Annotated in this window: 41 protein-coding genes and 2 pseudogenes (1 of these 43 running past the window's edge); 19 read left to right on the top strand and 24 right to left on the bottom strand. The window is 40.9% G+C overall.

Annotation, left to right across the window (positions count from 1 at the left end):
* On the top strand, nt 1–2,011 hold the 3' portion of the coding sequence (locus tag ND6B_RS12675; RefSeq protein ID WP_235420454.1) for a glycoside hydrolase family 88 protein. Its footprint begins 1,244 nt before the window's first position; only the last 2,011 of its 3,255 coding nucleotides appear in the window; the start codon falls outside the window, past its left edge; its stop codon occupies nt 2,009–2,011.
* A gap of 58 nt (nt 2,012–2,069) precedes the next feature.
* Here ND6B_RS12675 and ND6B_RS12680 read toward each other — a convergent pair whose 3' ends face one another.
* Nucleotides 2,070–3,098 (bottom strand): glycoside hydrolase family 43 protein, encoded by a 1,029-nt coding sequence (locus tag ND6B_RS12680; RefSeq protein ID WP_033103083.1) that lies wholly within the window; start codon nt 3,096–3,098, stop codon nt 2,070–2,072.
* Between the two features lie 102 nt (nt 3,099–3,200).
* On the opposite strand from ND6B_RS12680, the gene ND6B_RS12685 reads away from it, so the two are divergent.
* A complete protein-coding gene (locus tag ND6B_RS12685; RefSeq protein WP_033103082.1) occupies nt 3,201–4,211 on the top strand; it encodes an arabinan endo-1,5-alpha-L-arabinosidase in 1,011 nt (336 codons plus the stop codon).
* Nucleotides 4,212–4,307: 96 nt separating this feature from the next.
* Here ND6B_RS12685 and ND6B_RS12690 read toward each other — a convergent pair whose 3' ends face one another.
* From ND6B_RS12690 to ND6B_RS12710, 5 genes are all read right to left on the bottom strand, one after another.
* Nucleotides 4,308–4,742: an FKBP-type peptidyl-prolyl cis-trans isomerase gene (locus ND6B_RS12690; protein ID WP_033103081.1), complete on the bottom strand. Its 435-nt coding sequence runs from the start codon at nt 4,740–4,742 to the stop codon at nt 4,308–4,310.
* Nucleotides 4,743–4,752: 10 nt separating this feature from the next.
* On the bottom strand, nt 4,753–7,203 hold the full coding sequence (locus ND6B_RS12695) for a glycoside hydrolase family 127 protein (RefSeq protein WP_033103080.1): 2,451 nt from the start codon (nt 7,201–7,203) through the stop codon (nt 4,753–4,755).
* Between the two features lie 23 nt (nt 7,204–7,226).
* Nucleotides 7,227–8,171: a glycoside hydrolase family 43 protein gene (locus tag ND6B_RS12700; RefSeq protein WP_033103079.1), complete on the bottom strand. Its 945-nt coding sequence runs from the start codon at nt 8,169–8,171 to the stop codon at nt 7,227–7,229.
* A 14-nt stretch (nt 8,172–8,185) separates the two neighbouring features.
* Nucleotides 8,186–9,523, bottom strand: a complete 1,338-nt coding sequence (locus ND6B_RS12705; RefSeq protein ID WP_010389191.1) for an MFS transporter — start codon at nt 9,521–9,523, stop codon at nt 8,186–8,188.
* A gap of 332 nt (nt 9,524–9,855) precedes the next feature.
* Nucleotides 9,856–12,687, bottom strand: a complete 2,832-nt coding sequence (locus ND6B_RS12710; protein WP_033103078.1) for a TonB-dependent receptor — start codon at nt 12,685–12,687, stop codon at nt 9,856–9,858.
* A gap of 511 nt (nt 12,688–13,198) precedes the next feature.
* Between ND6B_RS12710 and ND6B_RS12715 the strand changes: the two genes are divergently transcribed.
* From ND6B_RS12715 to ND6B_RS19570, 4 genes and pseudogenes are all read left to right on the top strand, one after another.
* Nucleotides 13,199–14,152 (top strand): glycoside hydrolase family 43 protein, encoded by a 954-nt coding sequence (locus ND6B_RS12715; RefSeq protein ID WP_051686698.1) that lies wholly within the window; start codon nt 13,199–13,201, stop codon nt 14,150–14,152.
* Nucleotides 14,153–14,524: 372 nt separating this feature from the next.
* Nucleotides 14,525–17,950: a LamG-like jellyroll fold domain-containing protein gene (locus tag ND6B_RS12720; RefSeq protein ID WP_033103077.1), complete on the top strand. Its 3,426-nt coding sequence runs from the start codon at nt 14,525–14,527 to the stop codon at nt 17,948–17,950.
* Between the two features lie 147 nt (nt 17,951–18,097).
* A complete protein-coding gene (locus ND6B_RS12725; protein WP_033103076.1) occupies nt 18,098–18,946 on the top strand; it encodes an alpha/beta fold hydrolase in 849 nt (282 codons plus the stop codon).
* 5 nt (nt 18,947–18,951) lie between these two features.
* Nucleotides 18,952–20,541 (top strand): annotated as a pseudogene (locus ND6B_RS19570) (carboxylesterase/lipase family protein).
* A gap of 68 nt (nt 20,542–20,609) precedes the next feature.
* Here the strand turns inward: ND6B_RS19570 and ND6B_RS12730 are convergent.
* From ND6B_RS12730 to ND6B_RS12760, 7 genes are all read right to left on the bottom strand, one after another.
* Nucleotides 20,610–22,580 (bottom strand): RICIN domain-containing protein, encoded by a 1,971-nt coding sequence (locus tag ND6B_RS12730; protein WP_033103075.1) that lies wholly within the window; start codon nt 22,578–22,580, stop codon nt 20,610–20,612.
* On the bottom strand, nt 22,552–24,519 hold the full coding sequence (locus ND6B_RS12735) for a glycoside hydrolase family 97 protein (RefSeq protein WP_033103074.1): 1,968 nt from the start codon (nt 24,517–24,519) through the stop codon (nt 22,552–22,554). The genes ND6B_RS12730 and ND6B_RS12735 overlap by 29 nt, the downstream gene beginning before the upstream one ends.
* A complete protein-coding gene (locus ND6B_RS12740) occupies nt 24,519–25,586 on the bottom strand; it encodes an aldose epimerase family protein (RefSeq protein ID WP_235420453.1) in 1,068 nt (355 codons plus the stop codon). Before ND6B_RS12740 ends, ND6B_RS12735 begins: the two co-directional genes overlap by 1 nt.
* Nucleotides 25,587–25,802: 216 nt before the next feature.
* Nucleotides 25,803–26,393 carry an HAD family hydrolase gene (locus ND6B_RS12745; protein WP_033103072.1) on the bottom strand — a complete coding sequence of 197 codons (591 nt, stop codon included), beginning with the start codon at nt 26,391–26,393 and terminating at the stop codon, nt 25,803–25,805.
* 88 nt (nt 26,394–26,481) lie between these two features.
* Nucleotides 26,482–27,981 (bottom strand): L-arabinose isomerase, encoded by a 1,500-nt coding sequence (gene araA / locus ND6B_RS12750; protein ID WP_033103071.1) that lies wholly within the window; start codon nt 27,979–27,981, stop codon nt 26,482–26,484.
* Between the two features lie 22 nt (nt 27,982–28,003).
* Entirely contained in the window at nt 28,004–28,705 is a 702-nt protein-coding gene (locus ND6B_RS12755) for an L-ribulose-5-phosphate 4-epimerase (RefSeq protein WP_033103070.1), read from the bottom strand.
* Nucleotides 28,702–30,354, bottom strand: coding sequence for a ribulokinase (locus ND6B_RS12760; RefSeq protein WP_033103069.1), 1,653 nt, complete (start codon nt 30,352–30,354; stop codon nt 28,702–28,704). Before ND6B_RS12760 ends, ND6B_RS12755 begins: the two co-directional genes overlap by 4 nt.
* Before the next feature lie 237 nt (nt 30,355–30,591).
* Between ND6B_RS12760 and tal the strand changes: the two genes are divergently transcribed.
* Complete coding sequence (tal, locus tag ND6B_RS12765; protein WP_033103068.1) at nt 30,592–31,545, top strand: transaldolase; 954 nt, start codon at nt 30,592–30,594, stop codon at nt 31,543–31,545.
* Nucleotides 31,546–31,662: 117 nt separating this feature from the next.
* Here the strand turns inward: tal and tkt are convergent, their stop codons facing one another.
* Together tkt and ND6B_RS12775 are read right to left on the bottom strand one after the other, a co-directional pair.
* Nucleotides 31,663–33,666 carry a transketolase gene (gene tkt, locus ND6B_RS12770; protein ID WP_033103067.1) on the bottom strand — a complete coding sequence of 668 codons (2,004 nt, stop codon included), beginning with the start codon at nt 33,664–33,666 and terminating at the stop codon, nt 31,663–31,665.
* Between the two features lie 299 nt (nt 33,667–33,965).
* Nucleotides 33,966–34,553, bottom strand: coding sequence for a cysteine hydrolase family protein (locus tag ND6B_RS12775; protein WP_033103066.1), 588 nt, complete (start codon nt 34,551–34,553; stop codon nt 33,966–33,968).
* A 151-nt stretch (nt 34,554–34,704) separates the two neighbouring features.
* On the opposite strand from ND6B_RS12775, the gene ND6B_RS12780 reads away from it, so the two are divergent.
* The 4 genes from ND6B_RS12780 to ND6B_RS12795 all read left to right on the top strand — a co-directional run bounded on the left by ND6B_RS12780 (nt 34,705) and on the right by ND6B_RS12795 (nt 39,210).
* Entirely contained in the window at nt 34,705–35,679 is a 975-nt protein-coding gene (locus ND6B_RS12780; RefSeq protein WP_028834163.1) for a GlxA family transcriptional regulator, read from the top strand.
* Nucleotides 35,680–35,744: 65 nt separating this feature from the next.
* Nucleotides 35,745–36,608 carry a patatin family protein gene (locus ND6B_RS12785; RefSeq protein WP_033103094.1) on the top strand — a complete coding sequence of 288 codons (864 nt, stop codon included), beginning with the start codon at nt 35,745–35,747 and terminating at the stop codon, nt 36,606–36,608.
* Nucleotides 36,609–36,945: 337 nt separating this feature from the next.
* Nucleotides 36,946–38,970: a hybrid sensor histidine kinase/response regulator gene (locus ND6B_RS12790; protein WP_033103065.1), complete on the top strand. Its 2,025-nt coding sequence runs from the start codon at nt 36,946–36,948 to the stop codon at nt 38,968–38,970.
* A 48-nt stretch (nt 38,971–39,018) separates the two neighbouring features.
* Nucleotides 39,019–39,210 (top strand): DUF3185 family protein, encoded by a 192-nt coding sequence (locus tag ND6B_RS12795; protein WP_033103064.1) that lies wholly within the window; start codon nt 39,019–39,021, stop codon nt 39,208–39,210.
* Between the two features lie 95 nt (nt 39,211–39,305).
* Here ND6B_RS12795 and ahpF read toward each other — a convergent pair whose 3' ends face one another.
* Nucleotides 39,306–40,883: an alkyl hydroperoxide reductase subunit F gene (gene ahpF, locus ND6B_RS12800; protein ID WP_028834166.1), complete on the bottom strand. Its 1,578-nt coding sequence runs from the start codon at nt 40,881–40,883 to the stop codon at nt 39,306–39,308.
* A gap of 164 nt (nt 40,884–41,047) precedes the next feature.
* Nucleotides 41,048–41,617: an alkyl hydroperoxide reductase subunit C gene (gene ahpC, locus ND6B_RS12805; RefSeq protein ID WP_008115650.1), complete on the bottom strand. Its 570-nt coding sequence runs from the start codon at nt 41,615–41,617 to the stop codon at nt 41,048–41,050.
* A 299-nt stretch (nt 41,618–41,916) separates the two neighbouring features.
* Here ahpC and ND6B_RS12810 point away from each other — a divergent pair, with 299 nt between their 5' ends.
* The 3 genes from ND6B_RS12810 (at nt 41,917) to ND6B_RS12820 (ending at nt 43,618) form a co-directional block, all read left to right on the top strand.
* A complete protein-coding gene (locus tag ND6B_RS12810; RefSeq protein WP_016899606.1) occupies nt 41,917–42,336 on the top strand; it encodes a DUF3429 domain-containing protein in 420 nt (139 codons plus the stop codon).
* Between the two features lie 67 nt (nt 42,337–42,403).
* Nucleotides 42,404–42,802, top strand: coding sequence for a hypothetical protein (locus tag ND6B_RS12815; protein WP_016899605.1), 399 nt, complete (start codon nt 42,404–42,406; stop codon nt 42,800–42,802).
* 6 nt (nt 42,803–42,808) lie between these two features.
* Nucleotides 42,809–43,618 (top strand): class I SAM-dependent methyltransferase, encoded by an 810-nt coding sequence (locus tag ND6B_RS12820; RefSeq protein ID WP_033103063.1) that lies wholly within the window; start codon nt 42,809–42,811, stop codon nt 43,616–43,618.
* Here the strand turns inward: ND6B_RS12820 and ND6B_RS12825 are convergent.
* Complete coding sequence (locus ND6B_RS12825) at nt 43,615–45,225, bottom strand: GMC family oxidoreductase (RefSeq protein WP_033103093.1); 1,611 nt, start codon at nt 45,223–45,225, stop codon at nt 43,615–43,617. The genes ND6B_RS12820 and ND6B_RS12825 overlap by 4 nt on opposite strands.
* A gap of 89 nt (nt 45,226–45,314) precedes the next feature.
* Between ND6B_RS12825 and ND6B_RS12830 the strand changes: the two genes are divergently transcribed.
* From ND6B_RS12830 to ND6B_RS12840, 3 genes are all read left to right on the top strand, one after another.
* A complete protein-coding gene (locus ND6B_RS12830) occupies nt 45,315–46,316 on the top strand; it encodes an AraC family transcriptional regulator ligand-binding domain-containing protein (RefSeq protein ID WP_033103062.1) in 1,002 nt (333 codons plus the stop codon).
* Between the two features lie 37 nt (nt 46,317–46,353).
* A complete protein-coding gene (locus ND6B_RS12835; protein WP_033103061.1) occupies nt 46,354–47,355 on the top strand; it encodes a Gfo/Idh/MocA family protein in 1,002 nt (333 codons plus the stop codon).
* 193 nt (nt 47,356–47,548) lie between these two features.
* On the top strand, nt 47,549–48,415 hold the full coding sequence (locus ND6B_RS12840; protein ID WP_033103060.1) for an EamA family transporter: 867 nt from the start codon (nt 47,549–47,551) through the stop codon (nt 48,413–48,415).
* A gap of 76 nt (nt 48,416–48,491) precedes the next feature.
* Here ND6B_RS12840 and ND6B_RS12845 read toward each other — a convergent pair whose 3' ends face one another.
* Nucleotides 48,492–49,586, bottom strand: coding sequence for an NADH:flavin oxidoreductase/NADH oxidase (locus tag ND6B_RS12845; protein WP_033103059.1), 1,095 nt, complete (start codon nt 49,584–49,586; stop codon nt 48,492–48,494).
* Nucleotides 49,587–49,956: 370 nt separating this feature from the next.
* Between ND6B_RS12845 and ND6B_RS12850 the strand changes: the two genes are divergently transcribed.
* Nucleotides 49,957–52,371 carry a TonB-dependent receptor gene (locus ND6B_RS12850; RefSeq protein ID WP_033103058.1) on the top strand — a complete coding sequence of 805 codons (2,415 nt, stop codon included), beginning with the start codon at nt 49,957–49,959 and terminating at the stop codon, nt 52,369–52,371.
* A gap of 351 nt (nt 52,372–52,722) precedes the next feature.
* On the top strand, nt 52,723–54,312 hold the full coding sequence (locus tag ND6B_RS12855; RefSeq protein ID WP_033103057.1) for a tetratricopeptide repeat-containing sulfotransferase family protein: 1,590 nt from the start codon (nt 52,723–52,725) through the stop codon (nt 54,310–54,312).
* Nucleotides 54,313–54,697: 385 nt separating this feature from the next.
* On the opposite strand, the gene ND6B_RS12865 is transcribed toward ND6B_RS12855, so the two are convergent.
* The 5 genes and pseudogenes from ND6B_RS12865 to ND6B_RS12880 form a co-directional block, all read right to left on the bottom strand.
* Nucleotides 54,698–54,919, bottom strand: coding sequence for a hypothetical protein (locus ND6B_RS12865; RefSeq protein WP_033103055.1), 222 nt, complete (start codon nt 54,917–54,919; stop codon nt 54,698–54,700).
* Nucleotides 54,920–55,075: 156 nt separating this feature from the next.
* Nucleotides 55,076–55,552: a hypothetical protein gene (locus ND6B_RS12870; RefSeq protein WP_033103054.1), complete on the bottom strand. Its 477-nt coding sequence runs from the start codon at nt 55,550–55,552 to the stop codon at nt 55,076–55,078.
* A gap of 152 nt (nt 55,553–55,704) precedes the next feature.
* A pseudogene (gene tnpA, locus ND6B_RS19565) lies at nt 55,705–56,139 on the bottom strand (IS200/IS605 family transposase).
* Between the two features lie 88 nt (nt 56,140–56,227).
* Nucleotides 56,228–56,626 carry a hypothetical protein gene (locus tag ND6B_RS12875; RefSeq protein ID WP_152333074.1) on the bottom strand — a complete coding sequence of 133 codons (399 nt, stop codon included), beginning with the start codon at nt 56,624–56,626 and terminating at the stop codon, nt 56,228–56,230.
* A 331-nt stretch (nt 56,627–56,957) separates the two neighbouring features.
* On the bottom strand, nt 56,958–57,671 hold a 714-nt coding region (locus ND6B_RS12880), incomplete at its 5' end, for an IS256 family transposase (protein WP_033102931.1).

The raw sequence follows: 57,671 nt of genomic DNA, 5'->3' as shown, positions 1-57,671 counted from the left end.
AATGCTCGAACCCACCCGTAAGCAATTTGACTGGATTTTGGCTCACCCAAAAACCGGCACTCTTGATTGGCTTGCTGAAAATACCCATGCCCATGATCGTTGGGGCTGGTGTGATGCATTATTTATGGCGCCGCCTGTATGGGCACGTTTAGCTAAAATTACCGGTGAAGAAAAGTATTTAGACTTTATGCACCAAGAGTATAAAGCAACATACGACCTATTGTGGAGTAAGAAAGGTCAGCTATTTTGGCGTGATTCTAGTTTCTTTGATAAACACGAAAAAAATGGCGAAGACGTTTTTTGGGCTCGTGGCAATGGCTGGGTATTTGGTGGATTAGCACTGATGATTCCGGACTTACCAGTGACTTGGGAAAAACGTGACTTTTACATTAATTTATATAAAAAGATGGCCGCACGTTTAATTGAAATACAACGTGACGATGGCACATGGTCTATGGGTTTACTTGGTGGTACACAAGGTTATCCCATCAAAGAAACCAGTGGTACATCATTCTACGCATTTGGTTTAGCATGGGGTATCAATAATGGCTACCTTGATAAAGAAACGTATCGCCCTGCATTAATGAAAGCATGGCGTGCGATTTCAGGTTCAGTTACCGATGATGGCATGCTAGCCTTCGTACAACCTGTAGGCGCAGCTCCTGGAGATTCATTTCCAGATTACACTGAAGTGTATGGTGTTGGGGCATTTTTAGCAGCCGGTAGTGAAGTGTATAAACTACTTGAAGATGAAAAACCAAAAAAACACGTCGCTCACAATACAATTCAAACGTTAATGCATAATGCCGGGTGGTGTTGGTTTCAAGATCCCCGCGCCATTATCCAAAACGGTAAATTAATTATCGGTAGCGTTGCTGGCAATGGTGTGGGTGACGCTGCAGTAGGTGTTTACGACCTAGTTAAGAAGCAACTACTCGGTCGTACCACATTAAAAACTGAATTTGACCATGATGATCATAACTCACCGGTTTTTTATGCGCGTCCTGATGGCACTGTATTAACCGTTTACGCACGTCATAATAGTGAAAAAGTACATTACTACCGTATTTCAAATTCTGACAATTTTTTAAGTTGGGGCGAAGAGAAAACGATACAAAGTCCTGCCAACGTAACCTACATGAACTTATACGACTTATCCGATGAAGGAACACTTTATAACCTTTATCGCGGTATTGATTGGAATCCAACGTATGTTACATCAAAAGACGATGGTGCTACCTGGAGCGATGAACATGTTCATCTAATTCAAAATGAAGTCCCTGGCGTACAAAGACCGTATGCACGCTATGCAGGGAATAGCAAAGACACCATAGGTTTGTCATTCACTGATGCCCACCCTCGCGACTTTGGTAACAGCATTTATTATTCTGAGTTTAGAAAAGGTAATTTCTATAACGTGGATGGCACATTAATTAAAAACCTTAAAAAGGATGGGCCATTAAAACCATCTGAAGCAGAGAAATTATTTCAAGGTGGCGGCGGCAACTTCCGTGGCGTTGATTTAAGTGTTGAAAAAAGTGCATGGACAAGCTCGGTGGCTTTTGATAATAAAGGCTACCCACACGTTGCTTATACTTATTACTTAAATAATCTAGATCAGCGTTATCGTATTGCATCTTGGGATGGCAAAAAATGGCATGACCGTGAAGTTGCGTTTGCAGGAAGCCGTTTATATGACCGTGAGGCCAGTTATACAGGCTTAATCACTGTGGATCCTAGCGACCCTACTCATGTGGTTATTTCAAGTAATGTGAATCCGACTACGGGTGAGTCTTTAGCAATGCCGCATCAAATATTTAGCGCACACATTGGGCTTGATGATGATACTAACAGTATTCAATGGGAACAGTTAACGCATGATAAAAACAATGAAAATTTACGCCCTATGATAGTCAACTCTGATCAACATAAAGTGATTATGTGGTTACAAGGGCAATATAATAGCTGGACAGACTATTATTTAGATGCTGTAGGGATTATTGTTGAGTAATCAGCCCTAATTCATTAAAAAGGAGCCACAGGCTCCTTTTTTATTATCAGCTCTATAATTAGTCCGGAAACTCTGGCGAAAGAATAGGAAATCCTTGGTCATCCCACTTTATTATACGCGCTCGCGCATGGCGATTTGGATCTGTTAACGGTGTTCCTTTAAGCTCTTTATAATCACGGCTGTGGTAAATTAATAAGTCTGTAACACCGTCCTCTGCTTTTACAAAACTATTGTGACCTGGACCAAAACGCCCTACTTTTTCGTTACTTGCAAAAATTGGCTGTGGCTTTTTATGCCAGCTTGCTGGGTCGAGTAAGTCAGCATCAGCATCGGCCCATAACAAGCCCATTGCATATCGATGATCAGTCGCACTGGCAGAATACGTAAGTAGCACTTTCCTCTCACGGATCATCACTGCAGCTCCTTCATTCACCTTATAGCCTTGTATTTCCCAATCAAGTGTTGGCTCTGAAATATTAACTATTGGCTCTTTTATCGATGTTGGAGAGTCCATTTGTGCAATCCACAATGCGGAGTTATACGTTGCAGGTTGGTTTTGCTGTGCCCACACTAAATAACGCTTACCTTTATGGCTAAATGTTGTGGCGTCCAATGAAAAGCTATCAAGGTGGGTTTTTAACTGCCCCATTTCTTGCCATTGGCCCTTCATCGGATTTTTGTTGTCATTTTTAAGCACAAACATGCGAATACTAAACGGCTTTTCTACATCACCCGCTGCAAAATGAATATACCAACTGCCATCAACTTTATGTAGCTCTGGTGCCCAAATATTGGTACTCATTGGGCCTTTTTCATTTTTATGCCAAATCACTTTTGGCTCTGCTAGTTTCAAGTCATTAAGTCTACAAGCTTGACGTAGCTCTATTTCATCAAACTTAGGGGATGTACCAATAAAGGTATAACAACCGGTTTTTTCATCGCGGACCAACCAAGGATCAGCGCGTTGCAAAACAATCGGGTTATCAATTGGCATTAATGTTGGGCTATTATTTGCCTCTGCAACACTGTAAAAGCATGACATACTAAGTACGCTTACAATTGCAGTGGCAATCAGATTCTTGGCCATGGTATTTCCTATTTTTATAGTTTAATTTCCATTGTTAATATTGTATTACATATATTATAGTAGCTGATAAGTTTAATGATTAAAATAAAAAGGTAGGCAACTATGAAACACGCAAAAAAGTTCGCTCATACATGTAAACTGCTCGGTGCAAGCACATTACTTTGTTTAGCAAGTAATACCATGGCTAAACAAGTTGAAGTACACGACCCTGTAATGACCAAAGAAGGCGATACCTATTACGTCTTTAGCACGGGTATGGGGATCACGTATTACGAGTCCAAAGACATGAAAAATTGGCAGCTTACCGGGCGCGTATTTAAAGATGAGCCGAGCTGGGCAAAACGCATTGCCAGTGACTTTGGTGGCCACCTTTGGGCGCCGGATGTATATCAAAAAGATGGCAAATTTTATCTTTATTATTCTGTGTCTGCGTTTGGTAAAAACACCTCTGCAATTGGTGTAACGGTTAACGAAACTCTAGACCCTAAATCACCAGATTATAAGTGGATAGATCATGGTATAGTTATACAGTCTGTGCCTGAGCGTGATAACTGGAATGCGATTGACCCTGCAATTGTTGAAGATGACAATGGTACACCATGGATGAGCTTTGGTTCGTTTTGGGGCGGCCTTAAGTTAGTTAAACTTGACGATGACATGGTAAGACTTGCTCAACCGCAAGAATGGCATAGCATTTCAGCACGCCCTAACACTGAACACGGGCCTGTAGAAGCACCGTATATCTTTAAAAAGAATGGTTATTACTACTTATTTGTGTCGTTTGATAAATGCTGCCAAGGTTTAGACAGCAATTACAATGTCCGTGTAGGGCGCAGTAAAAACGTAGAAGGCCCATACCTTGATAAAGAAGGTCGTGACTTAAATAATGGCGGTGGTTCGCTGGTGATCGAAGGTAATAAAGACTGGGTCGCGCTTGGTCATAATGCTGCTTATACCTTTGACGGTAAAGATTACTTAGTACTTCATGCTTACGAAACGGCTGATAACGGTTTACAAAAATTACGTATTCTACCGATGACTTGGGACGATAACTGGCCTGTGGTTGATAGTAGCGATCTAAACAAGCGCACCACTAAGCTGATTGAGAAGTAACACTTAAGAACAGCCACTAAAAGCCTGCATTTTTTGCAGGTTTTTAGTTTTGATATATCGCATTCTCAATACAAAAATTACTGCTCTAGCTCACGATTACTCTTTAAAATCAATGAGTTTAATATCCATAAAAATAAGCTGCTCACTGCTTATCGCTAAAGATTCATTCAGTGCCACACTGTAAATATCGTAGGCAAGATGCGGTAAAATCAAAAGTTCATAACGGCTGCCTTTAGGCATCAGCATGAGTGCTTCTTGCAAACCTTCTATCGCTTCTGCTATTTCATACTCAGCCACTTGCTCAATTTGCCGCGTATCATAAAGCACATGCCCTGTTGCAGTCATCACGCGTTGCTGCACCTTAACAGTAGCATCCCATGAAGGTGGTTCGCCACTTCCCAGTTCAATAATACGATACATTAATCCCGAGCCAGTTACATGCACTTCGGGCTGTGTTATGTATTGCTCTGCGAGCGGGTAACGCCGAACACTCACTTTAGAATGGACATCGTCATAATGCTGTAAACTCATACTCGTCCTACTAGTTATTATTGATTAAACGAATACCGTAAATACCACCAGCAACCGATCCTTTTATTGCACTAAAGCGCAGTGTTAATGAGCTAGCTTTTTTCATTTCATCAGTTAATGGATAATCAATGCTGTAAAATTCTGCATCAGTTTGCTTAGCGGGTAAGCTAACTTTTGCCAGCACCTCACCATTAATTGTGATAGTAAACTTACGGCCTATATCTGCATTAAAATAACGGATACGCAGTGCAACTGCCTGCTGCTCTAAGTTAGTTAGCTTATATTCAAACCAACCTGTTGCATCACGCCAATGATGGCCGTTATTAACACCTGCACGGGTATTTTCACCTTTAAAGTCATGCTCAACTTCAGGCTGTTGCTCGCCCGGTGTTATTTGGTCAACGGTCAATAATCGTAATTGCTCTTTTGCTTGTTCAGCAGCTTTTGAATCTTTCACGAACTGAGTAAATTCGGCTTCACTTTGCTGCGGCCAGTAAACTTGATAGCGACTATCATGAAGCCTAAAGAACGGAATTAACTGAGTTGTTTGTGTACTCCCTATACCCTGCTGAGCTATGGCGACATTTTTATCTGTGGTAAATGCAAGTTCAGCGCTAGGCGCTCGCTTTAAATCAGCAATAAACTGCTCAGGTTCACTGAGCATGATAGGAAGTGCTTCGGGTGGACAGGTAGGCCCTGCTGCAATATGACCCATGCGGCTGTTGTCTGCCACAAAATTCAACTGCTCGTTTTTAAACGCTTGTACTTTAGTTGCCATTACCACAGGACCATACAATACCGCATAGTAATCTTGGCCATCAGGCAACTGCTCTGTGTACAGCTTTGGGGTTAAGGAAAAAGCGAGTTTATCGCCATCATGCCAGCTATTATTAATACTGTAATAACCCTGCTCTGCTGTAGCATTTATAGGTTTGCCATTAAGCTTAAACTGTAAATCCCCAGTGATCCAACTTGGTTTACGAATATGCAGCTGCGCTGATGAGTTATGTTTTTTATCTAATGTGTTAATCACTAAGGTTATATTATTAGCATCCGGAAAATGGCTTTGTTGAGTTACTTTTAAGTCCTGTTGCTGCCAATCAAGCGTACTTGGAATAAATAGATTTACCCATAAGTTATCGTCATTTTTACTGTAGATCAGCTCACCGTATTTACTATGATTTTCGATACCCGAACCGACACAACACCACATTGAATCTTGTACCGATGAATACATACGATAGTGCCCAGGACGCATCGGCGTAAAGTACACAAGCCCACCGTGCTCAGGATGTTGCGACGATAAAATATGGTTATAGGTTGCGCGCTCGTAGTATTCTAAATAGCGAGTGTCCGCGGTTTTCAGAAACAGAAGCTTGCTGAGTTTCATCATGTTGTACGTGTTACAGGTTTCCGGGCCTTCAACATCTTCAACCATCGCGGTAAAGTCTTTTTTGTCGTGAAAATGCTCACGTACACTGTTACCACCAATAGCCACTGAGCGCTCTTTAGTCACTGTTTGCCAAAAATAATCTGCGCCTTGTTGCCACGCTTCATCATCACTGGCCTCAGCGACCTTCAACATACCAATAATTTTTGGAATTTGGGTATTAGCATGTAAGCCAGTTAGCTTATCTTGTTTTTTTAACAGCGGATCGACAATGCTATGGTGAGTAAATTGACGTGCTAGTTTTAAGTAACGTTTATCATTACCGATAGTAGCCATATCGGCAAATACCGCATTTAAACCACCGTATTCTGAATATAGCATCTGTTGAATTTGTTCATCGCTTAACTTAGAGGTTAAGTTTAAAAACCATTCGCCTAAATCAAACAGCATGGTTTTTGCTTGTTCACTGCCTGCAATCAAGTAAGCATCACGCAAGCCATGGAAAATTTTGTCTATGTTATAAAGCGGCACCCAACGATCATTTAAACTAAATAAATCGGCTTTAATATTGCCATCATGGATTTGTTGCCACATCGCTTGACCATTTGGTATGCCTCCTAAATAACCGTCATTAACCTGTTGTGCGCGTTGTAGCTCATTTAACATGTAATCTAAACGGTGCTTTAGTTCTTCATCGCCAGTTGCAGCCCACGCAAGGCTTAACGCCGATAAATAATGACCGCCAATGTGACCATCAAGTCCCGAGTCTTCCCAATTACCATAAGATGACGCTTTGGGCTCGATACCAGCTTCACGTAAGTAAGGGGCTAATAATTGATCTGGGTGCAATGCCAATAAATAACGAACGTTAGTTTGCTGGGCATGTAAAAACGGGCTTGCACTTAAGCTAACTTGCTCAAGTGCAAAAAGTTGTTGTGGTGTGCTCTGTGTATGATGCGTATTAACAGTTTTATCATCTGTATTTGGGTGTTCGCTGCAAGCCGATAACAACATTACCGCAAGTGAAAAACTAATAACGTGTGGTAATTTTTTTACTGCTAAATCAAACATACACAGAGTCCTTTTGTTATTTTTTATTGTTCGCCAGGTTTACCAAAAACAGGCATACCGTTATCATCCCAATTTAATGATTTTGTGAAGGTATGACGATCTGGGTTCCACAGTGGGTCACCTTCAATTTCAGTATATTGACGACAGTGATAAACTAGTACGTCATTACCATTTTCATCTTGCGTAAAACTGTTATGCCCGGGGCCAAACATCGACTTAGGCTCATTACTACGAAATACCGGCTCTTGTACTTTAGTCCAGCTATTTATATCTAATAAATCACTATCTAGGTCCGCATATAGCAAGCCCATAGCATAGTTTTCATCGGTGGCACTGGCTGAATACGTTAAGAATATTTTACCGTTACGTTTAAGTACGTTAGGGCCTTCATTCACCCAAAAACCAATTATTTCCCAATCAAGTTCAGGGATGGTTAAACGCGTGATTTCGCCAGTGATCTCTGTTGGTGATGACATTTTTGCCAAGTACAGATTTGAGTTACCTTTTACACCCGGTTCTTTTTGTGCCCAGCAATAATAAAGCTCATCATTATGATAAAAAGTCGTGGCATCTAAACAAAAAGTATCCCATGGGGTTTCAATTTGACCGCAGAACTGCCACTCGCCTTCAATCGGATCCGCATCTTTACAGCTAATTGCATACATGCGGTGTTGAAATAAATCGTGCTTAATTTCACGACTCGGTGCTGCGGCAAAATAAACATACCAAGCGCCATCATTAAAATGGATCTCAGGTGCCCAAATAAGCTCCGAGTATGGACCTGTTTGTGGCTTCATCCAGACCATTTTTGGCGTTGCCGTTGCAAGTCCTTCAAGCGTTTTTGCACGACGAAGTTCAATGCCATCATAGGCAGGAACAGACGCGGTAAAATAATAATAACCATCTGTGTGCTTATGAATATATGGGTCAGCACGTTGTGGGATCAAAGGCTTAGGTAAAGTTGACATAAATGCTCCTAAAATTATTCTGGTAACCGTTGGTTTTTAACCATGTCGGTATAATATTGATCTGTAATTTTGTATTTCTTTAATATAAAGCCCAGCAATGCATGAAATACTCCTGGAATAACAGTCAGCATTAAAGCAAGGCCCATCAAGGTGAATTCTGTTTGCTCAACATTTGGTTTGTATTCAAAAAATGCTAATAGTAAACCACCGGCAAGACCTGCTAACCCGCCACCCGCTTTTTGGCAAAATGAGATGCCACCAAACGATAACCCTGAGGCACGTACACCGTCTTTAATTTCACCATAATCAACGGCTTCAGCTATGGCTGACCAAAACACAGGGGCATGTAAATCAACCACAAAGGAAAGAATAATGTATAAAAAGAAGGCAAGGTATACATCTCCTGGTTGCACAGCAAAATACATTACAACAGATATGAATAACACCGCGATTTGTGATTGACGAAATAGCTTCATTTTGCAATAGCGTTGGGTGATCCATGTACTAGCGATCATAGATACAATTGATGCGGCAATACCAGCACTGGTAAACGCTCCAGCAAGACTTGGTTCACCTAAATAATAAGTTGCATAATACATAGCGACACTGCCACGAATTGCGTAACCTAAAGTACCGAGCACGCATGCAGCACATAATAATAACCACTGATCGTTTTTCAATAATGTTTTAAATTGTGTTGCGATGCTTTCTGTCTGAGGTTCATGAGTAATACGTTCACGAGTAGTAAAAAAACAAAATAGAAACAATGCTACACCACAAGTGGACACTAAAATCATTGCCAGTTTATAACCATGAGCAATATCGCCACCGCCCCACAAAGACGCTAGTAAGGGAACTGAAAACACAATAACTACATTCGCTATTTTGGCAAAAAACATTCGGTATCCGTTTGCGGATAATCGCTCTTTTGGATCTGCGGTTAATACACCGATATATGAAATATAAGGAATAGCCACACCAGTAAACATTAAGGTGGCAAATAAATAGGTAAGATAAGCCCATACCAACTTCATGTTGTAATCAAAATCTGGCGTGGTAAATAGTAGAACGATTGAAATCCCATAGGGCACAGATAGAAATAAGAACCAATGGCGGAACTGCCCCCAGCGCGTTTTTACTTTATCGGTAATCACGCCCATTAATGGGTCTGTAAACGCATCAACAAAACGTGCAACTAAAAATAAAATCCCCATATCAACAGGGTCAAGACCATAAATGTCGGTGTAGAAAAACGACATAAAATAAAATAATGCAGCAACCATAACGTTTACTGCCATATCACCGGCACCAAAACCGACTTTTTCAACAACTGATAACTTTTGATTTTCCATACAACTACCTAATTTTTAAAATATGTTATATAAAGCAACATATTTAAAAAAGAAAAAAGACCATCATTATTAATATGTTATACAAGTATCGAATCTAATTTCGATTGCAAAGCATTGTGATGTTCATTGAATTCGTTATTTTTGTAAACTTAATGCTAACAAGATAAATAGTATTATCATACTAATTAGCATGCAACTATTTTCGACTATAAGCATGTGTTTATCTAAAAATAATTATGTATTAATTTTATAAAAGGGAAATAAATTATGGACTTGCATAATAAAATAAAAAAACCTCAGTGATACTGAGGCTTTTTAGTCTTTTTTAAATATTAGAAAGAATAACGTGCGCCTAGCGCAAATGTACGTGAGTAGATGCCATTACTAAAATTAAATAAGTTATCGTTACCTTTGCCATAGTAGCTTTGATAAACGTCATCTAAGATATTGGTCGCATCAAATGTAACTACGAAATCATCGGTTACGTCATAGCTAAATTGGAAATCTAAGCTTTGTTCTGGACGACTCCAAAATTGCAAAGGGTTTGCAAATATAGCAGCTTCATTGCCTGTGTAGAACTCTGAGCGCCAAACATAAGATAAACGCATATCGAACGATTCACGCTCATATATACCAACAATACTGTATGACTCATCCGACACACCCGCCATATTTGAATCAATATAGCCTGATATATTTCCAGCTTCGTCAAAATCAGGTGTATCTTGAGATGAATCAAGTAAGGTAAAACTTGCTTGTAAACCTAAACCATTAAGCATATCTGGTAAGTTATCAGGGAAGTAAACCGCACCTAGTTCAAAGCCTGACAACTCGCCATTTGATGCATTTACTGGCGCACTTAAAACATAAGGACGAGTTACACCATCGTTGCCTTCACGTACGACTGTTTTGCGACCTGGTACAACTAGCCCTTCTATTTCACGCTTAAAATATGCAGCATAAATAGAACTAGAATCTGCAAAATACCACTCTAATGATAAGTCATAGTTTTTTGACTCGGTAGGCTTAAGCTCTGGATTACCACCTGTTCCTTCGCCGTATATTGCACCTTCTGTCAACGGATCAGTCCAATATTGCAATGCATTTAAGTCAGCAAAGTTAGGCATACGTAGAGTTTCTGTGTATGCAATACGCCCTACAAGCTCATCAGTAATGTTCCAATTTAGCATCAAACTAGGCAGTACTTTACTTACATCTGCATTTGCTGAACTTGAATCAAATATATTTGTATTCGTGCCGGTTTCAGCTGTAAATGACATATCTTGTTCGTAACTGACATAACGGACACCTATCTCACCGCTAATGTTTTCTGTTAAGAAAAAGTTTGCCGTTGTATAAAGTGCATATGATGTTTCGTCTATATCAAAAGTTTTGTACTTATCTTCACCCTCAAGGCCATAAATACCACGGATTACATTCGCATTATCAAGTAAGTAACCACCATCTGCAGAAATAAAACTATCGAATACATCTGCACGACCGTCTAAGTAGTCGTCTACTTTATATACCACACCAGAGCCATCACCTGATGCACCATTGTCAGCAAGTAATTCAATAAGCTGTGCCAACGATGTGTTAGCAATACCACTATCTTGGGTTCGCGTAAACTCTTCAGCAGTTCGGCTTTCGTAACGTCCACCAAACTTAATTTTATCTAAATAAGTGCCGCCAAATAAATATTCCGCATCAAATGTAAATGAAAGAGAGTCACCACGGTTCCCCCCGCCATTATCATATAGCGTACCGGCATTCCAATTATCAATTGCAGCCATGTCAGCTTCGTTAACTGCTGTATTAGGGTCATCCCAAAATGCAATCCCTGGCATACCGTCATTATCATTAAAATCAACATCTAAACCAGTTGCGACACGGTCAAAACGCATAGCAAAAAAGTCAGTTTCAAATTCACTTTCTTGGTATACAACTTCCGTATTAATGGTCAAATAATCACTCGCTTGCCACTTTGAGCTAAGTGCATAAAGGTAACTATCCGTTTTCTCAGCGCTAGAGTCTCCACTTTGGAAGCCTCCAGCTCTAATAGCTTGCTTCTCTTTGATAACATTAGTGCCATCAAAGATTGTTGGAGTTTCAATATTGCCATTACCGTTTTCAAAAGTATTAGAAAACCACATCGCATTTTGTGAATCGTTTTCATATCCAGTATAAAAACCTTCAGCAGTAATCTCTAACGTATCAATTGGTGCCCATTGCAACGATAACGAAGCAGCTGGACGCTTACGTATACCTGAGAAAGAAGTACCGAATATTGCATCACGAGCAATTAAATACTCTGTAGGTACACCATCAACATTCAGTGTAGAACCTGGCGCTGTGGGAAGACCACCTTCAAGACCCGCTTGCCAAATTAAGTTACCTTGTGAATCATTATTTGGAACACGTGAGTAAGGTGAGTAACCGGTTGCTGGTTTATCAGTAAAAAATGGAAAAGCCGCACCTGCGGTGATGGTATCATCACGATAATGAGTTTCAGCATAAGAGATATTAAATAACGCCCCAAATTCACCAGCACCATCAACTTCCCAACGATTACTTAACAGTGCACTGATATTTGGATCAATCTTGTCTGGTTGATCTGAGTAAATACCACGTGCTGCTAAAACAACTTTTTTGCCATCAAAGTTAAACGGGCGATTAGTTTTAATATCGATTGAACCCGCAATACCACGCTCGACTTGATCTGCAGAACGCGTTTTATAAACCGTTACACCTGACAATAAACTAGCAGGAATATCTTGCAGTGATACATCGCGACCAGAGCCTGTAAAAATATTACGACCGTTAATGGTAGTGTGTACATCAGTTAAACCACGAATAGACACTTGGCTCACTTCACCTGCCCCACGACCTGTTGTTTGCACGCCAGTAACACGCTGTAAAGCCTCTACCACATTGTTATCAGGAAACTTTCCTATATCTTCTGCAACAATTGCATCTACAATCTGCACGCTAGCGCGCTTTTCATCTAGGGCCTTATTTAGGCTACCTCGTATTCCCGATACTTGAATAACCTCAATCGCATCAGCATCGACTTTTTGAGCTTGTGTTTGCTCTTCCTGTGCATAGGCAAATTGACTTGTAATTGCCATAACAATTGCGCTAGCTATGTGTGTTCTTTTTAACATTAGCGGTGCTCTCCAAATTATAGTTATATTGGCAGTATGACTTAATGCATCTACCTCTGGTTTACCACTTCAATATGCTTGTTGTCAGTTGAGAATATTGATTTGTGTGTCGTTTAATTATGTTAATTTATTGCTGCCTTCAATTTAATAGTATTGTATGATTATTTAACAGTCAACATAATTATTGGATCTAAAAACCGATGAGTGAAAATACACACCTCTAACGAAATAAATTTCAAACTAAAAATAATACAAATAAAAACAATAACTTGAATTTATTGATTTTGACTTCAATCATTATTTTTAAAAACATAAATATGGATACTATTTGTTAAATTATCCTAAACAAGCAATTAAAAATATAATAATATAAATAATGTTATTTTCTGCTACGCTAGTATTTTAAGCGCCTAGCGTCATGTCGCAAAATTACAAGCGCACTGACAGATGCTAGCTAATGACCATAAAACAAATAAATACAAAATAATTTACAGTTTTTAGAGGAATACATATGTTTAAATATTTTACCCTGCCTTTGTTACTTTCGAGTAGCTTGGCTATTGCACAAAATCCACTTTTCAAAGATATATTTACTGCTGATCCTGCTGCACTTGTACACAACAACACGGTTTATCTTTATACCGGCCACGATGAAGCTCCCAACAACGATGTTTTTTTTGAAATGCATGACTGGCTCGCATTTTCCTCAACCGATATGGTGAATTGGAAAAAACACGGCCCAATTATGAAAGCTACTGACTTTAAATGGGCGAAAGGAGAGGCATGGGCATCGCATATGATCGAGCGCAACGGTACCTTTTATTTTTTCACCACTGTGCGCCATGATGATACTAAACCCGGTTTTGCTATTGGTGTTGCAACATCAAAGTCACCCACAGGCCCATTTAAAGATGCTATCGGTCACGCTCTTGTTACCGATGACATGACTAAACACACTCCTAATGATTGGGATGATATTGATCCGGCTATCTATGAAGAAGAGAACGGTGATACCTACCTATTTTTTGGCAACTTAATACCTAAATATGTAAAACTTAGTGATGACTTACTTCATCTCGATGGTGAAATTAAAACCATTGATTTACCAAACTTTACCGAAGCACTGTGGGTTCATAAGAAAGATGAATACTATTATGTTTCTTATGCATGCGAATTCCCTGAAAAAATCTGTTATGCCATGAGTAAAAGTGTTCATGGTCCATGGGAATATAAAGGCATTTTAAATGAAATTGCAGGAAACAGTGAAACTAATCATCAGTCAATTATAGAATTTAAAGGTAAAAGTTACTTTATTTATCATACTGGCGCAGTACCACCAAAAGACGGTAAGCCCAGTGGCGGACGCTTTCGCCGCTCGGTGGCAATAGACCCGCTATATTACAATAAAGATGGTTCATTAAAACGCGTAATAATGACTACCGAAGGGATTGAAAGCCAAAACTAGCTAGCACATAACTCGCGAAGGAGCATTTTTAAAACCATAAATGCTCCTCACTTAAATCTGTCAGAATCAAAATCTTTAACTATTTAAAAATAAAATCATAAAACAACCCTTGTATCTACTTTATGTTAACCACTGCTTTCTTTAGTCAGCTAAATATTTATCCAACCCACCTAAAAAAATAAAATAATTTATAAATTAACAAGTTAGACACACAACAAAGTTAACAATAAATTTACTTATGTAATAAACTTGCACAGTTTGAATAGTACTATAAAATGATAATAGTATGTTGGTTTGCATTTCAGACTCTGGCATTCATTGAACACATAATTAAATAACAACAATATCTCGATATAAAGAGGACACACAAAAATGAAACTAACCAAATTAGCGATGGTGATCACCTGCGCTTTAGCTGTTACAGCATGCTCCGAGGAAGGCACTAAGCTAGAATCATCGCCAGCAGTTGCTCAGCCACAAAGTGCAAAACCAACCGTCAGTGATAGCGTTACATATGATGAGCTTGGTAATGTTGCTGTTACTTATGTTAGCGTACATGACCCTTCTGTAATCAAAACAGACGGTACCTACTATATTTTTGGCTCACATTTAGCCGCAGCTAAATCAACTGACTTATTAAACTGGGAAATGATTTCAAGCCTTTCCGCTAATGAAGCCGTGAATGAAAGCCCGCTTTTTGACTTTAATTACACGAGCGAAATTGCAGAGGGTATTCAGTGGACAGATAGCTTTACCGGTAACTGGGCTGCTGATGTTGTTAAAGCACCCAATGGTAAATTTTGGTTTTATTATAACCACTGCGCACAAGACAACCCAGATACACCCGATGTAGTCGATGAAGTATGCTGGAACCGCTCATACTTAGGCCTCGCAGAAGCTGATAATATTGAAGGCCCATATAAAAATAAAGGCGTATTTTTACGCAGTGGCTATCGCAACGATGAAGAGTTTGCACAGTACCCTCTAGATAATGGCCAAACAACATGGAATGGCGCCGTTGACCCGAATGCCATTGACCCCGCCGCTTTTTATGATAAAGACGGGCAATTATGGATGGTTTATGGTTCATATTCTGGCGGTATCTTTGTACTGGCAATGGATGAAGAAACGGGTATGCCAGATGCAGAGCAAGGCTATGGTAAACATTTGGTGGGTGGTGACTTTAGAGCTATTGAAGGCGCCTTTGCTATGTATAGCCCTGAAAGTGACTACTATTATTTATTTTACTCAGTAGCTGGTTTTGATGTAAACGGTGGCTATAACATTCGTGTAGCACGTTCAAAAACTCCGGATGGCCCATACTTAGATACCGCAGGCAATGATATTGCCGCTGTTGGTGGTTTAGAGATCGGTGAAAAACTATTAGGTGGCTTTGAATACACCCAAGAGCTGGGGGAAACCTCACCAGCATGGGGTTATCAATCACCGGGCCATAACTCTGCCCATTACGACGAAGCGACTGGCCGTCACTTATTGATTACCCACACGCGTTTCCCACAAACCTCTACACAGTTTCCAACAGCGAGTGAAGCTCACCAAGTTCGCGTGCATGAGATGTTCATTAATTCAACCGGTTGGCCGGTAACCTCACCGCAACGTTATGTGCCTCTAGAGGGTGATAATTTAGTGGTGGCTGAGCAACTATACGGTTACTACAAATTTATAAACCATGGGACTGATGTTAATACCAGCGCAGTGCGCTCTACTCATATTGCTTTAAATGCCGATCATTCAGTAACAGGTTATGAAACTGGTATTTGGTACATGGTTGATGATTCAAACGTCAAACTTGAACTTGAGTCTGGTACTTACTACGGTGTGGCTAAATGGCAATGGGATGATGGTAAAAAAGATCTTGTCGTCACTTTTTCTGCTGTATCGTTAGAAAATGCCACAGTCTGGGGCAGTAAAGTCGCTGAAATTGATGAAACGACCAGTGTTTTAGCAACTGTGAGCGATGCATTAAATATTAAGACCGAGCTGACAATTGATGATGAAGGTTATTCATTGCCAACCAAAGGGAAAGCGGGTACGACTATTCGCTGGGAATCAAGTAATGAATATTACATTGATGCAAATGGCTCCGTATTTATTCCCACCCCTGATCGGGGCGATCAAGCAGTTACATTAACCGCTAATATGTCACTTAATGGTGAAACTATCACCAAAACGTTCAATGTTAATCTAAAAGCCCGCCCCGTATTTAAAAATGCGATTGCGCACTATAGCTTTGAAAACGGCTTAACAGATAATTTAAGCAACCTTGCTGATGCCATGACCACTGATAACAACTTGGACAATACAGGTGTTGGTACGCCGGCCTATGCGGCAGGACAAACAGGTCAAGCATTCGATTTTGATGGTGCGACCGGTGTTCGATTACCTGATGACATAATCAACTCAGATAGCTACACAGTTTCATTTTGGTCTAAACCTGACGTTGTAACTGGCTATAGCCCTGCCTTTTTTGCAGCTGAGAATGCTGATCGTTGGGTAAGTTATATCCCTGGGGGTGCACCTCATTTCACCACAAATACAATTTTATGGAGTCGCTACCTAGTTGAACCAGAGGTAGAGCAATGGAATCAAATTGAGATGACTCAAGGTGCAACCGCTGGACAATGGAGTCACGTAACTATCACTTATGCTAACGGCACAATGAAGTACTACTCTAATGGTTCACTTGTTGGCTCAATGCCACGCCCTGATATGTTTAGCGCTGATACAGCTAAATTTGCACTTGGTGTAAATTTTGGCTGGGATACTCCATTCCAAGGTCAAATTGATGAATTTATCGTCTATGATTACGCATTAAACAGCTTAGATATCAATGGTGCAGCGATAAACAACCTAACTGATCCAACTAAGTTTGAAACCTTCATTACTGATGCACTTGATTTAGGTGATACAACGGCTATCCGTGAAAGCTTTACCTTACCGCGTGTTGGGCCATTTGTGTCAGGTATTAGCTGGACATCAAATAATGAGGAGTTCTTAAAACCGGTTAATGGCACTGCCGTTGTTAATCAGCCAAGCGCTAATGCGGGTGATCAAGTTGTTACTTTAACAGCAACAATTAACTATAAAGACTTTACCGATACCAAAACTTTTGAAGTAACCGTTAAGTCATTAGCCCCTGCAGAATATAGTTTTGAAGGCGACTTAACTGAACTTAAAGCAGCTTATGCAAACGCCAAGCCTACTGGAGACCGTATTGATAACACTGGCGGTAACGTCACTTTTGTTGAAGGTATTAAAGGCCAAGCAGTATTCCTTCAAGGTTCAGGGGTTCGTTTGCCAAATAACTTGATAACCACCAATGATTATTCTGTATCTATGTGGTTAAAACCTGAAATGTTCTCAGATTACACCACTGCATTTTTTGCAGGTGCAAGCTCGTCTGCATGGATAAGCTTAGTCCCCTCAATGGTTGATTCGAATACGACTCGCCTTTGGGCAAATGGCGGCGGTGCGTTCTTTGATAATGGTGATTTAGGCATGCGACTGCCAGCAAAAGAATGGACTCATATTGCCTTCACTGTTGACGGAACCAACGGTGACACCTTGAAGATGTATGTAAACGGTGAGCTTAAAATTGAAGCAGGTGGCTTCCCTCGCGTATTTACTGTTGAGGGCGAAACCAATGAATTTGCGTTAGGTGTAAACTACTGGGATACAACTTTCAACGGCGCGGTTGATGAGTTAAAAATATTTAACGGGGCAATCGATGCTGACGCAATCAAAGCACTCTACGATGCAGCTACTGCACAAGAGTAAACTATTTAGGGTGAGCTGCCTTACCCAATAGTTTGTTGTCGTGAAAAGCCAGACGAGAGTCTGGCTTTTTTTTAACTTTTTATTTTCAACAAACACAACATCGTATACAGTGGGATTTATAATACAATATTAACTAAGGAAGGAGCTATGCAACGTCTTTTCATCACCTTACTATGCTTGATACCCTCGCTATGCTTTGCTAAAACAGCCGACTATAAAGTGATAGACGAAGGTGGCAGTGGCCCATTTAGCGCCATTGCAGCCACTGAAACCTCGTTAGGTAACTATGTTATATACCGCCCGAACGAGTTAAATCAGTCAATAAAACTACCCGTTGTAGTATTTGCGAACGGCGGTTGCATGGATACCTCCTATCCCTTTGAGCATATGCTCTCAGACATTGCCTCGCATGGTTACTTAGTGATTGCATTAGGCAAAATGCAAAACAGCCTTGATGACAGGCCCTTAAATAAGGCCAGTAATAGCATGATCCCTCACGCGATTGATTGGATAACGGCGCAATCTGCAAATCCGTTAAGTGAATTTTACCAAAGCGCAAACCTTAAGAAAATCGCTATTGCAGGTCAATCGTGTGGCGGCGCGCAACTACTTACCACTGCAGCAGATGAAAGAGTCAGCAGCTATTTAATGTTTAATTCAGGCATTGGTGATATGACCATGGCAAGCGCCGATGTTGACTCACTGCACAACTTACATGCTCCTGTTATTTATCTTGTCGGTGGGCCAACCGATATTGCCACAGAAAATGCCAAGCTTGATTATCAGCGTGTAAATCATGTGCCAATTGTGTTTGCTAATCATAAAACCGCGGGGCATTCAGGAACGTTTGAACAGCCGTTTGGTGGTTCGTTCTCAAAGCTCGCTATCAAATGGTTGGATTGGCAATTAAAAGATAAGCAAACCAATGCAACGCTATTTTTGCAGGGTAATACAGCTGACTTTGTTAATTGGGATATAAAAGCAAAACAATTTTAAAAGGAATGATTATGAACACATCAACACTTAAGCGGCTTTTATATGCTGCATTTTTTACTGCAACAACGACCGCTGTCAGCGCAGAGCCGCTCACCCAAGTGACTGTGGCACAAGGTAAACTTCAGGGCACCGCCCAGCAAAACCTGGCAGTTTTTAAAGGTGTGCCGTTTGCTAAACCACCCATTGGTGAATTACGTTGGAAAGCCCCGCAACCGGCTGAAAAATGGCAAGGTGTACTTAAAGCACAAGAGTATGCCCCTGCACCAATACAAGCAGGCAACCCAGTATCTGGGATCAGTGAAGATAGCTTATATTTAAATATTTGGACACCGGCAGAATCGAACGCAGTTAAACTCCCTGTATTGGTATGGATCTACTGAGGAGGCTTTAGCTTTGGCAGTTCATCCGATCCTATTTTTGATGGTACTGAACTTGCGAATAAAGGCGTGATAGTTGTTTCGATTGCTTATCGCGTTGGTCAACTTGGCTTTTTAGCTCACCCAGAGCTTAACAAAGAAAGCCCAGCAGGTGTCTCTGGAAATTACGGCTTACTCGATCAAATTGCCGCGTTAAAGTGGCTTAAACAGAACATTGCTGCGTTTGGCGGTGATGCTAACAATGTCACTATTGCCGGTGAATCCGCAGGCGGTATTTCAGTGAGTATGCTTGCAGCGTCACCGTTAGCAAGTGGTCTATTTAACAAAGTAATTTCTCAAAGTGGCGGTTCATTTGGCCCTACTCGCATAAAAAATTACTCTGGTGAAAACATGTCGACCCTAGAGCAGGCTCAAGCAGAAGGTTTCGACTATGTAAAACAGTTTGGCACAACCTCAATTGCACAGCTGCGTAAAATGAGCGCAGACACCTTTATACCAAAAGGTTGGTCGCTACCAGGTGGCTGGCCTATTGTTGACGACTATGTGATCAAGGGCGACCAATATAAGCTCTATCAGCAAGGCAAGTTTAATGATGTACCCGCTTTAATTGGTTATAACTCCGATGAAGGCGTCAGCTTTGTGTGGGACCCTGATGTTAATAATTTTGTTGATGGAGTAAAGACTCGTTTCGGTCAATTTGCGCCTAGCTTACTTGAAGCTTACCCTGTTGCAAAAAATAGCATCCCTCGCAGTGCTCGAAACCTAGTACGTGATGCCGCATTTGGTTGGCATACCTGGAGCTGGGCTAAATTACAAACTCAGTATGGTAAAGCCCCAGCATATCTTTATTACTTCGATCACCACCCTAAACGTACACCTGATGCCAAAGACGAAGATCATGGCTCTGCTCACGGTCATGAAATTGCCTATATGTTTAAAAACCTAAATAAAGCAGATCCGAATGTAACGGAAAATGATGTAAAGATGTCGGATATAATGGCAACCTATTGGACTAACTTTGTTAAAACCGGCAACCCAAATGGCGATGCACTGCCTAATTGGCCCGCTTTTAATAATGACAAACCCAGCACTATGTATTTTCAACAGCAAGCGAAAGTTGGCCCTGTACCAGACAAACAAGCCTTAGAAACACTTGATGAGTATTTTAAATGGCGCCGGACACCAGCTGGTGAAAAATGGGCTAATGAAATTCACTAATTTGCAGCAAACCAAATAAAAGCCACTAACAAAGTAGTGGCTTGGTAAGAGTCGAACATGTTTAGTGACTAGTTAGGTTCTCGAAGGTGGAAAATCTGACACTTGTTTCCTAAATCAGGTTGTTGTGCAAAATTAGTTTTATCTGCAAGGCCACAATCACTTAAACCCAGTGCTTGCTTTGTGTAACGGTTGATCAACATCACGCCGCCACCTTCAACAGGGGTTATACGCCATTGTGCTGTTTTAGTTTCGCACGAAGCCATTTCAACGTTAGCGCCAGGCACTAAAGCATTGTTTGCCACAGCAGCGCAGTAATCGCTATCAAGGTCTTGTTTTAGAGCAACGTAGCCTGTGTCTGTTGGCGCAAAGAACCATTGCTGGGCATCGCTGTGAGTAAACGCTTGTTGCTCAACATTAGTACCCGCTTTAACTGCTCCTGCAACGCTCAATGCTTTACCACTTTGTTGGCTCATTACCGCGACACTACCTACAGGCTGTAACTGCCAATCAGCACATGCAGTATCTTTACCTTGTTGTAAAACCGCTTGATTTTGCGCGGCTGAACACCCTGCTACGGCTAATGGTTTTTCAGTGTAACGGTTAGTAATAGTGACATTACCATCAGTGCTTGGTGCTACTTTCCATTGCTGACAGAAGTTATTACGCCACGCTGCAGATTGTATTTTCGCATTATCAGCATCACTGCAATTAGCCAGATCTAAAAACTTGCTGTCTTCACGGTTTGCTAAACGTACAAAACCATCCGTAGTGGCATCAATCACCCATTGCCCATTAGTGCTTGCACATTGACGTTGCACAGCACGCGCATCTTGAGGATCGGCTGCAATGTCTAAGCATAAACCACTGGTCGCATTAACTAAGTTATAACGTTGGCCTTGTACGCGGGTTACAAGCGGGCCGTATTCACCTGATGGTGGAGCCACTTCAACACCCGGTGTTACTGGTTTTGCAAAGTTTGGTGTGCCATTATCATGCCAAGTAAATTTTTGCGCACGCAAAGAACGTGTGGCACTACAACCATGTTCTACTGAGTCATTACCGTGGTATACCAGCCAATCTTCACTGCCATCTGGCGAAGTGAAGAAACCATTGTGACCAGGGCCAAATACTTCATCAGTACGTTCAAACACCGGCTCGTCAAACTTCTTCCAGCTGTTTGCATCTAGCGGATCATCACCCACCAGCTCTAACATACCTAACTTATAATCTGGCGTGTTACAAAAGCTTGCGGAGTAAGTCATAAACGTACGACCGTTGTGCTGTAAAATCTCAGCGCCTTCGGTAACTTTACGGCCGCTGATTTCCCAATCAAGTTCAGGGCGTGTGATTACTGTATGTGGAGTGCCTTTTTTCAGCGTCCACGGGTTTTCCATTTCAGCAATAATGTTTAACTGTTGATCGCCCTGCCACTGGGAATAAATAACATAGAGTTTGTCTTTATAGCTTAAATAGTTACCATCGATATTCCATACATCAGGCATGAGTGCGCCTTTGTATTCATACGGACCCATTGGGTCGTCACCGGCACTTTCTAATACATTAAGATGTTGGTTATCTAAAGTACCATCAGTCCCTGCTGTATACATCATGTACCAACGGTAGCCGTCAGGGCCTTTAACACGATGAAATTCAAACGCCCAAAAGTTACAACAACGCGCAGGATCGGTCGCTGACCATACATTGACTGGGGTTGCATCGGCAAGTCCTGCTAGAGTAGGTGATTTACGCATCACCAATTCAGATGTCCATGTCGTCGTCGTTAGGTAATAGTTACCATCCCAGTATTCAAGCCATGGATCGGCACCATTAGGAAATAATGGATTAGTAAACACGCCATCATCTTGCGTGGGTGCTTTTGCGCTCGCGATTGGTGCTGCATCTTGTGTTTGTTGTGTGTCTGCGCGGGTTGTAGATTCACAACCACTAAGTGAGCTTAATGACAAAGCGAATAAGCCTACAAGGCCTGTTGCTTTAGCAGTACGCTTTAATTTAGTGCGCAAGTGATGTTGTGCATTCATTGTTGTTATCACCCTTAGTTATTATAACAAACCCGCTATTGGGGGTTAATTTTATAGAAAACAGTTTTGAGTTGAGCTGTTGCGCCTCAACCTGTGTTAATTTTTTACCTGCGCTAAGTAGCTGGGCTGAACTGAAGTTACTAAAGCTTAAGTCAATATCTAACGTAATAGCTTTATCTTGCGCATTAATAGCTGCAACATACCAGTTGCAGCGAGAACGTCTCGCCATCACCACATGCTTACCTGGGCTGCCTTGCAAGAGCCTTGTTTCATCCCACAGAGTAGGCAGCGATTTCAAATAAGCTTTTACTGGCTCTGAAACTTTCGTCATTTGCTCAGGCGTTGTCACTAAGTGCTGTACCCCTGATGTAAATAAAATCGGCAGCGCGAGCTCAAAGGCATTATTGGTTTTGCGTTCAATATTAGGAATATCACCAAGTACCATAGGTGTAAAATCCATTGGATCAAATACGTTCCGAGTAAACACTAAGGTCGCTGCATGCTGCGCTTCTTTATCGGCAAATGCTTGAAAAAAGCTTATCATCTCAAAGCCTTTTACTGCTTCGGAGGTCATTAGATTAGGATAAGTTCGCTGCAAGCCCCTTGGCAAAGTGGTGCCATGAAAATTGACCATTAACTGATGTGCTGCCGCGTCTTTCAGCATAGCTTCGTAATAGGCCATCACAGATGAACCATCACCCGGGAAGAAGTCGACTTTAATGCCTTTAATTCCCATAGCTTGAAGTTTTGCAAAAAGTTTAATGCGATCAGCACGCGTTAGTAATGCACTTTTAGGAGAATAAACCGTGTTATTCCAAGCCCCTGATGAGTTATACCAAACCCATAAGTCAACATTTTTTTGCTTAGCATAGGCTGCCAACTGCTGCATTTTCTCCCAGCCTATTTTTTGATCCCAATCCGCATCAATCAATACATATTGCCAGTACATATCTGCTGCATAATCAATAAACTGCTTTTGCACTGGAAAGGTTGTAAAGTCATCCTTTAATAACCCCCAACTCCAAGCAGCAATCCCCGGTTTAACAAAATCAGTGTTAGTTAGCTGGTTTGGTCGGGCTAAGTCAGTCCCTAAAGTAGACTCAGTAACCGTTTGCAACGTGCCAATTACCAATAAACGCCATGGCGATAAAAGCGGCAGTGTATGCTCTGGTAAATAGCCACCATTAGAAGTAACTTCACGCTGATCAGGAAAACGAACCTTAAACTGCCCTTGGCTATTATTGGTTAAATTAGTACCACTGTAATAGTCTTCACCACCAGCTTCTGAGATTAAAATATACTGCTCTTGGTGCTTAAATAATGCCGGATACACCCAGCCATTATTGGTTATTGCAGGGGTCGTTAATGCTGTCGCTTGTAAATATTCTTCTTCATAAGAAGGGTTAGTATTCATCCAGCCAGATTGTGCTTGCGCTTTAGGCTGTAACCACGCAACGGTTTCACTTGGGAAGTTAAAACCCGTTTGTTCACTCATAACGACCCGCGTATCCGAGGACTCCCCATCTAACTCGTAGCGAAAAGCAACCCCATCGTTGCTCACTTGAAAGCGAACATTTAATGTTTCGTGTTGCTGATTAGTCACACTAACAACCGTACTGTTAGCCTGGTAATCAACAAACTGTTGCTTACCAGTAAAAAGCTGGTAGCTATCATTCACTGTCGGCTGTTGTTTAACGGCTAATAATCTAAGCTTTTTAGTAAAATCGGTATTATTAAGCGTGATACCTAATAAAGATGGCTCAATTACTTTATCGCTACCTGACTGTACTTGATAACTTAACTGCCCTTGCTCATCTAAATCAACCAATACGGCTAACTGCTGATCTGGGCTGTGAATAGTCGCAACCTCAGTCGCTTGCGCCACAGTTGTTATCACTAAGGCTGCAAACAGCAGCCCTATTTGATTAACGAAGTGCATTACTTAGTGCCAAACTCATATACGATTCGCGTTGAATAAACATCACCTGGCAACAGTGTAGTAGTTGGGAATGTAGGCTGATTAGGCGCATCAGGAAAGTGCTGTGGCTCTAAACAAAAACCACTTCTTAATTTATGTACTAATCCAGAGGCTTGCTTGCTGCTACCATCTAAAAAGTTGCCCGAGTAAAACTGTACCGCTGGCTCTTCGGTATACACAGTTAGAGTGCGGCCCGAACTTGGCTCATACACATTAGCAGCTTCAATTAAATCATGATTTGGCTTGTTTTTAAGTACAAAGTTATGATCGTAACCTTTGCCAAGCTTAAGCTGCTCATCATCAATATTAATGTCTTTGCCAATCGCTTTTGGATTTCTAAAATCAAATGGTGTACCCGCCACTTGCATTAACTCACCCGTTGGGATCAAACCGCCATCCACAGGGGTGATTGCGTTTGAGTTGATTTGCATTTGATGATCGAGAATATCGCCCTTACCGGCTAAGTTAAAATAGCTGTGCTGGGTCATATTGATGATGGTTGGCTTATTTGTTTTTGCCACAAATTGCATATCTAGGGTATTTTTGTTGGTCAGCGTGTAAGTTACTTGCGTTGTCAAGGTACCTGGATAACCTTGATCGCCATCAGGGCTCACTAAACTAAGTGTAACACCCGCACTGTTTTCTGTACTAAATGGCGCCATGGTCCAGACTTTTTTATCAAAGCCCTGCACACCACCGTGTAAATGGTTAGCACCATCGTTAGTTGCTAGCTGATAGTCTGTGCCGTTTAAGCTAAATTTACCATTAGCAATACGGTTACCAAATCTGCCAATGATCGCGCCAAAGTAAGTAGTTGCATTAGTGTAATCTTCTAAATTATCCATACCTAATACAATGTTACCCATGTTTCCATTGCTGTCTGGTGTTTCGATGCGCGTTATGATGCCACCATAATTGATCACATCAACGCTCACACCATTACTATTGGTTAGGGTAACTTGGTTGATCGGAGTTTGGTCTGCCAGCTTGCCATAAGCGTGTAGTAATGCAGAAGGTGAATTGGTCATATTGTCTCCTTGGTGAGCACACGCGGGGGTTAAAGCAATCCCAAAGGACACTGCTATTGCAAAGATACCGCGAGATAATTTTTTAATCGATGTTGACGACTGATGAACCGCTGTTAGGCGCTGAGTTACACATTGCAATGACATACCAATAACCTTTTTATAATTGTATTTATACTTTTATAATACAATTTAACGGCTAATTGCAAATTTATTCGCCTAAGTTTTTAGTTGTATTTTGCCGTCTTTAACTAAAATACAATCCATACCTGCCGCAGTCGCTGCTTGATGACCTATTTGCGTGTCTTCAAACACCACACAATTTTGTGGTTGAATGCCTATTTGCTTTGCTACTGTTAAGAAAGTTTCAGGATGAGGTTTACCGTGGCGAACATCACTGGCGGTGACTAAAGCTTTAATTTTATCAATTAACCCGGTATGGGTTAAATGGTCAACAGCATGCGCACGATCCGCACCTGTACCTACCCCAATTGGCATTTTGCCATGGTAATAGTTTAATACATCGACTGTTTCAGTTATGATTTCTGGTTTGCTGTCTAAACCTAGCCAAAACTGATGTTTTTGCTCTGCAACGTCATCTGCGTCATGACTAAGTCCAAATTTTTCATTAAGGATATCAACTGTGGCAAGTGTTGGTACGCCACCTAAGCCATACATATAATCATAATCAAACGGATAATCAAACGCATAGCAGGTTAGCTCCCATGCTTTTAAATGAGAGCCCATCGAATCGATAAGTGTGCCATCCATATCAAAAATAATACCTTGGTATTTTGTGAGATCGAGCATCTGTACTCCAAATTCTGAGAAAACAAAAGCCAACTTTACTATAAAGTTGGCTTATTTAGTTAACTTAGATCACTGCTGTTATAGGTGATTAAAGCCCACGTTTTAACATGTAATACGCTGCATTGTGGCGTAGTTCTGTTTTGAAACCACGGATACTGGTATCAGCATCAATAATCATGGTTTCAACACCTGCCATTTCAGCAAAATCAACGATCATATCGGTGGTAACAGCTTGGCTGTACGCAGTATGGTGTGCACCACCTGCATGGATCCACGCAGCAGACGCTACTGATAGGTTAGGTTTTGGCTCCCACAACGCTGACGCCACTGGCAAGTGCGGTAATTCAGCCGGTGGTGTTACCGTGTCTACTTCGTTAATTAAGATACGAAAGCGATTACCCATATCAATTGGCGAAACGTTAATTGCCGCACCGGCTTTAGCAGTAAACAATAAACGACCCACATCACATTTCACCCCAATGGTATGAGTGTGAACTTCAAGGCGTGGTTTTTGCGCAGCAATTGATGGACATACTTCTAACATGTGAGCACCCAATACTTGGTCAGTATCACCCATGTTATACGTGTAATCTTCCATAAATGAACAACCGCCTTCACGGCCTTCACCCATTACTTTCATGATGCGTACCATGGCAGCTGTTTTCCAGTCGCCCTCGCCCCCATAGCCATAACCTTTCGCCATTAAGCGCTGCGTTGCAAGTCCTGGTAAACCTGATAAACCAGACAAGTCTTCAAAACAGTTAGTGAATGCTTTAAAGCCACCTTTTTCTAAAAAGCGCTCCATACCAAGCTCTAAACGTGCTTCATTGCGTAGCATCGATACTTTGTAATCATCTTGCAGCGTTTCATCGCTAATCACATAGTCAGTTTTGTATACTTCAAGCTGTGCATCTACTTCGGCATCCGTTACGGTATCAACAACTTTAACGAGCTCCGCTACGCCAAAGGCATGTACTTCATAACCAAAGGTGATTTGTGCTGAAACTTTGTTACCTTCAGTAACCGCAACTTGACGCATATTATCGCCAAAACGTGCCACTTTAAGTGTTTGGCTTTCAGCCCAGCCTTTAGCAGCACGACACCAATCATCAATTTGCTTTTGCACGTCAGCACGTTGCCAGTGGCCAGCAACCACTTTGCGCTCTTTGCGCATTACAGTACCAATGAAACCAAATTCACGGTCACCGTGGGCACTTTGGTGGGTATTCATGTAGTTCATATCAATTTCAGACCACGGTAGCGCGGCATTAAATTGCGTATGAAGGTGTAACCATGGTTTACGTAACTCGTTTAATCCAGCTATCCACATTTTCGCGGGTGAGAACGTATGCATCCATAATACTAGACCTACACAGTTAGGATCGGTGTTTGCTGCTTGGCACACGGCATGAATTTCTTCAGGCGTTTTCACCGTTGGCTTACACACTAAGTTAATCGGTAAATTAGCTTCGCTATTTAAACCTGCAACAATTGCAGCGCTATTATCTGCAACGGTGTTTAACACTTTTGGGCCATATAAATGTTGTGACCCAGTTACAAACCAAACTTCTTTCATTGACGACGGCATATATAAATTCCTCTTGTACTGGTTAGCCACGGTTACTTTGGCCGTAGTAGGCATCTTTACCGTGTTTTCTTAAATAATGTTTATCCATCACAGACTTCTTAAGCGCACCCGCATTTTGATCTAGCGTGCGAGTTAAGTAAGCCATGCGAGCAATTTCTTCTAGCAGCGCCGCGTGATAAACAGACTGCGCAGCATCTTTACCCCACGTAAACGGTGCATGCCCTGCCACAATCACCATAGGTGCTGCTTTTGGGTCGCGGTCTTTATACGCATCGGTAATTTGAATACCGGTCTCAAGCTCATAATCACCATTTACTTGCACATCAGTAAGCTCACGCGTACAGGTAATATCACCGTGCACATAATCAGCATGTGTCGTACCAAAGCACGGAATGCTTTGTTTTGCTTGTGCCCATGCTGTTGCGTAGGTTGAATGAGTATGGGTAACGCCACCAATCTCATTAAAATGACGATACAGATGAATATGCGTTTTGGTGTCTGAAGATGGGCGCATACTGCCCTCAACAATGTTGTTTTCTAAATCAACAATCACCATGTCTTCAGCTTTCATTTGGTCATACGACACACCGCTTGGTTTAATCGCAATCACGCCTTTGTCGCGGTCAATTTGCGACACATTACCAAAGGTATAAATTACTAAACCACGACGTTGTAATTCCATGTTAGCTTCAAATACTTCACGCTTTAACTCTGTGTAGCTCATGATTTTGCTCCATCAACATACTGTGCCAGCGCTTGATAATTAGCGTATAGCTCATCATAAACAGCAACCCGCTCAGGGTTAGGTAAATATTGATGACACACGGCAGACGCCATAACTTGTTGCGCATCAGCAACCGTTGCATATTCACCTGCAGCAACAGCAGCCATAATGGCAGCGCCAAGTGCACAGCTTTGCTCGCTTTCAAGTACGTCAATTGGGCAGTTCCATACATCCGCACAGGTTTGCATTACGTAATCTGATTTTTTTGAAATGCCGCCAATTACCACTACTGAATCAATCGGCACGCCTTCATTTTCAAAACGTTCAGTAATGGCACGAGCACCAAAAGCCGTCGCCTCAACTAATGCTTTAAAGAACTGCGGCGCGTCAGTGCCCATTTTCATGCCCGTCATGGCCATTGCTACGCTTTGATCTGCATCAGGTGTGCGACGACCGTTGACCCAGTCAAGTGCTGTTACATCGGTATTTTTAACCGGTAACGCACTGGCAGCTTTTGATAAATCAACTAAAATTGAGTCTTCAATTTTATTGATCAAGCTTTGTTCAACGTCGTTTAAATTTGCTAACTGGCGAGTTGGCCACAGCATTAGGTTTTTAAACCATGCGTATAAATCGCCAAACGCAGATTGCCCCGCTTCAAGGCCAATCATGCCTGGGATCACTGAGCCATCTACTTGACCACAGATACCTTTAACACAGGTATCGCCAAGTTGCTGTTTTGAAGTAACAGTAATATCACAAGTTGAAGTACCCATTACTTTAGTTAAAACACCTGGACGCACATTGGCAGCAACTGCCCCCATGTGACAGTCAAACGCACCGTAACCTACAACTACATTCTGTGATAAACCAAGTTTATCAGCCCATTGCGCTGTTAATTTACCAGCGACTTGGTCACTTGGTTGGGTTGCTGCATTAAGCGTATCAACCACACCATCTAATAATGGGTCAATATTGCTGAAGAAACTATTTGGTGGGAAACCACCCCATTTCTCATTCCACATTTGTTTATGGCCTGTTGCACAGCGTCCCAGCGTTAATACTTCTGGGTGAGTGGTGCCACACATTAATGCAGTCATCCAGTCACAATGCTCAACCCATGAGTAAGTTGCCGCTTTGACAGCCGCATCATCTCTAAAAATATGTAGTGCTTTAGCCCAGTACCATTCTGATGAATAGATACCGCCCATATGTGAAAGATAATTAACCTCGTTATTGGTCGCGGCTTTGGTGATCTCATTCGCCTCTTTAATCGACGTATGGTCTTTCCAAAGAATGAACATCGCATTAGGGTTTTCAGCAAATTCTTCAGTCAGCGCTAAAGGCGTGCCTTGGCTATTAATCGCCACTGGCGTTGAGCCTGTGGTATCAAAGCTCATACCTATTACTTTATCCGCAGTTCCCGCAGGTACTTGTTGCCATAGACCATTGACGACCTCAATCAAGCTGTCGATGTAGTCTTGTGGATGCTGGCGAAATTGATCTTTACTTGGATCGCAATATAAACCTTGCGCCCAACGCGGATAATTCACTAAATGGCTAGCCAGCTCTTTACCTGTAATTACATCAACAAGCAGTGCTCTTACTGAATCAGAGCCATAATCTAAGCCCAATGTATAACGAGACATAAATACCTTTCACTAATTGGATACTAACAATGTTAGTCATTACTGTTATTTGTATGATAATATCAATAATGACGGGTTGTAAAGGTATTATAAAAATATTATTAACAGATTAATTCTGAAATATTCGTGACACCTGTGCCCTTTAAACTAATGTTTTGCACTAAAAAAGGGCTTAAACCATGTTGTAAGCAATGCTAAAAGCCATTAATTTATTTTGTATGATAAAATAGGATGCCTATGTCTAGCCAATTAGAACAATTAAAAACCATGACCACTGTGGTTGCTGATACCGGTGATTTTGAAGCGATCGACCAATATAAGCCGCAAGATGCCACTACCAATCCATCGTTATTGCTCAATGCGATTAAAATTGAAAAATACCGCCCACTGGCTGTTGAAGCCGTTGCTTGGGCTAAGCAACAAACAAGTGACAATGCACAGGTGATCAGCAAAGCTGCTGACAAACTGTCGGTACTAATTGGTGCAAATTTAATGGCTCAAGTGCCAGGGTTAGTGTCTACCGAAGTAGATGCGCGCTTATCGTTTGATACGCAAGCAACGATTGATAAAGCGCTTGAGCTCGTTGCCCTGTATAAAGAGCAAGATATTGATAACTCGCGCGTACTAATCAAAGTGGCGTCTACTTGGGAAGGTATTCAAGCTGCAAAAGTACTCGAACAACAAGGTATTCGTTGTAACTTAACGCTGGTATTCGCGTTTGCCCAAGCTCGTGCTTGTGCTGAAGTAGGTGCTTATTTAATTTCGCCATTTGTAGGGCGTATTTTGGATTGGTATAAAGCCAATAATACTGATACTGATTTTAGCGGTGCTAACGATCCAGGCGTGCAATCAGTGACTCATATTTATGATTTTTTCAAAAAGCATGATTATAAAACTATTGTTATGGGCGCAAGTTTTAGAAACATCAACGAAATTCAATTACTGGCAGGTTGTGATAGATTAACCATCAGCCCAGGGCTATTATCAGAACTAGCCGCAACAGATTCACCTTTAGCGCGTCAACTTGCTCCTACCACTGAAACAGTTGCTGCCCCTGAGCCTATGACCGAACAAGCGTTCCGCTGGGAAATGAACCAAGATGCAATGGCAACAGATAAACTAAGCCAAGGCATTCGTCAGTTTGCAATTGACCAAGAAAAGCTTGAAGCCATTTTAGCTGAGCTAGTCTAAATCATTAACTGATTGGGCTCTTGATCATCAATCATTATCAAGAGCTCGAATTAAATACATAAAAAAGCCCGCTGATTTAATTAAATCAGCGGGCTTTTTATCAGGTAAAACTTTAACCTAGATGTCGTTTAATAACGCATTTGCCTTAGCAACTAGGTTCTCTACGGTAAAACCAAAATGCTCTAGTAATACAGCACCCGGTGCTGACTCACCAAACGTAGTCATACCTAATACGTCGCCATCTTCACCAACGTATTTATACCAAAAATCACTGTGTGCGGCTTCTACGGCAATTTTAGCAACACCTGCTGGCAATACACTTTGACGGTAAGCTTTATCTTGCAAGTCAAACTGATTGGTTGATGGCATAGAGACAACACGAACTTGCTTGCCTTGAGCTGTTAGTTCAGCTGCCGCATTAACCGCTAATTCCACTTCAGAACCAGTCGCCATTAAAATTAGCTCTGGTGTTTGCTCACACTCAACTAAGATGTAGCCACCTTTTGCAACATTCGCTAATTGCTCTTTTGCACGCGGCATTGCTTTTGTGCCCTGGCGACTAAAGATCAACGCACTAGGTCCTGCTTCATTGATTAATGCCTGACGCCAAGCAACCGCTGTTTCAACTTCATCACATGGGCGCCACGTCGTCATATTAGGCGTCATACGAAGGTTGGCAATTTGTTCAATCGGCTGATGAGTTGGGCCATCTTCACCTTGACCAATCGAATCATGGGTGTACACAAAAATGCTTTGCGCTTTCATTAATGCCGCCATACGCACAGCATTACGCGCATATTCCATAAACATTAAGAAAGTTGCACCAAATGGGATAAAGCCCCCATGTAATGCAATACCATTCATTATCGCGCTCATGCCAAACTCACGTACGCCATAAAATACATAGTTACCGGCAACATCATCTTGCAAGCCTTTTGCGTCAGGCCATAAGGTTAAGTTGGAACCGGCTAAATCAGCGGAGCCTCCCATAAGTTCAGGCAAATGCTCAGCAAAGAAGGTAATGGCATTTTGTGATGATTTGCGCGTAGCGATGTTTTGCATCTCATCTTGGCACTTTGCGATGTATTGATCAGCAATTTCTGCAAAGTTGCTCGGTAATGATTTAGCTGTTACACGACGATTAAACTCTTTACTTTGCTCTGGGTGCGCTTTGCTGTAAGCGGCAAACGTTTGTTGCCAAGCACTTTCTAAATCTTGACCTTTAGCTTGCGTATTCCACTCATTGTATACGTCTTGTGGAACTTCAAAGGCTGGATGTGGCCAATTTAGTTGCTCACGAACCGCTGCAATTTCATCATTACCCAGTGGTGAACCGTGACAATCATGACTACCCGATTTATTGGGCGAACCAAAACCAATCACCGTTTTACAACAGATAAGCGTTGGCTGTTCTGTGTTAGCTTGCGCAGCTTCAATAGCACTGGTAATCGCGGCCATATCGTGACCATCAACATCACTAATAACCTGCCAACCGTATGATTCAAAGCGTTTTGGGGTATCGTCAGTAAACCAACCTTCTACTTCCCCGTCAATTGAGATGCCATTGTCGTCCCAAAAAGTGATGAGTTTGCCTAACTTTAATGTACCCGCTAATGAACATGCTTCATGAGAGATACCTTCCATTAAACAACCATCACCTAAAAAGCAATAAGTGAAGTGATCAACAATATCAAAGTGTGGTTTATTAAATTGTGCAGCTAAGGTTTTTTCGGCAATTGCCATACCAACCGCATTGGCAATACCAGCGCCTAGTGGCCCTGTAGTTGTTTCAACCCCAGGTGTATAACCGTACTCTGGGTGACCCGGTGTTTTAGAATGTAATTGGCGAAACTGTTTAATATCTTCAATACTGACATCATAACCACTTAGGTGTAATAGTGCATATTGCAACATTGAACCATGGCCGTTTGACAATACAAAACGATCACGGTTAGGCCAATCTGGATTTAATGGATTATGGCGGTGAAAGTTTTGCCAAAGAACAGCAGCAATATCAGCCATCCCCATTGGTGCACCTGGGTGACCTGAATTAGCTTTTTGAACGGCATCGACAGCAAGCATGCGGATTGCATTTGCAGATTGAGAACTAGGCAGAGTCATCTGTCATTATTTCCTGTTAATATTATATTATAATTAATATCTCAAACTATAAGTAAAAAAGCAATCTGAAATAGCCTTAAAATAGCTTGTCATTTTTATTTAAGCCTATTGAATGCCAAACAGTAAGCCAGCCTGGGCATACTTTGGAATGATTATTTACTTTAACTGCAGGTACACATGTTAAGGTCGTAAAAAAAGAAGTAGGCACTATGTGGGTTGAAGCCATTTAGCCAACTAGAATCACATTAGATTTTAAGGGCTGTAATATCACTATTACTGCCCTTAAAATTTTTTATTTATTAGCTTAAGTCATCAGCACTTGGGATAACCACGCCATATAAGTCATTAATGGTTGCTAAGGCACTTTTATGTAGATCAGATGCCAACACATCACTCACTGAAGTTTGTAATGGCCTTGTAGCGCACGCGTCAGCGACTACCGTTGCGTGGTTACCTCTTAAAAATGCACCTTGCGCTGTAAATGTCACACACATGTGGGTCATAAACCCAACAATGATCAATTTATTATTACCAATTACATCTACTTGTTCGCCTAAGTCTGTTCCTACAAAACTATCGGGAGCTGTTTTAACGATAACTTTTTCATCCGCAATTGGCGCGACACTTGAGTGTATTTGGCCTATTTCGGCATTAATATCGTAAGGCGAGCCTTCACCACCATCATGCATAATATGAATAATTTTAGAACCAGCAGCACGTGCATCAGCCAGTAAAATTGCCGCATTATTAAGAGCATCTTGCCACCCTTCTAACTCCATAACACCTTGTGTATAAGTATTTTGATAATCAACAAATATAAGTGTGGCGTTTGTAAGTGAAGCGGGTGTTGAGTCAAGCCCATTAAGTTCACGAAGTGTCGTCGTCATAATTTATCCTTTAATACCGAGTTAAATTTAAGTTTATAAGCTATCACGGCTGTGACAGCCGTGTTGCTGCGTTTGCACCGTGACAGCTTATACTTTATAGTCGGTTGCAAATAGTGTCCTAAAGGACGGTAGTCGATGATATTAGGCCAAAATGACATTACTCTATGAACATACCGTTGCGATTGTTGCTTATAACAATATCAGTTTGTTTCACCTATCTATTCCGTGTAGTATTTTTGGTGAAGACTTAGACCGCGTGGGCGCTCGTCCATATAAAGTTACAGTATGTACAGAAACGGTAGGTCTGGTGCCAACACTTTCTGGCTTTCCCATAGAAATAAAACAAGACCTGTCAATACTTGAAACTGCTGATACTGTCATAGTACCCGCGTGGTGCGATCCTGATATACCCGCCTCAACAGCTTTACTTAATGCACTTCGCCGTTCACATGCTCGTGGAGCAAGAATGGTAGGTTTATGTTTAGGCGCTTTTGTGCTTGCTGAAGCAGGTATATTGGATGGCAAAACAGCATCAACCCACTGGGTATGGGCTAACGACTTCGCAAAAAAATACCCAAAAGTAAACTTTGATAACGATGTACTGTACATTGATGAAGGAAATGTTTTTACCTCAGCAGGCGCCGCTGCCGCAATTGATTGTTGCCTACATTTATTACGTCGTGATCACGGCGCAGATATTGCCAACAGCGTGGCCAGACGCATGGTTGTGGCGCCTCACCGCAGTGGAGGACAAGTACAGTATATAGAAAAACCCATTCCTCGACACATCGATAGTAACCGTTTAGAGCCGGCTATCACTTGGGCACTAAAAAATTTAACTAAACCTTTAACAATCGATGAACTCGCCAGTAAAGCAAGTATGAGTCGCCGTAATTTTTCTCGACTTTTTAAAAAAGCAATGGGCACTACATTTACACAATGGCTGCTGAGTCAACGTCTAACCATCGCGCAGCAGCTATTAGAAACAAGTAACCACAATATAGATAGAATTGCTAATCAATCTGGGTTTTCATCGAGTGTTAACTTTCGACAGCAGTTTTTAGCCGCTTTCTCTATTTCACCTTCCGCTTACAGAAAGCAATTTAAAAGTAGCGAGCCGCAATAAAAAGTTACTCGCACATACGCAAATCACTTGTTAGCATGAGGTATTATCAAAGGATGGAAATGAGCATGACGAACAATAATCATACGTTAGTCGTTGAAGGTGGTGCAATGCGCGGTATTTTTGCTGCAGGTGTGCTTGATGAGTTTTTAGAGCAAGGATATCAACCCTTTAATCGGTATTTTGGAGTATCAGCTGGTGCTACAAATGTGGCAGCCTATTTATGTAAGCAGCCAACACGCAACTACAAAGTGATCACCGATTACTCCTGCAGGCCAGAATTTATTAATCTCGCACGTTTTATCAAAGGCGGCCATCTATTTGATTTAGATTGGCTGTGGCAAGAAACAGTTCGTGAAATCCCCTTGAATACCGACGAATTCTCACAATCTCGTTACGATTTTTATATTGTTGCAACAGCAATAGATTCAGGTAAAGCTCACTATTTGCAAGCAACGGGCAATGAAATGGTTGAGCAATTAAAAGCCTCTTGCGCCATCCCAATCGCTTATCGGGATTACCCAACAATAAACGGGATCGCAATGACCGATGGTGGCGTTGCCGATTCTATTCCGGTAAAAAAAGCCTATGAAATGGGTGCATCAGAAATAACAGTTATCCTTTCCCAACCTTTAGGCTATCGTAAAAAAGACAACAAAGTACCGTGGTTAACTAAACAACTCTATAAACAGAGCCCTGCGCTTGCAGAGGCCGCCATACAGCGTTCTAAAAATTATAATGACAGTATTGATTTTTTGCACAATGCTCCGTCAGATTGCAAAATAAATATTATTGCACCACCAACAGGGTTTAAAGTCGGCCGCACCACTAAAAATCGAGCTATACTCAATTCAGGCTATCAAATGGGCATAAGTGAAGCTAAAAGTTACTTGGATAAACCTAGATTTGGTAGCAATGGTTATGAGCGATAAAACCATTCCAAACAGATTGCTCGAAGTCAAAATTGCATTTACTCATACACCCAAAGCTATTGAAATTATAAAATATGTTTATGGTGAACGTTACTCAACGTGCTTGAGCATACACAGGTAATACAAGAAGGGTTATTAATAAACAGCGTGGACTAAGAAGAACTACATAGTGATATAACCCTGAATTTACATCTAATTCAAGCTATTAATTTTTAAACCCGCGAGTTAATGTAGTAAGGAATTATGTGTTAATGGCTTATTGTCAAAAAATAGATTATGTTTAGGCATAGTGCTTGCTTGTGTTCTTGTGTACGTACTAAATAAATTAAGGTTTTTTGTGAATTTTCTTCGATGCTTTCATAATATAGTCTCTGATCAACAGCTTAGCTTTGATCAAAAAATTGCAGACTTACTTGCTTTTGGGCTCGATGTTTTTCAGCTCGATTTGGCTATTATCAGCCGCGTAAAAAATAATTCTTACACTGTTTTACATGCTATTACCCCTGACAATTCTCTTGCTATTGGTACTGAGTTTGAGTTAAACGGCACCTATTGTACACATACTTTGTTGGCCAACTCTGCACTGGCATTTCATAATGCGTCGCAAAGTAGTATTGCAAATCATCCTTGCTATATTAATTTCCAATTGGAGGCGTATATTGGAGCGCCTATACGAATAGGTACAGACGTATTTGGAACTGTTAACTTTTCATCAGCTCAAGAATGCGCCCCTTTTAGCGATGAAGCTTATGATTATATTGAATTATTGGCTCAGTGGTTGGGCTCAGAATTTGCGCGCAATCAGGATAAAGTTAATCTCACTAAAAATAGTGACACCTTATTGAAACTTGAAAGCGTTGCAAATATAGGCACATGGGAAGTCGACCTAATAGACAATAGCATTTTTTGGAGCCAGCAAACTCGACGTATTCATCAAGCCGAAGAAGGCTATACTCCAAACATGGAAACAGCCATTGAATTTTATAAAGCGGGTAAAAGTCGAGATAGCATTAATAAAGCGGTAGAAAATGCGGTATCTAAGGGTGAAAAATGGCATTTAGAGCTGGAAATAGTTACCGCTAAGCAACAGAACATTTGGGTTTCAACCTTTGGAGAGGCCGAGTTTAACAACGGCAAATGTGTGCGATTATTTGGTACTTTTCAAGATATAACTGAAGCCGTTAAGTTACGCGAAGAGTTAAAACAAAAAAAAGCACTTGCAGAACAACTCCTCCAAGACCGAAGTATGCTGTTTGCCAAAATTAGTCATGAGCTTAGAACCCCGCTTAATGGTATTACGGGAATGTTAGCGACTCTCATTGATGAACATGATTATGACAAGCGGGCAGAAAAAATTAAAGTCGCCCTTCGAAGTGCTGACATTTTATTGAATATTATTAATGAAGTACTCGATTTTTCAAAAATAAATCATGGTGAGTTAAAACTGGAGCCTCACCACTCTTTACTTAAAACGGTATTTACCGATTTGGTTTCTTTATATTCGGTTTTGTTTAGTAATAAAAACATTGAACTGCTAGCCACTAATCTCATTCCTAATGATGTTTGGGTATACTGCGACACCTCTCGATTAAGCCAAATTGTCTCTAATTTACTAAGTAACGCGTTAAAATTTACAGAGCATGGATCTGTTTCTCTCTATTCGCAATTAGCATTAGACACAAAACACCCTTTACTTACCATTAAAATAACCGACACGGGTCGCGGCATGAGTAAAGCGTATTTAAACTCATTATTTAAGCCTTTTACCCAAGAGGTTGATGCTAACAACAATAAAGGCGGCACCGGATTAGGTTTAGCAATTGTTAAAGAACTCGTTGGTTTTATGAATGGCAAAATTGAAGTAACGAGTGAGGTTAATGTGGGTACGTGTTTTACCTTAACTATCCCGATTGAACTTGGCAAACAACAAATACAGACACCGAGTCTTAAATCGATTAATAATCATGGTGCCAAATTATCAGTACTGGTGGTTGATGATAACGAAATAAACCGCCTTGTATTAGAAGCTGCGCTGGATAAGTTTAATATAAAATCAGACTTTGCCATAGACGGCCAAGACGCAATTTTAAAGTGCAAACAAAAGCATTACGATCTTATTTTTATGGATTGTATTATGCCAATACTTGATGGTTTTGAGGCTACCAAACAATTAAGATCTAATAACATTTGTAGCCCCAAAAGCACATATATCGTCGCTCTGACGGCTAATGCTTCTTCCCAAGATAAACTAAGCTGTAAACAAGCGGGCATGGATATGTTTATAGCCAAACCATTTAAGCTTCCAGCAATAGAAGAAGCAATTACAAATACATTAAAAAGGCTGAGCGTAGCCACATTATAATAACGAGTGTCGCTCAGATTAACTTGCACTAGAAAACAAAGGATCATTATGACAAATAAAATTATTGGTATTGTACTTATTGTTATTGGTATCGCACTGGCAATATGGGGCTATGACGTTTATGACTCAGCAGCCTCTCAGGTTACCCGCGCATTAAACGGCGAAACACCTATGGAAGCCTGGCTTGGCTTTATTGGTGCCGCTGTCTGTATTTTAGTGGGTATTACCCGACTTAAATAGCGCTCAAAAAAGCCGCCTTTGGAGAGGGCGGCTTGGGTGAACAAACAGCTATGGGTGAGAGCTGTTATATCAAGAGACTTTAAGCTAAAACACTATTAAGCAGCGCTTTGCTCTGCATCGGGCGTTTGACGAATTAAATAGTCAAACGCACCTAGGCTTGCTGTTGCGCCCGCCCCCATCGCAATAATAATTTGCTTAAATGGCGTAGTGGTTGCATCACCTGCAGCATAAACGCCTTGTAACGATGTTGCGCCTTTGGCATCAATGAGTATTTCACCAAATTGGCTCAGTTCAAGGTCGCTGTCTTTCAACCATTCGGTATTAGGTATTAAACCAATTTGTACAAATATACCGGCTAAGTTCAACTGTTTACTCTCGCCGCTAAGGCGGTCGGTATAACTTAACCCCGTTACTTTTTTGCCATCACCTAGTACTTCCGTGGTTTGGGCGTTTTTAATAATAGTGATGTTTTTTAAGCTATTAGCTTTACGAATAAGTACCTCATCGGCGCGTAACGTATCAGCAAATTCAAGCACAGTAACGTGTTCAACTATATTGGCTAAATCAATTGCCGCCTCAATACCTGAATTACCACCACCAATAACCGCAACCGGTTTACCTTTAAATAGAGGCCCATCACAGTGCGGGCAGTATGCAACGCCATGGCCTTTATACTGTTGCTCACCGGGTACATTCATTTCGCGCCAGCGTGCACCGGTTGCTAGTACGAGTGATTTTGCTTTTAATACAGCGCCATTTTCTAGCGTAATATCATATCCATTACTGCCTTTTTGCAGGTTTGCCGCGCGTTGGTTGTGCATAACATCAACATCGTATTCTTTAACGTGTTCTTCCAACTGAGCCACCATTTTTGGCCCTTGCGTTGCTTTAATTGAAATAAAATTTTCAATCGCTAATGTATCAGCAACTTGACCGCCAAATCGCTCTGCTACAACCCCAGTATTGAGCCCTTTACGTGCTGAATAAATAGCTGCCGAAGCACCAGCTGGCCCACCACCAACGACAAGTACATCAAACACCGACTTTTCATTGAGTGATGCTGCTTGGCGCTGTGCACCTTTGCTATCCACTTTATTTAAAATATCAGTGAGGCTCATTGCTCCTTGGCTAAAGGGTTCACCGTTTAAATAAACAGCCGGTACCGCCAGTATGTTTCTTTGCTCTACTTCATCTTGAAATAACGCCCCATCAATCATGGTGGCTTTAATATTACTATTTGTTGCTGCCATAGTATTAAGTGCCTGCACAACTTGCGGGCAGGTTTGGCAACTCAAGCTAATATACACTTCAAAATTGAGTGTTTGTTCAAGTGTTTGTATTTGTTCAATGTCATCTTTACTTGCTTTACTAGGGTGACCACCCGTATGTAATAGCGCTAACACTAAACTAGTAAATTCGTGTCCCATAGGTACACCTGCAAAGGTAATATGGGTGTTTTTTTCTGGTGAATGCACCACCATAGAAGGCCTGCGGGCGCTAGTATCGGGATTATTTATTACACTAAACTTATCGCTTAGTGACGCTAAATCGTTTGCTAGACTTTCTACTTCTGTTGATTTTTTGCTGTCGTCCAAGGCGATAAGCAGCTCAACAGGCTGAGTCAGCGATTCAAAATGGCTTTTTAGTTGGTTCTTTATGTTGTTGTCTAACATGGCTTAGCCCCTTAAGGAAAATTAAAACAGCAAGGTTCCCATGCCATCAGTGCATGTGCGAAATTTTAGAAACGTGTGATGGCGTGGGAGAGTGCCCAGTGAACCTATACAGGCTCACTGGTATTAGAGTCATGTTCTACTCTAAATTTAGATAGTGGTAAGGTTTAAATCTTACCAACTAGGTCTAGTGAAGGTGCTAATGTGTCTTCACCTGGCTGCCAAGATGCAGGACAAACTTCGCCATCATGTGTTGCAATGTATTGCGCTGCTTGTACTTTACGAACTAACTCTTTAGCACTACGACCAATGCCTAAATCATGTGTTTCAACAACTTTAATTTCGCCTTCAGGGTTCATTACAAATGTACCGCGAAGTGCTAAACCGTCATCTTCAATCATTACACCAAAGTTGCGTGTAATGCGCCCTGTTGGGTCACCAATCATTGGGTAAGTAATTTTACCGATTGTGTCTGACGTGTCATGCCATGCTTTGTGCGTAAAGTGTGTATCAGTTGATACTGAATAAACTTCAACGCCCATTTCTTGTAACTGTGCGTAATGATCTGCAAGGTCACCTAGCTCTGTAGGGCATACAAATGTAAAGTCAGCTGGGTAAAAGAAAAAGATAGACCACTTACCTAATACGTCTTTTTCAGTGAGTTCTACAAAGTCACCATTGTGGTAAGCTGTTGCATTGAAAGGTTGTAATTTTGTGTTAATCAATGAAGTGCTCATAGTATTCCTCATTTATGTTTAGTGTATTTATAAAAAGTTAACGCTGTATGCGTTGGCTTGATTAATACAATAAGGCCATTGAGAAATTAAATAAAATTGATTGTTTAGATTAAAACAATCGATTTTTAAGATTGCAAATCCAAGGAGTGATCTACTGCTTACTTTTAAGCGTTAAAGCAGTTGTAACTCAACTACCACTCATAGTCAGTTGCGCTATATAGATTTTAATAAGATTACGCTGCACATCCTTGCTACAATAACGTGGTTTACATTACACAACCTTCAAAGGCATTTCATTTATGGAAAAATTCGTCAATCACATTCAACTAGGCTATTTAGGCTTATTGCCATTTTTAGGCTGTGTGGGCTGGCCGCTCATGGTTGGCAGTAACAGTGTAAATTTAGAGTTTTTTAGTTTTTACAGCATTGCTATTTTAGCGTTTATGGCGGGTAATTTATGGCATGCAGGCCAACAAAGCTTTGCCGATGCGATTAAAGCAGTGCTACCGGTTATTCCTATTCCGTTTCTATCATTCTTACCGATTGAGTGGATGCTTGCTTGGTTAGGCGCGAGTTTTTGGTTAGTACTGATTTTTGAAAAGGCCACAATACAGTGGCAGGGTTATCATAAAGATTATCAAAAAATGCGTTTTGTGCTCACATCAGTGGTATTTGTGTGTCATATCTTAATTATTGGTATGAGTATTTACCCTAAATAACACGCCATGGCTTAACCATTGGTCTGTAATAGGGTAACATCCGCGCACTGTATTGAGAGGACACACCATGATAGACCAATTACGCCAACAGCTTACTGACCTTGGTGAGAATTTTGTAGAAAAAAACGCGGCTTTTAAAATTAAAGTGATCCCGTTTTTTTGCGCTATTAGCATAAAAAAAGATCATAAAAGTGAGGGGCGTCTTTCTTTTTATTCAAATCAGCTCATTGAAATATTTATGGTGGTGTTGTTTGTTTTATTTGGCTTAGCCATTTACGACCCTCAAGCCGGTTTTACTCATGGCCCTATTCATATTGTGTTTGCTATTTTGATTACCTTTAACTTAATTCTTAAACAAGTTGCCATTGAAGGGTTAAAAACGCGTTTAGCTATGTATAGGTTGCATCAACAGCTGATTAATACACCGCATCCTGGCACATCGCCTGTTACTAATAAAAACATATAATTTAATATGTATTTAAACCCAAATTGGAACATACTCACGGTAGGTGATGGCGACTTATCGTTTTCAAACGCGCTTTACAACCACATTAAACCGCAAAAGTTAGTTGCCTCAACCTATGATGCAGCTGCAACTCTTACAGAAAAATACCCCGATAACGCGCTTGCCTCACTTAAAGCACATAAAATTGATGTGCTTAATGAATTTGATGTCACCAACACACAATGTTGGCAACAACTAGCCGAGCACCTAAACAGCTTTGATGTAGTGATTTTTCAATTTCCACTTATTCCTGCGTTTATTGGTCGCGACGCATTTGAGAAAAATACACGTAATAACAGCATGAACGTGCTTAACCGTGCGTTACTGCATCAATTTATAAAATATGCCAATGAGTTTGCCTTGAACCCACAAGGCCCTGGGTTATGCTATATAACCTCAAAAGATGTTAAACCGTATCGTGAGTGGAATATTGAGGGGAGTTTAAATACCCATTTAAACGCGGCATACCAAGGACAAATGCTATTCGATATCAGTCGCTTTGATGGCTATAAAATTCGCAATGTCGACCGTGACAAACACGTCAAAGACACCAGCGGTATTACTTATGTATTTAGTGAAAATACACTACCCGAACTAAGTGATATGTTAACAACCCCTAATTATCTAACTGATGATTATTGCCCGCTTTGTCGTGTGGGGCCGTTTTTAGCGGATGAAGATAAAAACAAACATTTTTCCGCTAAAAAGCACCAGCAAATGCTCAAACTAGAGCAAGACTGGCAGCAATGGTTAACAGCGTTTTATAAGTCAAGTTAGTCACAAAGTGTAGCTTGCTTTATTAAGTCAGCTGCTTTTTCTGCAATTGCTATTACCCCAGCATTGGTATTTCCGGTAATAATACTTGGCATAATAGAGGCGTCTACCACCCGTAAATTTTGCACACCGTGAACACGTAATTCGCTATCAACCACAGCCATATCGTCTTGGCCCATTTTGCAGGTTCCTACGGGGTGATATTCTGTATCGGCTGTTTGCCTAATAAACTCAATAAGCTGCGCATCATCATTAATATCAAGCGGATACACCATATCTGCACGAATAGTATCAAACGCTTTGCTTTGCATTATGCTCAATGTTTTTTTAAGCCCAAGTAGCATAACCTGTAAATCATCGGGGTGGCTTAAATAATTAGGATCAATGAGTGGCGCACTTAAAGGGTTGGCATCCGCTAAACGAATAGTGCCGCGGCTTTTAGGGTGCATTATGCTGCTATGAATACTGTATCCATGGCCATAATGCAGTTTACGGCTGTGCTCGTCCACCAGCCCAATAACAAATTCAAGTTGCACATCGGGCACAATAGAATCTGTAAATAAGTTTACAAACGCATGCGACTCGGCAAAGTTACTGGTTAGCTTTCCTTCGCGTTTGGCAAACCAATCAACGCATCCTTTTGCAATATTAAACGCACCGCTGGCACTTATTCCAAATGTGCCTTGCGAATATTTTGCTTTGTATAATGGCACAACGGTTAAGTGATCGTGCAAATTACTGCCTACACCTTCTAATGGCGTTACAAGCTCAATGTTATGCTGCTTTAAATGATCTGCAGGCCCCACTCCCGATAACATTAAAAGTTGGGGGGAGTTAATCGCACCGGCACTTAAAATAACTTCTTTATGGGCATTTAGCACATAGCTTTTATTATTAACTGCAACTGTTACACCAGTTGCAGATTTCCCGCAAAAATTAATTTTATGCACCTGCGCATCAGTGAGCACGGTTAAGTTTTTACGAGCTAAATTAGGTGTTAAGTACGCTTTTGCCGCACTGCAACGCTCCCCTTTATGTTGAGTGACCTGCGATAACCGCGCACCTAGCTGTTGCTGCGCATTAATATCGTCATTAAGGGCTACGCCTTGCTCTTGGCATGCTTTTAAAAACAGCTGATTAACTGGGCTTGGTAAACTTAGCTCTTGCACATGTAAGGGGCCATTTACACCATGATATGGGCTATTGATAAAGGTTTTGTTGTTTTCAGCTTTGATAAAATAAGGCAGCAAACTGGTATAATCCCAGCCGGTATTTCCCATAGCGGCCCAGTTGTCGTAGTCTTTTTTATTCCCCCTAATGTACACCATGGCATTGATTGAACTTGAACCACCAAGCACTTTACCTCTGGGCATAAACCCACAGCGGTTATTAAGCTCTTTTTGTGGCACCGTGTTGTAATGCCAGCTATTAATGCCATAAGGCACACTAGCTGCAACTCCCGCAGGCATTTGCACCATGGCACTTTGGTCACGGCCGCCGGCTTCAATTAAACACACACTCACATTTTTATTTTCAGATAATCGCGAGGCAACAACACAGCCAGCACTGCCTGCGCCAATCACAATGTAATCAAATGAGGTGGTATGCATAAAATATCTCCCATTAAAAAAACTACTTTGCATGGATTATCTACTAAAAACTTGATATTTTTAGACACCTCTTCACTAGTGCAATTGTTATGAGCAGCCTAATTAAAGCCACTTCTTTACAGGGAATTGATACATTAATTACCGAACTAGGTGGTGATACAGCAAGCATTATGCGCCATTGCGCCATTGAGGTAACGTTAAACTCCCTTGAAACCCAAAGCTTAACTTATCGCCATTATGCCGAACTTTTAGAATACTGCGCTCATAGCTTAAACTGCCCAAGTTTTGGTCTTAAACTCGCTAGCAAACAAAGTTTTGATATTTTAGGGCATATCGCTATCGCCGCTAAAAGTGGAACTGATTTAGGTGAAGCGCTTACATGGGTAATTAAATACCTGCACTTACATACACCCGCACTTAATTTAACCACGCATACACTTGAAGATGACCAAAATATATTTTTATCATTCGAAATAAAACTCAAGCCTTTACCTGTTATAAATCAAGTTATTGAATTAACAATTGCACTGGCGCTCGCTACCTTAAAAAAAGTGAGCCAAAATCAATGTAAACCCATTAAGGTATTTTTACCGCAAAAGCTTGATGCAAATCTGCGCGCTTACCATCAGCACTTTGGCTGCAACGTTATTGAACACAGAAACAGCGCCGGTATTTTAATCGCCAAAAACGATTTATTATTGCCACTTAATGTTTCTGATCAACACAAAGTACAAGCTGCATTAAACTTTTTAGCCGCTAATAATGCGCATACTCAGTCGTTACCTTCGCAAGTAAGTGCACTTATTCGACCCATGCTGCCCCTTTTTCAATGCTCAAACCAAACGATAGCAACGGCACTTAATATGCATCCTCGCACCTTACATCGTGAACTTAAAAAACATAACACCAGCTTTGTAAAACTAAAAGATGCCACTCGCCGCGCATTATGTGAACACTATTTAATGCAAAACCAATTTTCTATTTCACATATTTCCGAGCTGTTAGGTTATCAAGAACAAGCCACATTAAGTGCCAGTGTAAAACGCTGGTTTAACTGCTCTGCCCGCGCATTTAGAGCAAAATATTGTTAAACTGCAAAGCTGTGTAAAATACATAAAAAGGCTAAACATGAATTTTGTGATTGTAGGTACCAATTTTATTAGCGACACCCTACTTGATGCGGCAAGTACTCTGAGTAATTTTAATTTATACGGTGTGTGTTCTCGGGCAGAAAGTAGCGCTGAGCGATTTTTAGCTAATCACCCCACTCATTCTCAAGCAAAAATATTTACCTCCATTGACGCTGTTTGCCAAGACGAGCTTGTAGAGGCAGTATATATTGCCGCACCAAATAGCCTGCATAAAGACTATGCTGTGCAATGTTTAGCTGCGGGCAAACACGTACTTGGCGAAAAACCCTCAGCAGCAAATAGTCATGAGCTTACTGCTATTTTAACGGCTGCTCAAAAACATCAACGTTTGTACATGGAAGCGATGATGACAACGCATTTACCTAACTTTGCTGTTTTAAAAAACGCATTAAAAAGAATCGGTACACCGCGTAAATTTATTGGTCAATTTAGCCAATACTCGTCACGTTACGATAAGCTCAAAAACGGCGAGCGCCCTAATACCTTTTTACCTGAATTTGCTAACGGCGCATTAGTAGACTTGGGTATTTACCCGCTTTATATACTTATAGCACTGTGGGGCGCACCAAACAGTGTGCACGCCAGTGGCGTATTACTAGAAACCGGTGTTGATGGTGCCGGCGATGTACTTTTAAATTATGCAGATAAACAAGCGGTAATTAGTTATTCAAAAATATCGCAAGGCGAGAACATCACCGAAATACAAGGTGAGTTAGGCCGTATTCGTATTGAAGCTGTATCGCAACTTAAAAAAGTGGAATTCATCGCTAATAATGGCCAAAAAGAAACAATAAGTACAGATTTTGATGAGCATTTTATGAAGTATGAAGTGGCGCACTTTATTGAAATGATTGAGCAAAACACATTAGAGTCACATATTAACAACCACCAGCTTTCACGCGATGTGATGACGGTACTCGATACCGCCCGCGCACAATTAGGCGTTATATACCCTGCAGATAGTAAAGCTAAACTATAAATTTTTACTCAATCAGTCAGCCCTCATTACCCGCCACCTCAATCTTAAAAAAGAGTAACGCTTATTTTTCATTCAGCCCAGTGATAGCCTCTCATCACTGGGGACTCCATGTAAAACGTTAATTTACATTTACCTGCGTAGGTAAAAGCAGGTAATATGCGCCGCAATAAAATGGCAATATTTAAGGACGACCATGCAAAAATCAACCAAAGAGCTATTACTGGCTATTTTATGCATATTGCTTGCAATGATCACTATTCAGTCTGGGGCTTCACTGGCTAAGCAGCTTTTCCCTATTGTTGGCCCTGAGGGCACAACGGCCTTACGTTTAGGTTTTTCTGCCGCTATTCTTTGTTTAATTTTTAAACCTTGGAGACACTTTCCGGTTGCAAGCCAGCGTTTACCCATCTTAATTTATGGTTTGAGCCTAGGCGGCATGAATATTCTATTTTATTACGCCATTGAACGTATTCCACTGGGTATTGGTGTTGCGCTTGAATTTACCGGGCCACTTGCCGTTGCGTTATTTTCATCAAGACGAAAGCGTGATTTATTTTGGGTTGCTTGCGCAATAACCGGAATATTATTACTGCTACCCGATATGAAAGGCCAAGAAAGTTTAGACCCAATTGGCGTCATTTTAGCCCTTGCAGCGGGTGCGTGTTGGGCAGGTTATATTTTATTTGGTAAAAAAACCGGCAGCCAAAGCTCTGGTGGCGCAACGGTAGCGATGGGCATGACCATTTCAGCTATTGTGCTTGTACCTTATGGAGGCATATCACAAAGTGCCGCATTTACTTGGGATATTATTCCGTTAGGTATTGCTATTGCGGTACTTTCAAGTGCCCTACCTTACACTTTAGAAATGATCACATTGCGGAATATGTCGCCGCAAGGGTTTAGCATTATGATGAGCCTTGAACCCGCTATTGCAGCACTCGCTGGCTTAGTTATTTTAGGTGAACTACTTAGCATTTGGCAGTGGCTTGCTATTTTATTAGTTATTATTGCCTCGGTTGGCAGCTCAGCATCAAACAGTAAAAAGCAGCCCGCTGCTTAATATTTAATTAAATATTAAGCTACCGAGACACACAAAACCCACGCTATTTGCTTGGGTTTTGTAGTTAAGTCATTCACTATTTTATAGGGGATGGCTTGCCATGTGGGCTTGAGCGCAAATATTGCTTTGGTGCTTGTACTTGCGCGCCCAACTCGGCCGCAGCATGCCAAGGCCAATGTGGGTTATATAAAATACCCCGCGCTAAAGCGACACCATCAGCACGTTCATCACTGAGAATACTTTCAGCTTGCTGCGCCTCGGTAATTAAACCCACCGCTATCACTGGCATATTCACAACCTGTTTAATGGCGGTTGCAAACGGCACCTGAAAATTCTTAGCAACAGGTATATCTTGCTCAGGGCTTAAACCCGCAGTGCTTACATGAATAAAGTCACACCCTAACGCGTCAAGCGCTTTTGCCAGTTCAATTGATTGCGGTAAATCCCAACCACCATCAACCCAATCGGTTGCTGAAATACGTACACCCACCGCTTTATTGCTTGGAAATGCCGTTCTTACAGCTTTAAATACGTCGAGTAATAATCGCATTCTATTTTCTAGGCTACCACCGTATTGATCATCACGTTTGTTTGCCAGCGGCGATAAAAACTGGTGTAGCAAATAACCGTGTGCGCCATGTATTTCAATTAAATCAAGGCCCAACTCGTCAGCGCGCTTTGCCGCATTAACAAAGTCACTTATGAGCGAATCTATATCATCTTGGTTCATCGCTTTGGGAATGGGGCTGTTTTCATCATAGGCAATGGCTGATGGCGCAACCGTTTGCCAACCATTGAGGTGATCGGGCATAAGTACCCCACCGCCATCCCATGGTTTATCGGTTGACGCTTTACGACCTGCATGGGCTAATTGAATACCAATAGGCATTGGGCTGTATTGTCTTACAGCCGTTAAACTTTTTGCTAATGCAGCTTGGGTTGTATCATCCCATAATCCTAAATCGGCGTAACTAATTCGCCCTCCGGGATTAACGGCCGTCGCTTCTAAAATAAGTAAACCCGCTCCACTTAAACTCAATTGCCCTAAATGAATGGTATGCCAGTCACTTGCAGCCCCATTGTTGGCCGAGTACTGGCACATGGGTGCAATAATAATTCTATTCTCTAGGCTTAATTTACCAAGTGACAATGGTGAAAACAGCTTTGACATTATAAATCCTCATATAACTGACTCACAGCCACAGCTAAACTGTGCTGTTGTTATCAATAATTAAACGTGTATTTATAAAGGTTATGGGGGGGAATATTCATTTTTATAGTGTTTATAAAAATATAAGTAATGACGTTTTAAACTATTCATTATCCAGTTTTTATCTCTATTAAGCACAATTAATATTTTGGTTGATTTTAAAGCAACGCCTTTGTTTATTTAATATACAGCGCGAAACACTCAAACTCACTTTTATATTTTTATTCTAAAAAAGTGAATTAAAATTCATTTTTTATTTCCATCACTAAAACACCCTTATACTATTAGCGCTCATTTATAAACACATTTTATTGAACTAGGATCACTTTTTATGTTTAAACCAAGCCTGTTAACCTTGGCTGTATCAAGCGCACTGAGCGGTGTATTATTTAGCAGTAATGCAGTGGCTCAAGAGCAAGTTATTGAAAAGAACAAATCGCTTGAAGTTATTGAGGTTACAGCAACGCGCCGAAGTGGCTCAATTCAAGCTGCGCCTCTTAACATTACCGCGCTCGATGCTGATGTAATGAAAGATCAAAACATCAGTGAGCTGGCCGATGTAGCACGTTGGGTACCGGGCTTAACAATTACAGATCAAGGTGGCCGTGCCGGTTCACCTATTATAGTCCGTGGTTTAAATACTAATTCATCAGGGCCTTCATCAGACGGTGGCACTGTTGCCACTTATATTAATGAAATTCCTGTCTCAGTTGATATGCGTTTAGTTGATGTAGAGCGTGTGGAAGTGCTTATTGGGCCGCAAGGCACATTATATGGGGCTGGCACACTTGGTGGTGCTATTCGCTACATGCTTAAAGAGCCAGAGCTTGATTTCATATCAGGTGAAGTATTTGGTGATGTTTTTCAAACTCAAGAAAGTGATTCAATCGGTGGTGAAGCGGGCTTTATCTTCAATTTACCATTAATTGAAGACAAACTGGCTGTTCGTACCAGCTTAAATATTTATGAAGACCCAGGGTTTATTGACTACGCCTACACAGTTCGTGAACCAGGTGTATCGATTACCGACCCTGATTGGACAAACCTTGATGCAGTCAACAGCAATCTTAAAAATGTAAAAGACGCCAACGGTGAAACAACCACAACTGGGCGTATTTCATTGCGTTACAAAGTAAATGAGTCATTCGAAGGTACATTAAACTACTTCTATCAAAAGCAAGATACTGAGGGTCGTTCTATTGTTCATCACAACAGCCTTAATGCTAACAATGGCTTAAGTGATCGCATTGGCAAATACGAGTCAGCGTACCGTTATGAAGAGCCACGAATAAAAGAAGACCAATTACTGAGCCTTGAACTTAAAGCCGACTTAGGTTTTGCCGAGCTAGTATCAGCTACCGGTATTTCACAGTTTGACGCCGATGGTCAACGCGACCAAACTGATCTTTTAATTCGCTTAGACTATGGCTACGAAGAGTTTCCCTCGTTTTCAGCCTATACCCGTGAAATTGACGAAAAAGATACGTTTACCCAAGAACTGCGTTTAGTCTCACAAAGCGATAGCGATTTAAGCTGGATTGTTGGTGGTTTTTACAACAAAACCGACACCGATGCATCAAGCAGAGAGTACACACCAGGCTTTGATCAGTTCGCGGTTGATAATTTCGATGGCGCACAACTTAGACCTGACTCTTTAGAGTATTTAGAAATTACTGGCAGCAAAGTCACTGAGTCTGCACTTTTTGGTGAAGTGGGTTACCAGGTAACCGATAAACTCGACATTACCATTGGCGCGCGTTTTTACGAATACGACGTAGAATCAAAAGCGGCTTTTGATTTCCCATTAGCAAATACCTTGTATGAAGGTGCTGCTCCTGATGCAATCTCAATTAATTTTGAAGAAAATAAAGCAGGTGACAACGGTAATCTATTTAAATTTAATGCTAAGTATCAGTTTACTGATACTGTAATGGGATACGCCACTGTTAGCGAAGGCTTTAGAATTGGCGGCTCAAATGGCCTAGTCCCTTGTCCTGTGCCCTTACCTGAGGATCAACAAACAGGCTGCGGTACACCTGATGAAATGCTGTATGAAGCAGATACCACAACTAACTATGAGCTAGGCTTTAAAAGTACATGGTTTAGAAGCCAATTACACTTTAATGCTGCGCTATTCAATGTAGATTGGGATAACGCACAAATTGCCGGTGCAACAACAGTAGGCCAATTACCTTACTTATCAAATGCTGGTAGCGCAAATGCGAAAGGGATTGAAATTGCCACGCGTGCAATTTTATCAGACTCATTTACAGCCTATGCAACTTATGCCTATACAAAAGCAGAACTAACCTCAGACGCTCCGTATTTATTTAATGCCGATGGCACTGATGACGCAAAAGATGGCGACCGTTTACCGGGCTCACCTGAGCACCAGTTCTCTATGGGTATTAACTACCAAACAGAAGTTTTAAATGATAAAACCCTTGATATTAACTATGGTTTAACCGCACAAAGTGATGTAATTTCAAAAGTAGGCCTACGTGACAACGGTGAAGCACTCCCAGGTTATAGCTTAAGTAATATTTCAGCTAAATTAACCGCCGATGCGTGGTCGACTACTTTATATGTAGATAACCTATTTAATAAATATGCGGTTACCTCTGTTCGTCGCTCAGATGCGGATATTACAACAGCCAATGGCGCAGACATACAACGTAACTATGGTTACTATATTAATCGCCCGCTTACTGTTGGCATTAAATTTAACTATAAGTTTGAAATATAATTAGGGCCTGCTGTTCTTTATGGATTAAAATTTGTTCAAACTAGGGGCGATTTAATCGAGGCGCAAGGTTTGTAACCTAGTGGGCTAAGTAAAAACCGAGCAACAAAGAGTTAATTGCCCCTAGGCAGAACCCTTAAGGGCAGCGCCTGTTTGGCATTGATGCTGCGTTATCACCTATTTATGGGGAATAACCACACTACATAGGCTCTGCCTTGCCTAAATACCAAACAGACTACTGCAAATTTAACCTTGAAAGGTCAACAGGCCCAACGATAAGTTTAAGTACAATCAAGAGGCTCAAATTAATTTTGAGCCTTTTTATTTGTAAGTACATTATTTATAAGAGTATTCATGCAGCCAAACTTAAAGCAACTACACCAAAGCGCTATAAACAACTTAAACCAAGGCAACATTCAGCAAGCGCATAAAGCACTGGTTGAGCTAGTGACACTGCAGCCTGACTTTGCTGATGGCTACTTTTTGCTCGCTATGGTTAATTTACAGGTTGGTCAAATTTATAAAGCGATAAAGCTAATTGAAAAAGCATTAAGCTTTACGAAGTCTGTTGAATATACAGCGCAACTTGCCAAGTGTTACGCCCTTACCGGCGATTTACAAAAAGCGAAAAGCACCGCCCTCGGCGTTAAGCCTGAACATATTAGTAAAGCACTTGATGCCGATACATTAGGCGTGGCGCTTACCCAAGCGGGTTTACATCAGCATGCTGCTGACTATTTTAAATGCGCGTCAAGTTTAGCTGCGGCGAGTAACAGCAGCCAACCGCAGTTTTATTATAACTATGGAGTATGCGCTAAGTTTTTAGGCCAGTTTGAAAAGGCGCAGCACGCGTTTGAAAATGCCATTGCACTGAATCCGCTTCATCATCAAAGTCATTTTGCTTTAGCTGATTTAACTAAAGTCACTGAGCAAAATAACCACATAGCGCGACTAAAAAACGCATTTGAACAGGTCAATCATCCCGACGCTAAACTGCATATAGGTCATGCGCTCGCAAAAGAATATCAAGACCTAGGCGACTTTTCAGCAGCCTTTGCCGCGTTACAACAAGGTAAAACAGCAAAACTCGCTAATAAGACGTTTGATAATCAAGCGTCTGAGGCATTATTTGCACATATTAAACAGCTCAGTGATAAATACAAAAACCAAAAAACAGCTGGCAACCAAAGCAGTGAGCCAATTTTTGTATTAGGCATGCCGCGCTCTGGCACCACATTAGTTGAACGCATTTTATCAAGCCATAGCGACGTACAATCAGCGGGCGAACTGCAAGACTTTGGCCTAAGTGTAAAAAAACTTAGCCAAACACCCACGCCTCAAGTACTCGATACAGACACCTTAAACCAAGCTTACCAGCTTGATTTTGCAAAACTTGGCAGCACTTACCTTGAAGCAACCCGTGTTGTAACCGGCAGCCATAAACACTTTATTGATAAACTACCGTTTAACTTTTTTTATATCGATTTAATTACCAAAGCCCTGCCAAACGCCAAAATAATTTGTCTACTTCGCGACCCCATGGACACCTGCATTGGTAACTATCGTCAGCTATTTACCATTAACAACCCGTATTATGCTTACTCGTTAGACTTACTCGACACAGCTAAATTTTACAGCCGCTTTTATAAACTAATACAGCACTTTAGCGCCCTGCACAGCAATATTAAACTAGTAAAATACGAAGAACTTGTAGCCGCACCAGAGCAAAAGATAAAAGAGTTAGTGAGCTATTGCAACTTAGACTGGCAACCACAGTGCCTTGATTTTCATTTAAACACCGCACCGGTTTCAACCGCCAGCAAAATGCAAGTGCGCCAACCGCTTAACAACAAGGCCATAGGCCGCTGGAAGAATTTTAAGCCCCATACAGATGAAGCGCAGACTCATTTAGTTAATGAAGGAGTTATTGGTTTAATTAAATAACAACAAATGTTACGTGGACGGATAGTTCAGTGTGATTAATTTAAAAGTTACCGGATGGATATAAATTTTTAGGCTGAATGTATTTGAGGTTTTTTCTCTGTTAACTTACCCTACTCCACTTAAGGAAAAATCCAACGCTACCATAAAAAACTAACAAAAAGTAATGCACCAATTACTACAGCAGCTATAAATAAGTATTTACCAAGCTTAGCATTGTGTTTAAGAGATTCTTGATGTTTAGCCTTAAGCATAAGTAATTGTGCTTCGTTTAAATCGGAACAATGCGTACATTTATCCAAGAACTCAGAATAATACAGTTCACACCTATCACATCGCTTTTGTTTAGGTTGCTTAGATCTCCATGATATGCTCATACCTAGAGACATTATAACCTCCACTCAAGAGTACCAGCGTACTCAGCCTTAACCAGCCTACCATTTAATAACGCAAGCTTAAATCGCCATAGTTTTAAAGCCCGTAAACCCACAACCCATTTAGCAGGTGAATCTGTTTGTGTATTGGTATACACAATACTTGAATTTGCCGTTTTATCAGTACTATTACAACCAACCAGTAAAAGAACTAAAAATATAGTTATGTACTTCAAAGACTACTCCTAAAAATATAGCTCAGTTAAATGTACAACTAGTGGTTAAGTTTACTAAGGTGTGCAGCAGCGCTGAACGAACTTACTAAAATACTCCCAACAAAAAACGCTTTTCTATAAACGTATAAACCTAGACAAAACATTTCAAAATTTATCTTAAACCTCTTTTTTAGTGTCATTTTCATCACGAACTCTGATCAAGCGGGTTGATATAATAATTAACACACCACAAACTATCCCCAAACCAATGGACTTACTTAATCCCAGTGATCCTAAAACAGGTTTTATCATAAAATAATTAAAAATAACCATAGGTAAAAGCGCAACGAAAAACACTTTTACATTAAAGGTTACTGCAAATGGTTTTTTGCATTGTGGGCACTCTCTTATCTTGCTCCAACTTTGTAGCGCTTTAGAAAAAAATCCAATTTTTTCTTCACAATTAGGACATTTATAAAATTGTTCATTCGCCTCAAAACCATCCTCTACTTCATGACTCGTTGTTGGATTTTCAAGGCGATTATTTAACTCTTTCTTTAGTTCATTTGTTCTTTCAGGATACGCTTCTTGATCGATAGCACGTAATGACTCTTCTAGCTCTGAAATTGAATATTCTGAGTAATTTGGTTCCATACCTGTGTTCTCCTTGTTTAATAAAGCCCACTGAGAAATAGTTTCGTTAAAGTATCGCTCATGAGGCGCTAGTCGACTGTTTTTTATATAAGTAAAAGATCCACCTTCTAAAGAAGGTGGCTTTGAATTAGCCCCCTAAAAGGGGGCGTTGTTTACTCCAGAGTTAACTGAGCTTGCTCTTGTCTCTCCTCCTTCTGCTGATGCCTGACATATCTTCGTATTATTTCTTCGTTTATGCCTACCGTATCAACAAAGTATCCTCGCTGCCAAAAATGATTACCCCATAGCTTGTTCTTTCTTAAGTACGGATATTTACTAAACATTTTTAACGCTATTTTACCTTTCAATGCGCCCATTAACTTTGAAATTGACAGCTTTGGCGGCACTTTTACTACTAAGTGTACGTGATCTATTTGTACATTCAGCTCAACAACTTTGCACCCAAGCTGTTCGCAATAAACCTGAATGCACCTGTAGACATCCCTACCTATTTTATTTTTAAGGATCCTAAATCTATACTTAGGTGTCCAAACTATATGATATTGACATCGTCAATACACATGCGATGCTTTCTCGTATCTACTCATGTTTTTTCCTTTTGTGACTTCGCTAAAAATCAACTAAGGAATTAACATGAGTACTTTTTACAGGCAAAGCCTATTTGATGATAACCACCTACTGAAGTAGGTGGTTTAGGGGCTGAAAATAAAATAAATGAAAGGTCGCTATAAAGGGTGCAATAATAATATATATAAAAATAAATTCTTGCGGTTTCATCGTACTAAATTCAGTCGTAGTTAAAACGACAGGACAAAAACTACAACCTAATAACAATCCAACTATCACAATAATAGGATGCTTTAATACCGTTAATTTTTTCATCGTTTTTATTAATGAATGTAGTGACCATAAACCATATGCACCACCCAGCAAAAAATAGCCCAATAAAGGGTTTAATGTAACTGAAAATACAACCCAACCAAATATACTATAAATCAAATAAAGCAATAACGTAGGTACAAAAACAAAAGCAGTATAAAGAGATATTATTTTTTGTAATTGAGAGTTACTCATACGTTTTATAAACATCCAAAACTATGTTAAATAGCAGATAATAGCTGGCTAAAGCATCGTGCGATTGCAATATGTCGCTTTTTCAAAATCACTAATGTTTATTGCAATGTTCGAAATTTCAGGAAATAAGGTAACAAGCTTACTAACAATTGCTCGTGAGAGGTTCGCTTTTTGCTCTGTTGTTCTTCCTTGCATTATATGGGCAAACACATGAATAAAGTCTTCACGCTTATTCCCCACAGAGAAAGTACTAAATGGATTTATTCTAACTTTTATATCACTTTCGTCAAATAAACCGAGGGCGTTCAGAATTCTGTGTCAGCCTAAGTTGCTAAATATCTAGCACACCATCTAACCTACCTTCGAAGTGGATGGCCAATTGCGACAATGTCAGATTCCAATTATGGATTGGCATTGTCCATTTCTTCGAGGCATTCAATATGCCTGCATACAATAATTTCATCAAGCTGTTTTCATTAGGGAATGCTCCCTTAGTCTTGGTGAGTCGTCTAAACTGGCGATGTACAGCTTCAATTGCATTTGTGGTATAAATAGCTTTACGCACGTAATCTGGATACTTGAAGTAAACCGACAGATTGCCCCACTTACGACGCCAAGACTCGATAACGATAGGGTATAACTTGCCCCATTTGGCATCTAATTCGGCGAGAGCGGCTTCTGCTGCATCTTTAGTGGCTGCCTTATAAACGGGTTTCAAGTCAGCCATAAACTCTTTTTGGTGCTTTGAAGCAACATACTTCATCGAATTACGAATTTGATGAATAACGCACTCCTGCACTTCGGCGTCAGGATAGATTGTTGCTATTGCTTCAGGGAAGCCTTTTAGTCCATCAACACAGGCAATTAAAATATCGGATACACCACGATTATGTAAATCTGTTAATACTGATAGCCAATAGTTAGCCCCTTCACTTTCAGAGATATATAAACCAAGTAACTCTTTGCGGCCCTCGATATTGACACCTAGTACGGTATAAATAGCCTTACTCACGTAGCGCCCATTTTCTTTAATCTTATAATGAAT

Source organism: Pseudoalteromonas sp. ND6B, assembly GCF_000764215.1.
Taxonomy (GTDB): Bacteria; Pseudomonadota; Gammaproteobacteria; order Enterobacterales; family Alteromonadaceae; genus Pseudoalteromonas; species Pseudoalteromonas tetraodonis.
Note: the sequence above shows the minus strand (reverse complement) of the source record. Positions and strands in the feature narration are given on the sequence as shown.

Excerpts from the sequence above, each read along its gene's own strand:
- ND6B_RS12830 (WP_033103062.1), top strand. The coding sequence starts at position 45,315 with ATGAGCAGCCTAATTAAAGCCACTTCTTTACAGGGAATTGATACATTA.
- ND6B_RS12835 (WP_033103061.1), top strand. The coding sequence starts at position 46,354 with ATGAATTTTGTGATTGTAGGTACCAATTTTATTAGCGACACCCTACTT.
- ND6B_RS12710 (WP_033103078.1), bottom strand. The coding sequence starts at position 12,687 with ATGTTAAAAAGAACACACATAGCTAGCGCAATTGTTATGGCAATTACA.
- ND6B_RS12815 (WP_016899605.1), top strand. The coding sequence starts at position 42,404 with ATGATAGACCAATTACGCCAACAGCTTACTGACCTTGGTGAGAATTTT.
- ND6B_RS12680 (WP_033103083.1), bottom strand. The coding sequence starts at position 3,098 with ATGGCCAAGAATCTGATTGCCACTGCAATTGTAAGCGTACTTAGTATG.
- tkt (WP_033103067.1), bottom strand. The coding sequence starts at position 33,666 with ATGACTCTGCCTAGTTCTCAATCTGCAAATGCAATCCGCATGCTTGCT.
- ND6B_RS12820 (WP_033103063.1), top strand. The coding sequence starts at position 42,809 with ATGTATTTAAACCCAAATTGGAACATACTCACGGTAGGTGATGGCGAC.
- ND6B_RS12850 (WP_033103058.1), top strand. The coding sequence starts at position 49,957 with ATGTTTAAACCAAGCCTGTTAACCTTGGCTGTATCAAGCGCACTGAGC.
- ND6B_RS12875 (WP_152333074.1), bottom strand. The coding sequence starts at position 56,626 with ATGAGTAACTCTCAATTACAAAAAATAATATCTCTTTATACTGCTTTT.
- tal (WP_033103068.1), top strand. The coding sequence starts at position 30,592 with ATGTCTAGCCAATTAGAACAATTAAAAACCATGACCACTGTGGTTGCT.
- ND6B_RS12690 (WP_033103081.1), bottom strand. The coding sequence starts at position 4,742 with ATGAGTTTACAGCATTATGACGATGTCCATTCTAAAGTGAGTGTTCGG.
- ND6B_RS12715 (WP_051686698.1), top strand. The coding sequence starts at position 13,199 with ATGTTTAAATATTTTACCCTGCCTTTGTTACTTTCGAGTAGCTTGGCT.
- ND6B_RS12870 (WP_033103054.1), bottom strand. The coding sequence starts at position 55,552 with ATGGAACCAAATTACTCAGAATATTCAATTTCAGAGCTAGAAGAGTCA.
- ND6B_RS12840 (WP_033103060.1), top strand. The coding sequence starts at position 47,549 with ATGCAAAAATCAACCAAAGAGCTATTACTGGCTATTTTATGCATATTG.
- ND6B_RS12735 (WP_033103074.1), bottom strand. The coding sequence starts at position 24,519 with ATGCACTTCGTTAATCAAATAGGGCTGCTGTTTGCAGCCTTAGTGATA.
- ND6B_RS12720 (WP_033103077.1), top strand. The coding sequence starts at position 14,525 with ATGAAACTAACCAAATTAGCGATGGTGATCACCTGCGCTTTAGCTGTT.
- ND6B_RS12745 (WP_033103072.1), bottom strand. The coding sequence starts at position 26,393 with ATGCTCGATCTCACAAAATACCAAGGTATTATTTTTGATATGGATGGC.
- ND6B_RS12825 (WP_033103093.1), bottom strand. The coding sequence starts at position 45,225 with ATGCATACCACCTCATTTGATTACATTGTGATTGGCGCAGGCAGTGCT.
- ahpF (WP_028834166.1), bottom strand. The coding sequence starts at position 40,883 with ATGTTAGACAACAACATAAAGAACCAACTAAAAAGCCATTTTGAATCG.
- ND6B_RS12695 (WP_033103080.1), bottom strand. The coding sequence starts at position 7,203 with ATGTTTGATTTAGCAGTAAAAAAATTACCACACGTTATTAGTTTTTCA.
- ND6B_RS12760 (WP_033103069.1), bottom strand. The coding sequence starts at position 30,354 with ATGTCTCGTTATACATTGGGCTTAGATTATGGCTCTGATTCAGTAAGA.
- ND6B_RS12700 (WP_033103079.1), bottom strand. The coding sequence starts at position 8,171 with ATGTCAACTTTACCTAAGCCTTTGATCCCACAACGTGCTGACCCATAT.
- ND6B_RS12755 (WP_033103070.1), bottom strand. The coding sequence starts at position 28,705 with ATGAGCTACACAGAGTTAAAGCGTGAAGTATTTGAAGCTAACATGGAA.
- ND6B_RS12725 (WP_033103076.1), top strand. The coding sequence starts at position 18,098 with ATGCAACGTCTTTTCATCACCTTACTATGCTTGATACCCTCGCTATGC.
- ND6B_RS12780 (WP_028834163.1), top strand. The coding sequence starts at position 34,705 with ATGACATTACTCTATGAACATACCGTTGCGATTGTTGCTTATAACAAT.
- ND6B_RS12855 (WP_033103057.1), top strand. The coding sequence starts at position 52,723 with ATGCAGCCAAACTTAAAGCAACTACACCAAAGCGCTATAAACAACTTA.
- ND6B_RS12685 (WP_033103082.1), top strand. The coding sequence starts at position 3,201 with ATGAAACACGCAAAAAAGTTCGCTCATACATGTAAACTGCTCGGTGCA.
- ND6B_RS12740 (WP_235420453.1), bottom strand. The coding sequence starts at position 25,586 with ATGACCAATTCACCTTCTGCATTACTACACGCTTATGGCAAGCTGGCA.
- ND6B_RS12705 (WP_010389191.1), bottom strand. The coding sequence starts at position 9,523 with ATGGAAAATCAAAAGTTATCAGTTGTTGAAAAAGTCGGTTTTGGTGCC.
- ahpC (WP_008115650.1), bottom strand. The coding sequence starts at position 41,617 with ATGAGCACTTCATTGATTAACACAAAATTACAACCTTTCAATGCAACA.
- ND6B_RS12730 (WP_033103075.1), bottom strand. The coding sequence starts at position 22,580 with ATGAATGCACAACATCACTTGCGCACTAAATTAAAGCGTACTGCTAAA.
- ND6B_RS12795 (WP_033103064.1), top strand. The coding sequence starts at position 39,019 with ATGACAAATAAAATTATTGGTATTGTACTTATTGTTATTGGTATCGCA.
- ND6B_RS12785 (WP_033103094.1), top strand. The coding sequence starts at position 35,745 with ATGACGAACAATAATCATACGTTAGTCGTTGAAGGTGGTGCAATGCGC.
- araA (WP_033103071.1), bottom strand. The coding sequence starts at position 27,981 with ATGCCGTCGTCAATGAAAGAAGTTTGGTTTGTAACTGGGTCACAACAT.
- ND6B_RS12775 (WP_033103066.1), bottom strand. The coding sequence starts at position 34,553 with ATGACGACGACACTTCGTGAACTTAATGGGCTTGACTCAACACCCGCT.
- ND6B_RS12810 (WP_016899606.1), top strand. The coding sequence starts at position 41,917 with ATGGAAAAATTCGTCAATCACATTCAACTAGGCTATTTAGGCTTATTG.
- ND6B_RS12845 (WP_033103059.1), bottom strand. The coding sequence starts at position 49,586 with ATGTCAAAGCTGTTTTCACCATTGTCACTTGGTAAATTAAGCCTAGAG.